This window comes from Chitinolyticbacter albus (assembly GCF_024437655.1).
Taxonomy (GTDB): domain Bacteria; phylum Pseudomonadota; class Gammaproteobacteria; order Burkholderiales; family Chitinibacteraceae; genus Chitinolyticbacter; species Chitinolyticbacter albus.
Genome location: NZ_JANBVF010000030.1, coordinates 1 through 56,591 on the forward strand (window position 1 = coordinate 1; position 56,591 = coordinate 56,591).

The window sequence follows — 56,591 nt, forward strand, 5'->3', positions numbered from 1 at the left end:
GTCGTGTGGAGCGGTGCTGTTGCGGGCAGGCCAGGTCCACAACGCTTCCAGCAAAGGCTATACACGCGCCAGAATATTCGGTTAGCCGGGCCTGTCGTCCGCAGTGACGCGATTGTTGCTGGCGCCACCCAGGGCACGCCCAGATCCGGCGGCCGGCATCATCCGTGCCTGGGGCCTCGATCCTCAGGTGCATCGCGGCAACCTGGCCGCCCTTCCGGCAATTGCCGGGAGCTTGAATGGGTTGAGTTCAGCCGGGAGCACATGCTTAAAGGCCGTATCTGCAGACGAGGTGGGTCGAGCCGCTAACCAATCTCGCGGACTGCTTCACTGGCCGTGTACCACTGCCTGTGTTATTCGCGCCTTGCCAGCGGCATGACACCGGGTTTTGCGCGCCGCGCTCAATCCAGATTGGTGAACTGAGCGGCATCGGGGTGGACCGGCGCAGCGCTCGCCCAGTTGTGCTGAACCAGAGCGGGAATGACGCGCGACCACTCGTGCTCGTCCAGCCGCAGCGAGCGGTACCGGCCGGTGGTTGTGCGCAGCGTGAGCAAGTTCAGCTCATACAGCGTGCCCTTCTGGTACCTGGCTTTGAGATGGGCGGTGCCGGGTTCGGCGCGCCAAGATCCATCATTGGCGATCAGCTCCGTGCCGGCCAAGGTGTAGGCACGGGTGCGGCGCGGAGCCAGAATCGAGATGGCAGTGAGCGGGATATACATGATCAGCCAGTACATCATGGGGCCTAACACCAACGCGCCCAGCAGATTCAGGATGCCCTGGTTTCCTTCGGCGATCACCAGGATGCCGCAGCCGATGGCCAAGCCCCAGGCCAGGCCGCACCAAGCCCAGAACCGGATCCGGCTGAATGGCTGGGCGGTGAAATGTAGCAGCGGCTCATCGTTGCCTGGGACCAGATCGCGCAACAGAGTCTGGCTGCGGAAGTAGCCGATGACGGGAGCCAGCCGCTCTATTGGCGCATACATCATCAGGCTGTCAAAGCGGGCGGTATGGACCAGCAGCTGGTCGTCGCTGTCGGGAATACCCTCGCAGGCCAGCACTTCCTGCCACGGTATACAGCCGAGCGGACCAACGTGCAGCCCTTCTGCTGCGCAACGCACCTCGACCACCGCATCGAGCGCAATCACGCCCAAGCGCGGCTCCAGCCATTCATGGAGGCGAAACCAAAACGCCCAGGCGCCAACCATGCCGGCGATTGCCAGTGCGATGCATAACAAAACAGCGATCGCGCCGGCAAGGTTGACGATGAAGCCGAGGCCGGGATGGGAATCCAGGCGCGCAGACAACAGGATTGCAAGTATCACGCCAGGAGCCATACCCAGCATGCCAAACAGCATCAGCCACCAGAAGGCGGCCGTACCCGAATCGATCCGGCTAACCTTGATGCGCTCGGCGAACTGTGGCGTGCTGGCTTCGGTGTTCTGTTGAGTTTGGCCCATTTTTGTAAGAAATAATTAAGCAATGGTATTCTAACCCGCTGGCAATAAGCGGACTTAACTCATGCAGCCTGAGCTGGTGCAAGCAGCGCGTCCATCGCGTATGGCGATCCGCGGTTGCGCCTGATCGACGGCGACAACGACGGTGAGGGCGACATCGGTTTCTACGCGGACAAGCGCGTCTATGTGCATGACGCGCTGTGTGTTTCTGGCAAGCCCCGATCAGGGCCAGCGGTAGGTTTCCGAAGCCGCTTTGTGCGTGCGGCAGCCCGCTGGTCGAGTGTGCAAGCGTTTGGAAAACGGCGTAAGCGATACGGTGCTACAACCCCAAGAAGATGGAGGGGCAATCATGACGCACGCGAAACCTTGGGTCACTGTATTCCTGGGCTTGTCTTTATGCGGCCCTGCCGCGCTTGCCGCGGGCAATGGCAAGCTGGAACAGGATGCGAAAACCGCGCTCAACCGGCTCTATGCCCGCATCCCCGCCGCCAAGACGCTGGGTGCGCAGGCCAAGGCCACGCTGGTGTTCCCGGCGATCAAGAAGGCGGGTCTGGGCTTCGGCGGTCAGTATGGCGAGGGGGTCTTGTTCCGCGGCGGCAAGGTGGCCGCCCGCTACAGCACGGCCGGCGCCTCGTGGGGCCTGCAGGCTGGCGTGCAGACCTACGGCTACGCGATGTTCTTTATGACCGACGCGGCGCTGGCGGCGCTGGACAACACCCAGGGCTTCGAGGTGGGCGTGGGCCCCAGTGTGGTGGTGATGGATGAGGGCAAGGCGCGCAACCTGACCACCACCACGATCCAGGACGACGTCTACGCCTTCGTGTTCGGCCAGAAGGGCCTGATGGCTGGTGCCGGCGTGCAGGGCAACAAGATCACCCGCCTCAACAAGTAAACACCACCGGCAAACCGCTGCCGGCGGTGTTGCGCTTACCTGCTGCGCGCAGTGTTCCGACGGTGTTACGCGCCACCGTCGCGCTGGCGTTGGCGAGCGGCACTCAGCTCAAGTGAACAACAGCGCCGGATTGAACCCCGCCTCGATCAGGCTGTTGCCACGATTGAACACGCTATTGCCGGTACTGCCGCCCGCCACCCAGTCCGCCACGCTGCCCAGCACATGCTCAATGCCGGTCTGGCCGAGGATGTCGTCGTTGACGCTACGACCGAACAGCGCGAGCTCCCGTTCGGGGAAGGGCGTGCCGTAGACGCCGCCGCGCACGCCGCCGCCGATCACCAGCACCGCGTTGCCGCGACCATGATCGGTGCCGGCATCGCCGTTGGCAGCGAGCTGGCGGCCGAATTCGCCGTAGATCACGATGGTCAGGTTGTCGCGCGCAGCCTGGTCCATTTGTTGCCAGATCAGGTCCAGCCCCTTGCCGCTGGCGAACAGGTCGGACAGGCTGCTTTCGATGTTCTCGCGTTGCGCCTTGTGGGTATCCCAGCCACCGTAGTCCATCGACAGCACGGGAGCATTGATGACGTCCGACAGCGCCAGCACGTCGTGCAGATTGCGCGCCTGCATGCCCCAATAGCGGCTCTTCCATGGCAGACCGTCGGTGTAGAGCGCGCGGATTCCCGCTGGCACCTCGACCAGCGCGCCGCTGGCGCTGGTTTCGCCAGTACCGAGCCGGGCGGTAACGCGCGCGCCCAGATCGCGCAGCACTTTTTCATGGTTGGCGAGACGGGCCAGCGCCGGGTCGCTGAAGCGCCTGGACTGGTAGTACGCCTTGAGGCTGCGCGACAGCGCCTTGTCGCTGGACGCCACCTGCCAGGCCGGGCCGCCTGGCGTGTACGGTTTTTCCGACAGCGCCAGCTTGCGCGAATTGGCGATGCCGATCACCACTTCGGAGGTGGCGCGCCCACCGGCGCCGGGGCCCAGGCACATGGGGCGTGGCGAGCTGGTGAGCGCGGCGACGCGGGCGTTGCCGCCCAGTGCCGCGGCAAGCCGTCCGCCCCAACCGGGCTTGTGGTTGTCGATGGGGCCGGAACTGCGATCGCCGTGATCCATCACCAAGAGCGAATGCGCATGATCGCGCGAAACGGCGCCGACCACGTTGTGCACGATGGCGAGCTCGCCTGCATCCCAGCGTTCCTTCAGCCAGCCGCAGCTTGCGAGGATGCCGAGACCTGCCGGGGTCGCGGTGCCAGGCCGATTCAGCGAGGTATAGGCGCTGGAATAGCGCTGGAAGTAGCCGTCGCGGTTGCGTTGGGCCGCTTCGATGCCCTGGCTCGCCGCGCGCGCCGCCCACCAGCGAAACGCATAGCTGTCGGCCGTTTCGTTGGCGGCAATGGCGGGCGGGAACAGGTGGCGGAAATCGGGCCCGCCGGCCAGCGTGATCGACAACACGCTGCGGCGGTTGAGGCTGACCGCAGCGGCGGCCTCGGGGATCAGGCCGGGGAAGGCGGAGGCGCCACCAGCGAGCAGGCTCAGGCGCAGAAAATCTCGGCGTTGCATCTCGATATCCTTATTCGCCGCGCAACAGCTGCGCTTGCGGCAATGCAGTGAGGAAGGCGACGGCGTAGGCGACGCGGCGGTTGGCGTTCTTGCGGATTTCGCTATCGCTACTGGCCAGCGCCACCGCGTCGTCGGCAAGCTCAGCCAGGCAGCGTGTGCCTGGCGCATTGGGGGCGAAATCGGCGTCGCCGAACACGTAATCCGGGTTGGTGCCGGCGGCGCCATTGCCGGTGCAATAGAAGCCGGCATCGCGTCCGGTGGCGAGCAGGCTGTAGGTGTAGAGGCGTTCGTAGTCGCCAAAATCGGCAAGGCTGTTGCCGGTGAAACGCTGCCACAGCCAGGCGGCAACCCGGTCGGTACGCCAGCTGCCATCGGCTTCGCGTGGCGCCAGCGCTCCCCAGTTCTTCTCCCAGCCGGACGCCTGCTCGGTCAGATTGGCGTCGCCTATGCTGTCGACACGCGCTACCCGCCACAGGCTGTCGACGCTGCGGTTGTAGACGGTCTTGAACAGCTCGGCCGAGAGTGACGCCTCTTCGCTCGTCTGGTGGCCGAACACGTTGTGCGTGGGGCTGAACGTGGTAAAGCCTTCGTCCCAAGTGATGAGGGCGATCGGCGAATACCAGCTGGTGAACTCGCTTTCGGTGCGATTGAGTGCAAAGCGGTTCAGGAAAATGAGGTTGCGCTCCAGCGGTGTCAGGTATTTGACGCGGCTACTGTGGTGGAACTGGCGCGAGATCGCGTAGGTCTGCAGGAAGGCCAGCAGATCCTTGGACTGGCCCTGCTGCTGCCAGTAGCTGCGCAGCTGCGCCATGTCCGCCTCGCCGAGGTAGTCGTTGGCCAGGCCCTGGATGATCTTCACCGGCAGGTTGGCTTCCGATTCGGGGTGGCGGATCGCCACTTCGGCGAGCGCGAAGATCTTGTCGCGCGCGGTGGCGCCGGCGATCTGGCTATGCAGGATTTCCAGCGCCGCCGCATGATGCTTGGCAGTGCCGAAGGTGAGTTCCTCCGCATTCTGCGGCTGCTCGGTCATGTCGGTCAGCATGCGTGCCGTGTTCTTGACCGTGACCACTTCGTGGTAACTGTCCTCGCCCGCCGCGCGCGGGGTGGCGTCTTCCGGGCGCGTGGTGCCCAGGATGCCGAAGAACAGCTGGTGGAACTCGCGGGCAAAATCCTCGTTGCCGCGGAAAACGCGGGAGGTGTTGTTGAACTCGTTGCGGTTGTGGCCGTACTGCCGCGCGATCGCGGCCGACATTGCCGCGCGAGCCAGCACGCGGGAATACGATTCCCCGTTCGCCAGCGCGTTCAGCAACGTATCGTAGTAGCGCACGATCTGGCCCTGCTCCACGCCCGCGCCCTGGTTCACCGCCAGGTGGTAATTCGTTTCCCAGAACAGCACGCGATGCAGGAAGGGATTGAGCCCCTGCGTGATGCCAGCCTGCAGGCCGGTGCGCTGCAAGCCACCCCAGTCGTTGAGGTAATCGAACGATGCGCGATTGGAACTGGGCATCGGGCTGCTGCCGCCGCTCCAGTAGCGCGACAGTCCCGCCAGCGTGCCACCGGAGGCACGCAAGGGATCGGCCTCACCGCGACCCGGAGAGAGCTTGGGGTTGAACGGGGCAAAGGTCAGCATTTCCACGATGGCAGCCTGCGGCGCCATCTGCGTCCAGGCCTGGATCTGAGCGTCGCTCGCCTGCCCGCCGTAGGCAAAGGTATGCAGCACATTGCGTACCGCCGTTTCATCCCACTCTGCTTGCGACACCGGCGGCAACACGCTGCTCACCGGCAGCGGAACCGGCGTGGGTAAAGGTGTGGGTGCTGCCGTGTCGCTACCCGAGTCCCCGCCGCCGCCGCCACAGGCGGCAAGCAGCAGCGCCAGCACCGTGCTGGCCAGGACTGCTTTGCAATTCATGTTTTTCTCCCTGAGCGTGCCGTTGGCACATCACGCATATCAGCGTCTCATGAAGTACAGGGAGAACCGCTCGCCGGGCATCCGTGCTTTGCGTACGGCGGGCGGCATGGACAGACGGAGGGACAAAAACGAAGCCCCGGCGGCGTGTCGCAACGGGGCTTGCCGTTCAATACGTTGGCAAAGTGTTGCCGGCATCACCCTGCACATCCGACCCGGCGTGGCTGGCGGGATCGGATTTCGACCGAAGCAGGGTTCGATCTGCACCGACGCGGCAAACGGGGGGCGTGTACATGTTGCGCAATCCCGGATACATCGCCTGGCCTGCTTCTGGCGGTAAAACGCCGGGCGGAGCTACCCGGGCTTGCCGCACCGAGGCGGCGCCGGGCATGCTGGGCCAATAGAACAGAAAAGGCGCTACGGCACCAAGCCGGCAGCGTCGGCGGGGGAGTGGGGATGGAGTCGTTGGACGATGCTTTTCCATGGGTGCCGGACCGGTTGGCCCGGGTGTTCGATCATATCGACAACGAGCTTGCGTCGCCGATGGACCTGGCCTCGCTCGCCCGGCTCGCCTGCTATTCGCCGCACCACTTCGAGCGGGTGTTCGGCAGCTATACCGATGCCTCGCCGATCGACTATCTCCGTCGTCGCCGGATGCAGCATGCCGCAAGCCGTTTGCGCCATGAAGCGTTGCCGGTGGGAGAGCTGGGGCTCGATAGCGGTTATTCGGGCTACCACGCCTTTGCCAAGGCCTTCCTGCGCACCTTCGGCATGACGGCGGGCGAATGGCGGCACGAAGCCGGCTGGCGGGCCCACATGCAGCACACCATCGGCCGCAACGGCATGGCCATGCCGGCGGCGTTGGATTTCCATCGCCATGGCATCGTGACGCGCGAGCCGGAAGGCGTCGCCCTGCAGGTTGCCGCGCAAACGGAGGTGGTCGAACTGCCTGCCATTGCAGTGATCAGCCGGCGCGTGATCGGAGCATGGAAGGATTCCGCGATGACCATCGCCATGGCCAACTTCATGCGGGATGTGCCACCACTGTGGTCTGGTGGCGCCGTGCCGCGTTACATCGGACTGTTCCACGGCGATCCGGGGCTCGCGCAACGCAACGACATCGTGTTCGAAGCCTGTATGACACCGCCCGATCGGGTGATACCGGGGCACCGCAAGCTGGTGCCCGGTGGCTTCTATGCCCGGTTCCGTTATGACAGCGGCCATCCACTGTTCCAGCGCCTGTACGAAAACTGGCTGGACACGCAGCAGCTCTGGCAGTTCGACAGTCTCCGTCCACACCTGCGCTGCTACCCGGCGGCGGGCGAGATGGGCTGGATTGCCATGCCGGTGAAGCCCACCCCCATGACCCGGCGCTAGGCGCGGGGCCCTCTTGGCGCATGTGTTTGGCGGGCCTGATTGCATCGGGAGCGCAATCGCGGATACAGGGTTCAGCTGCGCCATCTCGTCTAATCTAGGCGCGCCAGCCTTCCATTAGCTGTTGCAGTAAAAAATCGCCAGAAGGCGATTTTGAGGAAGCAGTCGTGAAAAGCGGGTTGTCAGGGCTAAATTGGTCTAAGCCAGAAAATGTAAGAATTTCTCTATCACTAGAATGATAACCGCTGCTTTTGCTAGAGCGGCGAAGATGGTGGAGTTGGTGTTAGATGCGCACTTGAATACAAAAGCAACCGAGAGTGCAGCATGCAGAAAAATCATGATTGAAAGTGGAAGCAGCAATAAAAGGTAGAAAGATCGATATGTTTCCCACTGCGGGGTAGAGGATAAATGCTGAGCTAGGGCAAAGTAGCCGGCACTCAGGGCTTTGACCCAAATGTATCCAAGTACAACAAAGCCCCACCATACCACCCAAAGTGGTGCTTTTCCGCGAAGTGCACTAGTAAAAAAATGTAGCATTTTCTTAATAAACCCCCGATTGATTGCAGTTTTGAGCCTCATCCTCCAAGCCAGTCGTTTCTAGCCGATTCCGACGTCTTTTTTTTCGCCCCTGTCGCCGCATTCCGAGAGCCTATGGACCCCGATCGCCCGGTTTCTGGCGCTGCGGACTGATTTCGCTCGTCAACCCATCAGTGCTCGCCTCGCCAGGTAACGATTGATCAAGCCGATCAGCGAGAACACCTGCGCGGCATTCTTCACGAGCCCTTTGTAGCGCACCTTGGTGTAGCCAAACTCGCGCTTGATCACGCGAACCCCAACACCTGGCTACTGGAGCGACTTGGTATTTAGCCATTTTGTAACGTCCTTACCAAGCGTATTAACGCAATGATAGAGAACTTCACAAGACCCTTTAAGTCCCCCCATGAACCCACCGCGAGAATCGCGGGTTCCAGTATAAGTATCTACTACGTTGCCGTCTCTATACAGGGTTGCAGCAATGGCAACGGATTTGTGGTGGCCAATAAGCGCATTGCCTGAACTCATGGCGTTCAGTATCTCAAGCTTGACGGAGGTGCCAGAGGTTTGCGTTTCAACCTTGTCGCTCAAGGTAACCTGCCACCCAGAATTTTCCAGGAATTTTTTCGTAGACTGCGAAAAATTACTTCCCAAGTCGACGCACTCGAGTTTTATTTTGTCAGGTATTATCACGGCGTCACGAAAATCTGCCTTGGACGTTACTGAAACATCGTTTCCACTTGCAATTGCACTAACATTGATTGCCAGTACGATTGGCGCCAGTTTGTTCACGATCTTCATGAATGTTACTTCCCGTTATGCGCGTTTAAAGCTGATTTAAAATAGGCACCCTAAAGGCAGATTTGTGTGTTTAGGATGTGCTTGCCCGAATACCACAAACCGAAAAACTCGCAAGCACTGGCTTTACCTGTCGGTGGCGGACTTAGTTGTTGGGTTCCGCTTGCTTGGCTGGCCTTTCTAGCAGCGATAGGCGAGCGCCGTCCATCCAGCGTGAACGGTCGGTCGCATGCTCGCAACAGTTTCGGCCGGCCGAGTTTGCGAAGAGTGCGCCGAGGCTGTTGCGGGTGGAGGTCACGCGGCTACGTCCTGGGCGATATGGGGCATCGCTGGTTTTGCTACAACCCAGCCGAATTACAGGCACGGCGGTGCGGCGAGCGCTCGCGGCGGGCCGATTTGGCGGTGGAAATGTTGTAGCCGGCGCCCATTACAACCATTTACATCAACTGGAGCAAAGACCGCTGTCGATCTGGCGTGTACATTTCGCGTCCCCCATCGTGCCGGTAGGCGTGGCGGGTTACTTATTGATTTGTGCGAAACAAGGATCGACTCGATGCTTCATGATCTGCGCAATTTGCGCATCTCCACCAACCGCCTGCTGTTGCGCACTTTCTCGCAGAGTGATCTGGCTGCACTCGTCTCACTGGTCAGCCAGCCCGAAATCACCACAACCCTGCCCGATTGGGCCATGACGATTGAGCAGTGCGGACAGTGGCTGGCCTGGCAGGAAACCAATCTGGGGCGCTTCGACAGCGACAGCCCGGCCGTCCCCCTAGCGATCTGCCTGCCCGACGGTGAGCTGATCGGCTGGTTGGGCATCTGGCCCAAGCCGAGCGTGCACGTTGATTCGCCCGAGGTCATGTACGCGTTGTCGCGCGCGTATCGCGGCCGCGGTTACGTCAGCGAAGGCGTCCGCGCGGCAACGCAGTGGCTGTTTGGGTTGTCGGCCCTGCCGCAACTGATGGCTGTGGTGAAGCCGTCGAACCCGGATTCTCGTCGCGTCGTCCTGCGTAGCGGCTTCGCTGCGAGCGGCACGGTCCGGTGCGATGACGACGGCTGGTTCGACTATTTTGTCCTGCAGCGCCCCGAGGCAACGGATGGCTGTCCGTCTGCCTGAGTTTTGGCAGTAGGGGCTGACAGCGCAAGCGGCTGAGTCAGCTGCACGAGCGAGGTGCCGGCAAGCGCGACGACGTGCCAATGCAAAAAGCCCCGACCGAAGTCGGGGCTTTTTGGTATCTGGTGGCTATGACGGGACTCGAACCTGTGACCCCAGCATTATGAGTGCTGTGCTCTAACCGACTGAGCTACATAGCCAAAGAGTCGGGCATTGTGCCGCCGTGCCGATGGGCTGTCAAGCAGCTACAGGCGCCACGAATCGTCGGATCGTGAAAACCCAGGCAACAGGCCGGGCAGCGCCAAGTTCTTGGAAAAGGCGATGGCCTTGAACAACTCGCCCATTTCGGCGGGGCTGGTGAGCTTGTTCAGCGCCGACGCGCCGGGCAGGTACTGGGCAGGTTGCAGCTGCTCCAGCCGCTGTGCCGCGCCGGTATCGAGCAGGTATTGCGCCTGGCTGGTGTAGCCCTCCAGCTGTAGGCCGGCTGCGTCGGCAGCGGCGTACACCGCGGAAAAATCGACGTGGCAGGTCAGATCGGTGAGGCCCGGGTGCCAGAACGGATCGGTCAGGCTGTGGTGGCGGTAGTGCGCCATCAGCGTGCCGGCGTTGCGCTGCGGGTGGTAGTACTCGCTGCCGGGAAAGCCGTAGTCGATGAAGAGCGCTGCGCCGCGGGTGAGGCTATGCGCCACGCTGTGCACAAAACCGTGCATCTGCGGCTGGATCTCGGTGAGGTAGTCGCTGGGTAGGTCGAGCGCGGCGGCCAGCTCCAGCAAGGGGCCGGGCGCCAGCAATCGGTCCTCGTAAATGAGGCCTTCGCGCCATACCACACCGCGCTCGAACAGCGCGCCGGCTGCATCGCGATAGACCAGGTTGCAAGGGATGGCATCGAGCACTTCGTTGCCGACGATAAAGCCGACGAAATCCTTGGGCAGCTCGGAGAGCCATTGCACCCGATCGACGAGATGCGGCACCAGCGCGGACAGCGTGGCGCGTTGCCGCGCGGCGAGCTCGGCCGACAAATCGACGATGCAGTAGCGCCTAGGCAAGCGTTCCAGCCGCTCCAGCTCGGCAAGAATCTGCGCGGCGAGCTGGCCGGTGCCGGCGCCGAACTCGAGTACGTCGGCGTCGCCCAGCGCGAACAGTACCGGGGCGATGGTTTCGGCCACGCACGCGCCGAACAGCGGCGAGAGCTCGGGCGCGGTGACAAAGTCGCCCGCCTCGCCGAACTTGGTGGCGCCGCCGCTGTAGTAGCCCAGGCCCGGGCTGTAGAGCGCCAGCGCCATGTAGTCGGCAAACGACAGCCAGCCACGGGCATCGATTTCGGCGCGGATGCGCGCGATCAACTGGTGCGACGCGCTCAGGGCGTCGTTGCCGGGCAGGGGGAGTGGGGGCGTGGCTTGCGATGGCGACATCTGGGCAGCAGAATTCGGCGAAAACCCAATTCTAAGGCCCAGAGCGATGGTTGGAATGGTAAACATGGCCGCAACGCGGCACGGCAAGGTTGCGCTGGTAACCGGAGGCGCCCGCCGCGTCGGCGCGGGCATAGTGCGTTACCTGCATGCGCAGGGCTGGCGTGTGATGATTCACTGCCGTGGCAGCCGCGCCGAGGCGGAGGCGCTGGCGGGCAGCCTGAACACGGGAAGTGCCGATTCGGCAGCGGTGGTGGCGCTGGATTTGCTGCAGACCGATCGCCTGCCCGAACTGGTCGAGGCCTGCCTTGCCGCGTTCGGTCGGATCGACGCGGTGATCAACAATGCTTCGTCGTTCTTCGCGACGCCGGTCGGCAGTTACACCGACGCGGCCTGGCATGATCTCTTGGGCTCCAACCTCAAGGCGCCGCTGTTCCTGGCGCAGGCGGCGGCGGCGGAGTTGCGGCGCAACCAGGGGGTGATCATCAGCATCGCCGATATCCATGTCGATCGCCCTCATCCCGAGCTGACGCTGTACACAGTGGCCAAGGCCGGGCTCGTGGCGATGACCCGATCGCTGGCGCGCGAGCTGGCGCCGGATGTGCGGGTGAACGCGGTGGCGCCGGGAAGCAATCTGTGGCCGGAGGATATGGCCGTGTTCACCGAGGCGGAGCGCGCGCGCATCAACGCGTCGATTCCGCTGCAGCGCATCGGCACGCCGGACGATCTGGCGCAGGCCATTCATTTCCTGCTCGAAGCGCCCTATCTCACCGGGGTGGTGCTGCCGGTCGACGGCGGGCGCAGCGTGGTGCTGTGACGGCGCGATCCTGGCTGATATCGCGGCTGCGCCTGCTATGCATCCTGGCTGCGCCTGCCTGCGTTCTGGGCATGCTGGGCCGCTGGCATTGGCTGCTCGAGCTGTTCAGCCACTTTGCGCTGTTCTATCTGCCTTGTTTGTTGCTGGCTGCGCTGCTGGTGGGGCGTGGCTGGTGGCGCTTGCTGCTGCTGACGCTGGCGCTGTGGCAGGCGTGGTTCATCGCAGCCCCGCTACGCGTGCCGCAGGGGCACGCCGTGACGAGGCCTGCGCCGCTCAGGATCGTGGCCTTCAATGTGTATTACCGGAACGGTGCGCTGGCACCGGCTGCGCATTGGTTGCGGCGTGAAAACGCCGATCTGCTCTTTCTGACCGAGGTGACAGAGGACATCGCCGGGTCGCTAGCCGGGGTGCTGGTGACTTATCCGCAAAGTTGCCGCCAGCTGGCCAATAGCCCGTTCGGATTGCTGCTGGCATCGCGCCGGCCGCTGCGGGCGTGTGAGGTCGTCGAGGTCGAAGGCGAATATCGCGCTTATCCCTATGTGCGCGCGGTGCTGGATGATGGCCGCGTGATTTATGGCATCCACCCGCCTCCGCCACTGGACGGTGCGCTGGCGCGGGCCCGCGATGCGATGTTCAGCGCGCTGGCGCAGGCTGTGCGCGCCGAACGGGCGCCGGTGATCGTGCTGGGCGATATGAACAGCACGCCGTTCTCGCCGCGCTACGCGGATTTCCTGGTCGCGGCCGATCTGCGCGAGGCGGGGTCCGGCGTGTGGCCCACCTGGGGCCCTGCGGGCTGGTGGCTGCTGCCGCTGGACCGGGTATTGCTGCGCGGCGCGATACGCAGTCGTGCCGTGACGCTGGGGCCGGCGCTCGGATCGGATCATCGCCCGCTACGCATCACGCTCGAATAGACCCGTCGCGCTTGGGAATGGCGGCCGGATCGGGTAAAATCCGCGTCAATTCAAACATCTACGTGGGGCGCCTTGGCGCCCCATGCTTATCCCGCCATGAACGCCAGCACCGACACCGCCCCGCTTGCCGATACCGAGAAGAAGGCCCAGTACAACCTCAACAAGCTCACCAAGCGCCTGCGTCACTACGTGGGCGACGCGATCAATGATTTCAACATGATCGAAGAGGGCGACCGGGTGATGGTGTGCCTGTCCGGCGGCAAAGACAGCTACACCATGCTCGATATCCTGCTCGGGCTGCAGAAGTCCGCGCCGATCGATTTCTCCATCGTCGCGGTCAACCTGGACCAGAAGCAACCGGGCTTTCCCGAGCATGTGCTGCCCGAATATCTTGCCGCGCTGGGTGTCGAGTATCGCATCATCGAAGAAGACACCTACAGCATCGTCAAGCGCGTGGTCGAAGAGGGCAAGACCACCTGTAGCCTGTGCTCGCGCCTGCGCCGCGGCATCCTTTACCGCGTGGCGGACGAACTCGGTGCGACCAAGATCGCGCTGGGCCATCACCGCGACGACATCCTGGAAACGCTGTTCCTCAACATGTTCTACGGCGGCAAGTTGAAGGGCATGCCGCCGAAGCTGGTGTCGGACGATGGCCGCCATATCGTGATCCGCCCGCTGGCCTACTGCCGCGAGAAGGACATCGAGCGCTACAGCGAGGCCAAGGGTTTTCCCATCATCCCGTGCAATCTGTGCGGCTCGCAGCCCAACCTGCAACGCCAGGTGGTCGGTGACATGCTGCGCGACTGGGACAAACGCTTCCCCGGCCGGCTGGAAACCATGTTCACCGCCATGTGCAACGTGGTGCCGTCGCACCTGGCCGATACCACGCGCTACGATTTCGCCAACATCAAGGCGGACGGTACGCCGCGTGCCGACGGCGACAAGGCCTTCGACAAGGAAAGCTTCGCTGAGCCCAACCGCATTTCCATCCTGGCTTCCAGGCCGCGCGATGCGGGCGGTTGCGGGGGCGAGGACTGATGCTGTTCCGCTCCAAGCGTGTTTCCGCTGTGGCGGTGGACGAGATCGCGATCGATATCTCCGAAGAGTTCGGCATCCGCAAGCTGCATTTTGGCGGCGACGACACGCAAAGCGCGATGCGGGTATCCGATCCGTCCGAGCTGGTGCTCGCCTATACGCGTTGCCTGTTCGGCTTCCTGTTGTTCATCGAGCCGCCGAAGGAGGCATTGCTGATCGGCCTCGGGGGTGGATCGATCGCCAAGTGGATCCACGCCCGCTTGCCCCAAACCCGGCTGACCTGTGTGGAGCTGCATGCGCAGGTGATCGCTGTGGCGCGCAGCATGTTCGCGCTGCCGGCGGATGACGAGCGCCTGTCGGTGCTGGCAGGCGATGGCGCCGCGCACGTCGCGGGTCTGCCCGATGGCGAGATCGACCTCATCATCATGGATGCCTACTCGGCCACCGGCATTGCCGCGCCGCTCGCGTCCACCGAGTTCTTCGCCAGCTGCCGCGACAAGCTCAGCGACAACGGCGTGCTGGCGGTGAACCTGTGGGGCTCGGACAAGCGTTTTTCCAGCTATTGCGAGCGGCTCTCAGACGTGTTCGACGGGCGTTTGCTGTGCCTGCCGGCACGGCAAAAGGGCAACGTGATGGCATTCGCGTTCCGCCGCAACCAGAACAGCCCGCAGTGGGCGCGGCTCACCGAGCGTGCGTCCCGACTCGAGGCGGAGTACGAGCTGGAGTTCGCCGAGTTCATCGCCGATCTGGCGCGCATGAACCCGCATAACGACCGGCGCCTCTTCATCTGAACCTGTTCCGACGCCATTCGGCCGGAAAGAAAGCGCTGCCGCGGTTTGCAAGCTGCGCCGGATGTGGAAAAATCAACGTTAACTAACGGTTACAAGGTATTACCCCATGCTCGATCGTGACGGCTATCGTCCGAACGTCGGCATCATCATACTCAACCAGCATAATCAGGTGTTTTGGGGCAAGCGGGTGCGCGAGCACTCGTGGCAGTTCCCGCAGGGCGGGATCAAGCAGGGCGAATCGCCGGAGCAGGCGATGTTTCGCGAGCTGATGGAAGAAGTCGGCCTCGCCCCCGAGCACGTGCGCATCGTGGGTCGTACCCGCGACTGGTTGAAGTACGACGTGCCGATCAACTGGGTGCGCCGCGAATGGCGCGGCACCTACAAGGGCCAGAAGCAGATCTGGTTCCTGCTGCGGCTGGTTGGCCGCGATTCCGATGTCTGTCTGCGGCGCAGCACGCATCCCGAGTTTGACGCTTGGCGCTGGAACGAATATTGGGCGCCGCTCGACGCGGTGATCGAGTTCAAGCGCGGCGTGTACGAGGCGGCGTTATCGGAGCTGTCGCGCCATCTCGATGGCGCACCGCTGCGTGTCCAGGGGTGAGCGAGAGTAGCGTGAGTAGCCACGCCGTGAGCGAGGTTTACTGGCGCTCGCTCAGCCTGCTCAATACCTTCCGGCTGTTATCGGTCATCGCGCTGCTGGTCGGCGTGGGCTGGTATACGCCGGGAGCCTTCGACAACGAAGGAACCTGGAACGCCTTCCTCTGGTTGGCGTCCGCCTACACGCTGGCAGGGCTGGGCTTTCTGTTCGGCATCCGCTTTCGGCTGCCACGCTTCGATCTGCAGCTGACGCTGCATGCGGCGACCGACATCGCCTTCATCGTGTCGCTGGTCCACCTGTTCGGCGGTATTCGCAGCGGCCTTGGCATCCTGCTGCTGTGCTATATCGCCGCCGCCGGTCTGATTTCGCGCGGCCGGATGACGCTGTTCCACGCGGCGCTCGCCAGCATCGCGCTCCTGATCGAGCATTCGCTGCGCATCTATGGCGGTGTGGCGCGCGAGGACGACTACGGCAACGTGGTGCTGCTTTGCGTGGGGAGCTTCGCGGTGGCATGGCTTGCCCACCGGCTGGCGCGCTATGCGCGCGAGAGCGAGGCGCTGGCGCAGCAGCGTGGCGTCGACCTGGAAAACCTGGGCCAGCTCAATGCCCGCATCCTGCAGGACGTGTCCGACGGCGTGCTGGTCATCGACGCGGCCGGCAATGTCCGGCAGGCCAATGAACAGGCGGTCAGGCTGATAGGCGGGCGTGCCGAGCCCGGCGGGCCCCTGGCGCTGTACCTGCCGGAACTGGCTGCGGCGGTGATGCGCTGGCGGGATGATCCCTATACCCAGCCCGCGCTGGTGCAGGCGGCGGTCACCCGCAAGACGCTGCGCCCGCGCCTGGTTCCGGCCTCGTTCACAGTCAGCGGCGATGTACTGATTTACCTGGAGGACATGGACCGGCTGCGCCGCGAATCGCAGCAGCTCAAGCTCGCCGCGCTCGGCCGTCTCACTGCCAACCTGGCGCACGAGATCCGCAATCCCTTGAGTGCCATTACCCACGCCGCACAATTGCTGGCGGAGGAAGCGGCAGATGACCCATTGGGCCAGAAGCTGACCCGCATCATCAACGACAATGCCGCGCGGCTCGAGCGCATGGTCGCCGACGTGCTGGAACTGAACCGGCGCGATCGTCTCAAGCGGATCGAAATCGAGCTTACACCCTGGTTGGTGATTTTTGTCGACGAGGTGACGCAAAGCGAGGGCATCGATATCGCGATCGTCTGGCAGTGTCCCCCGGAGGCGCGTCTGCGTTTCGATCCGGCCCATCTGCAGCAGGTACTATGGAACCTGGTGCGTAACGGCTGGCGCTACTGCAGCAGGCAGCCGGGTAGTTTGCGGCTCGCCGTGGCGCGCGATGAAGTCGGCCGTTGGCGGCTGGACGTGCTCAACGACGGGCCGCCGGTGCCGGCCGACGCGCAGACGCAACTGTTCGAGCCTTTCTTTACGACCGAATCCAAGGGAACCGGCCTGGGGCTGTATATTGCCCGCGAGATCTGCGCCGCGAATTCGGCCTGGCTCGAATACGTGCCGGTGGAGTCGGGCGCGTGTTTCCGCATCGTTTTCGAGGTGACAGATGGCGAGAAAACCTAGGAATGCCCGCCGGGTGCTGGTGGTCGACGACGAAGTCGATCTGGCCGAGCTGCTGGAACTCACGCTGATCAAGATGGGGTTGGACGTCGATACGGCCAACGGCGTCAAGGAAGCGCGCGGCATGCTGGGGAGCACCGCCTACGATCTGGTGCTGACCGACATGCGCATGCAGGACGGCGAAGGGCTGGAGCTGGTGCAATACATCCAGGAAGCGCGGCTCGATGTACCGGTCGCCGTGATCACCGCCTACGGCAGCACGCAGAATGCCGTGGCGGCGCTCAAAGCCGGCGCGTTCGACTATCTCGCCAAGCCGGTGTCGCTGGAACAACTGCGTACGCTGGTGAAATCGGCACTGCGCCTCGATGACACCGAGGAGGCAACGCCGCCGCTGCCTGTCGGCGATCGGCCCTTGCTCGGTGATTCACCCGCGATCCAGCAGGTGCTGGAACTGGTGGAGAAGCTCGCTCGCAGCCAGGCCCCGGTCTACATCACCGGCGAATCGGGCAGCGGCAAGGAGCGCGCGGCGCGCTTGATCCACGCGCGCAGCAATCGCTCCGCCCAGCCTTTCGTCGCGGTGAACTGCGGCGCGATTCCTGAGAACCTGATGGAAAGCGAGTTCTTCGGCTATCGCAAGGGCGCGTTCACCGGTGCAGACCAGGATAGAGACGGCTTCTTCCAGGCCGCCACCGGCGGCACGCTGTTTCTCGACGAAGTCGCCGATCTGCCGCTGGCGATGCAGGTGAAGCTGTTGCGCGCGATTCAGGAGCGCAAGGTGCGCAAGGTGGGCAGCACCAGCGAGGATGCAGTCGACGTGCGGCTGATCTCCGCCACGCACCAGAACCTGGCGCGCTGCGTCGAGGGCGGCAAGTTCCGCCAGGATCTCTATTACCGGCTCAATGTGATCGAGCTGAAGATGCCGCCGCTGCGCGAGATGGGCGATGACATCGTGCTGATTGCCAGACACGTCCTGGCGCGCCTCGCTCAGCAAAATGGCATGAGCATGCCGGCGTTTGCCACCGACGCGCTGAAGGCGCTGCGTCAGTATGGGTTTCCGGGCAATGTGCGCGAGCTGGAAAACACGCTGGAGCGGGCGCTGGCGCTCTCCGATGGCACGACGATCACATCCGATGACCTGCAATTGCAGCCACAGACCTTCGAAGGCGACGTGGAGACCGGTGGCGCCGGTGGGCCGCTGCAGGACTACCTCGACCGCGTCGAGCGCAACGCGATCGCCGATGCGCTCGAAAAAACCAACGGCAACCGCACCCAGGCGGCGAAACACCTGGGTGTCACCTTCCGTTCGCTACGCTACCGGATGGATCGACTCGGTATCGCGGGCAAGGACTAAGAACCTGCTCACGATCTTTTCGCGCCGGCGCCGGTCCGTAAAATGGTCAGGCACAAGGCGGACGACGCTGCCAATAGCAGTGGCTATTGGCAAGGAGTGCAACGCAGTGAGTGACCGTTTTACGGGCCGGCCCTTCGGGTTCGCGCCATTGCCGACAGCGCGCGGCGTTACGCGCCACTTGTGGTACCCGTACCACAGCGTGTCTCGTGCCTTGCGCGCTGCCAGCACTGCCGCGAACGCTGGTGCGAAAAGACCGTGAGCAGGTTCTAGCCATGCTGTTCCAGCTGCCGCGCTGGGTCTGGCTGGGTGGTTTCGTGCTCGCCTGGGTGGCGGGCCTCGTCAATGTGGTCGGCTATCTCAGTTTCGAGCATCAGGCGGTGACGCACCTGACCGGCACCACGACCTTGCTCGGTGCCGCGCTGGCCCAGGGCCAATGGGGCGCATCCGGCCACTTGCTGGCCGTGATTGCCTCCTTCGTTGGCGGCGCGCTGCTCAGCGGCCTTATCATCGGCGACGGTGCGCTGCGGCTTGGTCGCCGCTACGGTATGGTGCTGGGGCTTGAAACGATCGCGCTGGTGCTGGCGGTGCCCCTGTTGGAGCACGAGCTGATCTGGGGCAGCTATCTGGCTGGGCTCGCCTGCGGTTTGCAGAACGGCATGGGCACCACGTACAGCGGCGCGGTGGTGCGCACCACCCACGTGACCGGCATGCTGACCGATCTGGGTCTGGCGCTCGGCCAGTGGCTGCGCGGGCGGGCAGTCGAGCCGCGCAGGCTGACGCTGTGCCTCGTGGTGGTGTCCGGCTTTCTGCTGGGAGCCCTGTGCGGCGCACATTTATTTGCAGCGCTGCATTACGCCGCGCTCTATGTGTCGGCCGCGACCACGTTCGCGCTGGCCCTCGTCTACTGGCTATACCGTTGGCGTACGCATGCGGGTGGCCTTGCCGGAAAAGATCATGCAGATCGATGAACAAGGCTACTGCGACCAGGCGCGCCAGATCGCCAGCCCCAATTGCGATGCCCGGCCGGATGGCGATGGGGTGCGTCTCGTCGTGGTCCACAATATCGGCCTGCCGCCCGGCCAGTTCGGGGGCGACGACATCGAGCGGCTGTTCACCAACCGCATCGACCCGGCCGCCCAGCCGGGCTATGACGAGCTGGCAAAGCTCAGAGTATCGGCGCATTTCCTGATCCGCCGCGACGGTGAGCTGTTGCAGTTCGTGCCGACCGAAGCCCGCGCCTGGCATGCGGGCGCGTCGAACTGGTGCGGGCGTGAGCGTTGCAACGATTTCTCGGTGGGGATCGAGCTCGAGGGCAGCGATTTCGTGCCGTTCGAGCCGGCGCAATACCAGGTTCTGCTCGAACTCTTGGACGCGCTGGCCAAACGTTACCCGCTGGAAGCCATTGTCGGCCACAGCGAAATCGCGCCGGGGCGCAAGACTGATCCGGGGCCGTTTTTCGATTGGACGCAGGTACATGCTGCATTGCCGCAACTGCGGCCGGCAAATCCGGGTGAGCCGGCGGTGGCACGGTTATAATCCGCGCAACCTCGCATCCAAGCCGCCCCCATGCAATCGTCCCAGAGTTCCCCTTCCAGCCAGGCCGCGCTGACGCTGGCCGCGCTCGGCGTCGTCTACGGCGACATCGGCACCAGCCCGCTCTATACGCTGAAGGAGTGTCTGAACGGCCATGTGCCGCTGCCCATCATCCAGGAAAACGTGTTTGGCATGCTGTCCATGGTGTTCTGGGGCCTGGTGCTGGTGGTGTCGATCAAGTACGTGGTGCTGATCCTGCGCGCTGACAACCGCGGTGAAGGCGGCGTGCTGGCGCTGATGGCGCTGGCGCTGCGCGAGGCCGGTACCGGAACGCGGCGTGCCTTGCTGTTCACTGCGCTCGGCATCTTCGGCGCGGCGCTGTTCTACGGCGACAGCATCATCACTCCAGCGATCTCGGTGCTGTCCGCGCTGGAAGGCATAGGCGTGATCTCGCACCGCTTCGACGGCTATATCGTGCCGGCGACCATCGTCATCCTGGTTGCGCTGTTCGTGCTGCAGGCACGTGGCACGGCCAGCGTGGGCAAGGTGTTCGGCCCGGTGATGGTGCTGTGGTTCACCGCGCTGGGCCTGTTGGGGCTGTGGCAGGTGATCCAGTACCCGTACGTGCTGGCGGCGATCAACCCGATCTACGCGCTGCAGTTCATCGTTCACCACGCCTGGCAGGCCTTCGTGCTGCTCGGCGCCGTGGTGCTGGCGCTGACCGGCGCCGAGGCGCTCTACGCCGATATGGGCCACTTCGGCCGCCCCGCCATTCGCCGCGCCTGGTTCGGCCTGGTGTTGCCGGCGCTGGTACTCAATTATTTTGGCCAGGGCGCCCTGCTGATGCAGAACCCCGAGGCGATCAAGAACCCGTTCTTTCTGATGGCGCCGTCCTGGGGCCTGGTGCCGCTGGTGGTGCTGGCGACTGTCGCCACCGTGATCGCGTCGCAAGCGGTGATCTCGGGTGCGTACTCGATGACCAACCAGGCGATCCAGCTCGGTTTCGCGCCACGCATGAATATCGAGCACACGTCGGACACCGAGATTGGCCAGATCTATGTGCCGGGCATCAACTGGTTCCTACTGTCGGCGGTGATCGTGCTGGTGCTGCTGTTCCGCACCTCGGGCAATCTGGCCTCCGCCTACGGCTTTGCCGTGACCTGCACCATGGTGATGACGACGCTGCTGGCCTTCACCGTGCTCGGCAAGCGTTTCACCGGCGCCGCACGCACCGGCATCTTCGCCTTGCTCTCGGTCATGCTGGTGATCGACGTGATGCTGTTCTCGTCGAACGCGCTCAAGATCCACGACGGTGGCTGGTTCCCGCTGCTGGTCGGCGTGATCGCATTCACCTTGATGATGACGTGGAAGCGCGGCCGCGTCTTGCTGAACGAGAGGCTGCACCAGGGCGAGCTGCCGCTGGAGGGCTTTGTCGAGTTGATCGAAGCCAGCCCGCCGCAGCGGGTCGAGGGCACCGCCATCTTCATGACCGGCGACGCCGATCGCGTGCCGCACGCGCTGCTGCACAACCTCAAGCACAACAAGGTGTTGCACGAGCAGGTGGTGTTCATGACGGTGGCGACCACCGACGAGCCTTACGTGGCGGCGCGCGAGCAGGTGGTGGTGAAGAAGCTGGGCGAGACGTTCTACCAGATCGTCGCGACTTACGGTTTCAAGGAAGAGCCGAGCGTGCCGACCATCCTCAAGCAGGTGACGACGCTGCAGCCTGAGCTCGATCTCGATGCGATGCAGACCTCGTTCTTCCTGTCGCGTGAGACCATCGTCGCGGCCAAGTACCCCGAGATGGCGCTTTGGCGGCGCAAGCTCTTTGCGCTGATGAGCCGCAACGCGGCACGGGCGACCAGCTACTTCAAGATTCCGCCCAACCGCGTCGTCGAGATGGGGACGCAGGTCGAGCTGTAATGGTCGGCCAGCGAGCGAAAACGGGCACCAAGGTGCCCGTTTTTCATTGCCAGCCGTTGCGACGCAGCGGCAGGTGATGCAACCCAGGCAGCAGCACATCGACCGCCGCGTGACCGCGTCGATGGGGGCGCAGCCACACCGTCTTCATGCCCAGGCGCTTGGCCGTCCTCAGGTTGGCGATGCTGTCCTCGACCATGATGCAGCGCCGCGGTTGCAGCTTCAGTTGACGGCACAGCCGCCTATAGCTGCGGGCAAACGGCTTGGGCGTGTGCGACAGCGCGTCGACCCCCACCACGCGCACAAAGTGTCGCGAAATGCCCAGGGCGGCGAGCATGGCGACGCCATAGTGGGTGGGACCATTGGTATAGAGCACCTTGCGTCCCGGAAGGCGCGCCAGCGTGCGCTTCAGCCCGGCAACCGGATGGAGCGGGGCCACTAGCCGCGGCAGCGGGTGGACGGCGTCGAGAAAGTCGTCCGGGTCTATGCCCTGGTGGTGACGAATCAGGCCAAGCAGCGTAGCGCCATAGCGCTGCCAGTAGTGGCGACGCAGCCAGTCCGCCTGCTCCTTGCTCACGGCGAGCCGGCTGGCGATCCAGCGCGTCATCTCGCCGTCGATGACGGGGAAGACGTGGCGGTGCGCGTGATGCAGCGTGTCGTCGAGATCGAACAGCCAGGTAGGATGGGGCATGGCAGCAAAAAGCCGGCGCGCGGCCGGCTGGGCGAGGATGGGGTTGGATCAACGTCCGTGAATGTAATGCGAAAGCTGCTCGATGGTGAACTCCTGATCGGCGATTTTCTCGCGTACCAGGTCGCCGATCGACAGGATGCCCAGCAGTCTGTCACCGTCGAGTACCGGCAGGTGGCGGATGCGCTTCTCGGTGATCAGTGCCAGGCACTCGTCGACCAGCATGGTCGGCGGCACACAGACCAGACGCCGGGTCATAATCTCGGCAACGGCGGTACCCGCGGAGGTCTTGCCCATCAGGATCACCTTGCGCGCATAGTCGCGCTCGGAAAAGATGCCGACGAGCTTTTCTCCTTCCATCACCAGCACGGCACCGATATTCTTTTCGGCCATCAGTTGCAGCGCCTGGTAGACAGTGGCCTGGGGCGAGATCGAGATCGTTTCGTTCAGCTGTTTCTCGGCCAACAGGTGGCGGGCATTCTTCATTGGTAAGCCTCGGGCGGTGGGGACACTTCCAATCTAGTCGCAGGCCTTCAAACCGCAAGGGCGCGCCGGCCACGCCTATTGTGATCAGAGCGCAAGCAGTTGTACCAGCAGCGCCTTGACGCTTTCGGTGTCGAAGGGTTTGTCACAGATGGCCGAGACGCCCGCCTCCTGCACCGCGGCCAGCCGGCCCTCATTGTGTTCGGATGACACCATCAGCACCGGCACCGTGCTTTGCACGCTGCGGGAGCGGATGTATGCGGTCAGCTCGCGCCCGTCCACCTCGGGCATGTTGTAGTCGGTGACGACAAGATCAAACATGATCTCATCGAGCGCGGCCATGCCTTCGCGTCCATTGCTGGCCTCGACGAAATGCTCGAAGCCGAGCTTTTCCAGGATCGTCCGGATATGGCGGCGTGCCATGGCGCTGTCGTCGACCAGCAGCACCTTGAGGTCATCGACATGCAGCAGGGCGAAGGCGTCGCGATCGACGTCGGCGTTGAGGAAGGACAGCGTGTTGTTGAGCGCGAAGGCGAGCTGCTCGTGGGTGAACGGCTTGGGCAGGATGGCGAGCGAACCGGCCTGGCGGATCGGTTCGAGCACCTGCGGCCGCGTCTCGGACGAGATCAGGATGAAGGGCAGGTGGCCGTACTCGCTGTCTTCGCGCAGCGCATAGACGAGATCGGTACCGGTCATGTCCGGCAGGTAGAGCGCGCACAGCAGCGCGTCGAGCGGTGGGCCGCCGATGATGCGTTCCATGGCCGACTTGCCGTCGGGTACGTGCTCGACGCGCGTGACGCCCAGCTTGGCCAGCTCCTGCTGGATGAAGTGCGCCTGCACGCCGGAGGGTTCGACTAGGCACAGGTTCAGGTACTTGAGCTCTATCATGAGGCACCCCGTTGTCAGCTTTGAGCTTTGGCCCGGCGGCCAACCTTGTCAAGGGTCAGAATGGAATGCCCCGCATGCAAAAGGCCACCTCGCGGTGGCCTTCTGGATACGGATGGGGCTTACTTGGCGCGGATCATCGTGCCCACACCCTGCTCGGTCAGCACTTCCAGCAGCAGCGCGTGCTTCACGCGGCCGTCGATGATGTGCACCGAATTGACGCCGCTCTTGGCTGCATCGAGCGCCGAGGAGATCTTGGGCAGCATGCCGCCCGAGATGGTGCCGTCGGCGAACAGCTCGTCGATGCGGCGTGCGGTCAACTTGGTGAGCAGGTTCATGTCCTTGTCGAGCACGCCCGGCGTATTGGTCATCAGGATCAGCTTTTCGGCGTGCAGCACTTCGGCCAGCTTGCCGGCCACCAGATCAGCATTGATGTTGTAGCTCTCGCCGCTGGCATCGACGCCGATCGGTGCGATCACCGGGATGAAGTCGGCGGCATCGAGGTGGGCCACGATGGAGGGATCGATCTTCTCGATCTCACCGACCTGGCCGATATCGACCAGCTCGTCGGCGTTGGCGCCCTTGAGGAACATCTTGCGCGCGCGGATGAAGTGGCCGTCCTGGCCGGTCAAGCCGACGGCCTTGCCGCCGTGCTTGTTGATCATCGACACGATTTCCTTGTTCACGTGGCCACCCAGCACCATCTCGACCACGTCCATGGTCTCGGCGTCGGTCACGCGCATGCCCTGGATGAATTCACCCTTCTTGCCGATGCGGTCGAGCAGGTCGTTGATCTGCGGGCCGCCGCCGTGCACCACCACCGGGTTCATACCGACGAGCTTGAGCAGTACCACATCCTGGGCAAAGCCTTCCTTCAGCTCCTCGTCGATCATGGCGTTGCCGCCGTACTTGATCACGATGGTCTTGTCGAAGAAGCGCTGGATATAGGGCAGGGCTTCCGAAAGGATATTGGCCTTTTCTTGCGGGGTGATGGCGATGCTCATGTCGGATCCTAGGCGGGCGGCGAAAACGGAGCGGATTGTACCGCTGCGATACCGGCTTGTGCGTGGCGAAACCACAGACGGCATGCAAATCCGCTCGTCCTGCCGTTCGTCTCCCTGACGCAGGAGGGCGCAAAGCGCGATTGACGTCGGTATTTTCCCCTACGAAAATAAATGAACATTCATTTATTAAATCGGATGGCATTGATGCAGTGCCCACTCAGCAAACGCTGGTCCCGTCGCAAGGAAGCGCGGCCGCAAGAAATCCTCGAAGCGGCGCTGGAGGTGTTCACCGAGAAGGGCTACACCGCCGCCAAGATCGAGGATATCGCCAGCCGCGCCGGCGTCACCCGTGGCACGCCCTACCTCTACTTCAGCAACAAGGAAGAGATCTTCAAGGCGGTACTGCGCGAATTGCTGCTGCCGCAGCTCGGGATGGCCGAGCTTGCACAGACTCCGCTCGAGGGCAGCGCTGCCGATGCGCTGCGCCACATCGTCGGCCTGTGGTGGGAGCGCATGGGCGCGACGCGTTTTTCCGCGCTGCCCAAGCTGATGATCGCCGAGGCGCGCAATTTCCCGGAAGTGGCGCAGATCTATTACGACGAATTCATCGCACCGGGTCAGGCGCTGATCCGGCGGGTGCTCGAATACGGCATGGGGCGCGGCGAGTTTCGCCAGGTCGATGTCGACAGCCTGCTGCACCTGATTCCCGCACCCATCGTGATGCTGATGATCTGGCAGCACGCCTTCGCCCCCTGTGCCCAAGGCGCACCGCTCGATCCGTACCGCTATCTCGACGCCATGCTGGCCACGCTGCTGCATGGCATCGCCACCGATTCCCCATGATCCGAGGATCCTTCCCGATGAAGCAGAGACTTTTCCGCCAGTACCTGTGGCCGCTGGCCCTGGCTGCGTGCGTTACGCTTACCGCCTGCAAGGAAGAAACCAAACCGGTGCCCGATGTGCGCCCGGTACGCGTGATGCAGGTCGGCGGCGCGGTGGCCGAATCCGGCGCCGAGTTGGCCGGCACGGTGCGTGCCCATGTCGAGACGCCGCTGTCGTTCCGTATCGGCGGCAAGCTCATCGAACGGCGGGTCGACATCGGCAGCGTGGTCCGGCGCGGCCAGGCCATCGCCCGCATCGATCCGCAGGATGCCTCGCTCAATGCCACTGCCGCCGATGCCCAGCTGGCGTCGGCCAACGCACGCCTGGCGCAGGCCAAGATGGACTACGAGCGCGCGGTGCAGCTCCTGGCGCAGAAATTCGTCAGCCAGGCCGAGGTCGACAACCGCAAGACCGCGCTCGATGCCGCGCGTGAGTCGGCCAAGCAGGCTGGCGCGCAGCGCGATCTGGCTCGCAACCAGGCCGGCTACACCACGCTGACCGCCGATGCCGACGGCGTGATCACCGAAGTGCTGGCCGAGCCGGGGCAGGTGGTCGCCGCCGGGCAGGGTGTGGCCAAGCTGGCGCGCGACGGCGTGCGCGAGATCGCGCTCGATGTGCCCGAGCAGCTGCGTGGTGCGGTGAAGGTGGGCGATGCGGTACTGATCCGCATCTGGGCGCTGCCGGGGCGCGAGATCAAGGGTCATGTCAGCGAGCTATCGCCGGCTGCTGATGCGGCGGCGCGCACCTATCCGGCTCAGGTGGCGTTCGACGAGGCGGTAACCGATGTGCAACTGGGCATGAGTGCCAGCGTGCGCCTGGCGCAGCCCGGTACCGCGGCGGCCAATGGCCGTGCCCGCGTGCCGCTGACGGCGCTGTTCGGCAATACCGGCGCGCAGAAGGTGTGGCGCTTCAACGCCAAGGCGGGTACGGTGCAGGCGGTACCGGTCAAGGTGGCGGCGCTGATCGAGGATGCCGCGCTGGTCGAGGGCGTGCGAGCAGGCGATCTGATCGTCACTGCTGGCGTGCACCTGCTGCGTGAAGGCCAGCAGGTGAAGCGGCTGGCCGATACGAGGGCCGGCGCATGAACGAGCTGGAAAAACACCCCGCCTCGCATGCCACGCACGGCAACCTGTCGGCCTGGGCGCTGAAGCACCAGTCGCTGGTGTTCTACCTGATCGTGGTGCTGTCGCTGGCCGGCATCTTTGCCTATTCCAAGCTCGGGCAGAAGGAAGACCCGGAGTTCACCTTCAAGGCCATGGTGGTGCGGGCGTTCTGGCCCGGCGCCTCGGCCGCGGAGGTCGAGCGCCAGCTCACCGATCCGCTGGAGAAGTCGCTGCAGGGCATCGCCGCGATCGACTACACCAAGAGCTATTCGCGCGCCGGCGAGACGCTGATCATCGTCAGCCTGGAGGAGTGGATACGCGGCCATCAGGTGGACGATGCCTGGTACCAGATCAGGAAACGCGTCAACGACCTGCAGCGCCAGGGCGGCCTGCCGCAGGGGGTGGCTGGTCCTTTCTTCAACGACGAGTTCGGCGACACCTACGGCAATCTGTATGCGTTCACCAGCGACGGCTTCACCATGCCGCAGGTCAAGGTCTACGCCGAGGACGTGCGCCAGGAGCTGCTGCGCATCCAGGATGTGAACAAGGTCGAACTCTTCGGCGTGCAGGACCAGAAGATCTACGTCGAATACTCGGCGGCCAAGCTCGCCGCGCTCGGTATCGCGCCGTCGCAGATCAACCAGGTGCTGGCCGCGACCAACGCGCTGTCGGCGGCCGGTGTCATCGAGGGGCGCGACGAGCGCGTGTTCGTGCGCGTCACCGGCAACTTCGATGCAACCCGGCGTGTCGCCGATACCGTGCTCGACGTGCAGGGTAAGCGCTTCCGCTTGGGCGACATCGCCACCGTGCACCGTGCCACCATCGATCCGCCCGAGAGCAAGATGCGCTTCCAGGGGCAGGAGGCGATCGGGCTTGGCGTCTCGATGAAGAAGGGGGGCGACGTGATGGCGATGGGCCGGCAGATCGACGACACCTTGGCGCGTGTGCGCGCCAGCCTGCCGGTCGGCGTCGAATTCCACGCGGTGTCCGACCAGCCGGCGGTGGTGAGGAACGCGGTCAGCATCTTCATGCACTCGCTGGCCGAGGCGGTGATCATCGTGCTGGCGGTGAGCTTTCTCAGCCTGGGCTGGCGAACCGGCATCGTCGTCGCGCTGTCGATCCCGCTGGTGCTCGCGCTCACCTTCCTTGGCATGCTGCTCGCCGGCATCGATCTGCAGCGCATTTCGCTCGGCGCCTTGGTGATCGCGCTGGGCCTCTTGGTCGACGATGCCATCATCGCGGTCGAGATGATGGCGCTCAAGCTGGAGCAGGGCTGGGATCGCTTCAATGCCGCGACCTTCGCCTACGCCAGCACAGCGATGCCGATGCTGACTGGCACGCTGATCACGGCGGCGGGCTTTCTGCCGGTGGGCCTGGCCAAGTCGAACGCCGGCGAATACACGTTCTCGATCTTTGCCGTGGTCGGCATCGCGCTGATCCTGTCGTGGATCGTCGCCGTGGTGTTCACGCCCTATATCGGCTTCAAGCTGCTGCCGCAAAAGATGGAGGCGCACGATCACGACGTGTACCAGGGCCGCTTCTACCGGCGCTTTCGCGCGCTGGTCACCTGGTGCATCACGTGGCGCAAGACCACCATCGCTGCCACGGTGGCGGCCTTCGTCGTGGCCATGCTGCTGTTTGGCACGGCGGTGCAGAAGCAGTTCTTCCCGGCTTCCAGCCGCCCCGAGCTGATGGTCGATCTGTGGCTGCCGTACGCGGCGTCGTACCAGGCGACCGAGCGCGAGGCCAAGAAGCTGGAAGCGGCGCTGATGAAGGATCCGGACGTCGAGAGCGTCACCACCTACACCGGCACCGGCTCGCCGCGCTTCTACCTGCCGCTCGATCAGCAGCAGCCCAACCTTAACTACGCCCAGCTGATGGTGATGACCAAGGGTGAGAAGGTGCGGGAGAACGTCTACGCCCGCGTCAATCAGCTGTTCGCCAGCGATTACGCGCAGGTGCGCGGCCGCGTCACCCGGCTGGAGAACGGCCCGCCCGTGGGTTACCCGCTGCAGTTCCGCGTGGTCGGCGAAGACCCGGCGAAGTTGCGGCAGATTGGCGAGCAGGTGGCTACGGCGATGCGTGGCAATCCGCATACCCGCGACGTGCACTTCGACTGGGGCGAGCAGGTGAAGGTGCTGCGCATCCACGCGGACCAGGACAAGTTGCGCGAACTGGGGCTGACCACGCAGCAGCTGGCGCAATACCTGCAGCTGGCGGTATCCGGCGTGACGGCGACGCAATACCGCGAGGACAACGATCTGATCGATGTCGTGGCGCGGCTGATTCCGGAGGAGCGCACCTCGCTGACGGCGATCCGCGATCTGCCGGTCAAGCTCGCCAACGGGCGCAGCGTACCGCTGTCGCAATTGGGCGAAGTGAAGCTGGAGGCCGAGGAGAGCCTGATCTGGCGTCGCAACCGGGTGAAGACGCTGTCGGTGCGTGCCGATGTCAACGGCGCGCAGGCGCCGGACGTTACGAAGGCGCTGCAACCCAAGGTGGATCAGATCGCCGCGCAACTTCCGTCCGGCTATCACATCGAAGTCGGCGGTACGTTGGAGGCGTCCAAGATCGGCCAGGAATCGATCGCCGCGGTGATGCCGTTGATGCTGCTGGTGGTGATGACGCTGTTGATGATCCAGCTGCAGAGCATGCGGCTGACAGTGATGGTGTTGCTCACCGCACCGTTGGGCCTGATCGGCGTGACCATGGCGCTGCTGCTGTTCAATGCCCCCTTCGGCTTCGTGGCCCAGCTCGGCGTCATTGCGCTATCGGGTATGATCATCCGCAATTCGGTGATCCTGATGGACCAGATCAAGCAGGACATCGCGCAAGGCCACGATCCATGGACGGCGGTGGTCGAATCGGCGGTACGGCGTTTCCGTCCCATCATGCTGACGGCGGCGGCCGCCATCCTCGCGATGATTCCGCTGACGCGCGATACCTTCTGGGGCCCGATGGCGATGGCCATCATGGGCGGCCTCCTGGTCGCAACGGTGCTGACGCTGCTGTTTCTGCCCGCGCTCTACGCGGCCTGGCAGCGCATCGCACCACCGACAGCAGAACTCAAATGACGATGCAGGGGAATGCAATGAAATTGAAGTCGATCGCGGCCAGTGTGCTGTTGCTGGCCCCGCTGGCGCAGTCGGCCGACCTGCTCGGGTCGTGGCGGGCGGCGCAGCAATATGATTCCAGCTACCAGGCCGCCCGATCGGCGCTGGAAGCCGGTCGGGAGAAGGACGCCCAGGGCCGCGCGCTGTGGCTACCCAAGGTCAATGTGCAGGGCAACGCCAATGCCGTGCGCCAGGAGTACGATCCGGGCAATGAAACGGTGCTGACGCCTTCGACCGAGGCCAGTGGCCATCAGTACGGCGCATCGCTTACCCTGCAGCAACCGATCTATCGCGCCGATGTGTTCGTCGGGGCCGATCAGTTGTCCAAGCAGGCGCAGCTGGCCGAGGTGGAATATCGCAACGCCGAGCAGCAGCTGATCCTGCGCGTGGCGCTGGCCTATTTCGAAGTGCTGGCGGCCGAGGAAAAGGTCAAGCTCGCCGTGTCGCAGAAGGAAGCGGTGAGCCAGCAACTGGCGCAAGCCAAGAAGTCGTTCGAGGTGGGCGTGGCCACCATCACCGACACCAACGAGGCCCAGGCACGTTACGACTCAATCACCGCCGGCGAGATCGCCGCGCGCAACGATCTCGATATCAAGCGCAACGCCTTCGAGCTGCTTACCGGGCTCGATCCGGCGCAGCTGGCCAAGATCACCGATGGCAAACGCCCGACTCCCCCGGCCCCGGCGGTGATGTCGGACTGGACGGCTCGCGCGCAGAGCAGCAACTACGCGGTCCTGGCACAGGAGCTGGGCCTCGATATTGCCCGCCGCGAAATCGACCGTTACCGCGTCGCGACCGCGCCGACGCTCGATCTTGTCGGCAGCTATGGCGCCAACTGGGATAGCGACAAAATTTCGCGTTCCGGCGGCACCGATCGCAGTACCAATGGCGTGATCGGTCTGCAGTTGTCGATTCCGCTCTACACCGGGGGTGATCGCAGCTCACGGTTGCGCGAAGCCATCGCGCTGCGCGACCGGGAAAGCTACACGCTAGAATCGGCCAAGCGCGACAGCGTGCAGCAGGCCAAGCAGGCATTCCTTGGCGTGCAAAGCGGCGCGGCGCAGATCACCGCGCTGGAGCAGGCGGAGAAATCGAGCCTGTCGTCGCTGGAATCGACCAAACTCGGCCGCGAAGTGGGCGTACGTACCACCATCGACGTGCTCGATGCCGAGCAGAATTACTATCAAGTACGCTACGACCTCGTCGTCGCGCGCTATCAGTATCTGTATGCGCGGCTGCAGCTTGCCAATTCGGTCGGCGAACTCGATGAAAGCGATGTCGTCGACGTCAATGTCTGGTTGCAATAGCCGGGCTATCGCCCGAATAGGCATTGAACCTTTGCGCCGCCCATAGATCGAAGGCCTCATCCTCCCGCAACCCCGGCTTCATGCCGGGGTTTTCAATTGGCGGATAACGATGGGATATCAGCAGGCATTAATGAGAATTGCAGAAAACTTGTATTTGAATAGCACGCTGTGCATAATGCCCCCACTGAAGTGCCAATACCTACATAGATCAACTGTTAATTGGAGAAACCCGATGGACTTGTCCGCACTGTCGCTGCCGCAACTGTTTCAACTGGAAAAAGACCTCGCGCGTGAAATCGAAAAGCGCAAGGTGACCGACAAGCAGAACCTGATCGTTGAATTGCAGAACCTGGCCGCTGCCAAGGGTTTCTCGTTGAACGAAGTGCTGGGTCTCGAAGGTGGCAAGAAGGGCGCCAAGAAGGCCGCCGTCGCCGGTAAGGCCCAATTCCGCAACCCGGCTGATCCGAGCCAGACCTGGTCGGGCCGTGGCCGCAAGCCGCAGTGGGCGCTGGACTGGATCGCTGCAGGCAAGTCGGTGGACGATCTGCGCATCTAATCAGTACTGCGCGCATCGCACTCGGGGCAGCCAGACGGCTGCCCTTTGTTTTTGTACAATCGTTCTATTCAATGCATCCTACCCCGTCCCGATGACCCACCCGCTTACCGCTTACCTCAATCCCGAACAGGCCGCTGCCGTGACGCTGCCGGCCGAGCACGCGCTGATCCTGGCAGGCGCGGGCAGCGGCAAGACCCGTGTGCTGACGACGCGTATCGCCTGGTTGCTCAGCACTGGCCAGGTCAGTCCGGCCGGGTTGCTTGCCGTCACCTTCACCAACAAGGCGGCCAAGGAGATGCTGGCCCGCATCACCGCGATGATGCCGCTCAATCCGCGCGGGCTGTGGATCGGCACGTTCCACGGGCTGTGCAACCGCATGCTGCGGCTGCACTATCGCGATTGCGGCCTGCCGGCGACCTTCGTCATTCTCGACAGCCAGGACCAGCTCGCCGCGGTGAAACGGGCGATGAAGACGCTGGATGCGGATGAGGAGCGCTACCCGCCGCGCACGGTGCAGCAGTACATCAACGGCCACAAGGAAAATGGCCGGCGCGCGCAGGAAGTGGAGAGCTGGGACGATTACTCACGGACCTTACGGCATATTTATGCCGAATACGAGGCGCAATGCCGGCGGGAGGGGGTGGTCGATTTTGCCGAATTGCTGCTTGCGAGCTATGAATTACTGGCGCGCAATGATGCCTTGCGTGAACATTACCGCAGCCGTTTCAAGCATGTACTGGTAGACGAATTCCAGGATACCAATCGCTTGCAATATGCCTGGCTCAAGTTGTTGACGGGTGAGCATGCGGCCTTGTTCGCGGTGGGCGATGATGATCAATCGATCTACGCCTTCCGCGGGGCCAATGTTGGCAATATGGTCGATTTCCAGCGCGATTTCGCGGTGCGCCACGTGATCAAGCTGGAACAGAATTACCGCTCTCATGGCAATATCCTTGACGCTGCCAACGCGGTGATTTCACGTAACCGTGAGCGCTTGGGCAAGGAATTGTGGACGGCGGAGGCGGCGGGCGAGCCGATCCGCGTCTACGAGGCGGCAAGCGATTACGAGGAAGCGCATTTCATCGTCGATGAAATCACCCAATTGCATCGCGATGGCGTCGAGCTTGGTGAAGTCGCCATCCTGTACCGCTCGAATGCGCAGTCGCGCGTGATCGAGCATGCGCTGGTCGAGGCCAACCTGCCGTATCGCGTCTATGGCGGGCTGCGTTTTTACGAGCGCCAGGAAATCAAGCATGCGCTCGCCTACCTGCGACTCGTCGCCGCCAGCGATGACGACAACGCCTTGCTGCGCGTGATCAACTTCCCTACGCGCGGCATCGGCAACCGCACGGTCGAGACCATCCAGGAAACCGCGCGCATCACCGGAGCCAGCCTTTGGCAGGCCGCGTGCGCGGGCGGGAGCGGGCGCAGCGCGGCGGCAGTCGGGCGCTTCGTGCAATTGATCGAGAACATGCGCCAGCAGACCCAGGGCCAGGTGCTGCCGGACCTGGTGGCCAACGTGCTCGAGCTCTCCGGCCTTGCCGAGCACTACCGCAACGACAAGGAGGGCGAGGAGCGCCTGGCCAACCTGGGTGAGCTTGTCAATGCCGCGGCCAATTTCGTCACCGAGGACGAGAACGATCTGGTCGCGTTCCTCGCCAATGCCAGTCTGGAAGGGGGCGAGCACGAGGCGCGGCCGGGCGAATCGGCGGTGCAGCTGATGACGGTGCATGCAGCCAAGGGGCTGGAGTTCTTCGCCGTCTTTCTCACGGGGCTCGAGGAGGGGCTGTTCCCGCACGACAACAGCGCGGCCGATCCCAAGGGGCTGGAGGAAGAGCGTCGCTTGATGTACGTGGCGATCACGCGCGCGCGGCGCCGGCTCTATGTCTCGCTGGCGCAAAGCCGCATGTTGCACGGCCAGACCCGCTACCCGCTCGCCAGTCGTTTTCTCGATGAGATCCCGCAGGAATTGCTGCACTTCCTCAACCGGGGCTATGCGCCACAGGGTGTCAGCCCCGCGCGCGTGAACAAGGCGGCCGACCCGGGGCATGGCCTCGTCATCGGCATGACGGTGCAGCATCCCAAGTTCGGCGTGGGCGTGGTGATCGACCACGAAGGCGGCACCACCGGCAATGTGCAGGTGAATTTTCGTGACCACGGCGCCAAATGGCTGGCGGTCGCGTATGCCAAGTTGCAGCCGATAACGTGATGGACGCCACACTTCGCACCCAAGCGACGCCCGGTACTGGGCAAAACCTACACTGTAAGTTAATGATGTAAGTAAGAGCCGCTCACAAACCCGGAGCAGGGGTTCTGGCAAGAAGCGCGAAACGCCCTGAAAGGCGATGACCCGGACTTCCTCCGGGCGCCCTGAAAGGCGGTAAACCGGACGCCCTTCGGTTGCAGGCAGTAGTAGGCGTACGGCCAGTGAGCACCACCTAGCCAGACGGGGTTTTGGCGACTCCAAGAGGGATGACCCGCGTCCCCACTCATACCAGGATGCCCATGGCCGAAATACGCCGCCCCCCTACGCTTGCCGGCGGACGCGCGCTGGTGATCGATCGCGCAAGCGAAATGCGAGCGGCGCTCGGGCGCGGCCTGAACGAGCTCGGCATCGTCGAGATCGACTTTGCCGCGCGCTCGGCCGATGCGGTAGCGCGGCTCAACCAGTCCGGCTACGACATCGTGCTGTGCGAGTTCGACCTCGGCCAGGGCTTTGACGGCATCCACCTGTTCGAGACCTGCCAGCGTCACCAGCTGCTCAAGCCCTCGACCATCTTCATGGTCGTCACCGGCGAGCGCCGCGTGGCGCAGGTGATGAGCGCCGCCGAGCTCGCTCCGGATGACTACCTGCTCAAACCCTTTTCCGGTGGTGAACTGATCGCCCGTATCGAGCGGGCGATGCGGCGCAAGGGGCACTTTCGCGTGATCGACGAGGCGGTGCGTGCAGGCGATTACCTCGCTGCGCTGGCCGCATGTGATACGGCGCTCACCGGCGACGATCTGACCGAGGTGGCAGGGTTTCGCCGGATGAAGGGGCGCCTGCTGGCCCAGATCGGCGAGCATGCCAGTGCCCGCGATCTCTATCGCGAGCTGCTGGCCGAACACGAAGTCGTTTGGGCCTTGCTGGGCCTGGGCCGAGCGCAGTTCGCGCTGCACCAGTATGGCGAGGCGCAGCAATGCTTCGAGCGCGTGCGTGTCGAGCACGAACTGGTGATCGAGGCCTACGATTGGCTGGCGCGAACGCTGGTGGCTCAGGGCGATGCCGCAGGTGCGCAGGCGGTGCTGGCCGAAGCGGCGGCCAAGTCGCCGCTGGTGGCGCAGCGCCAGCGTGCGCTGGGCCGGCTGGCGCATCGCAACGGCGATCTGGCAACGGCCGAGACCGGGATCAACCAGGCGATCGAACTGGCCCGCACCTCGTTCTGGCGCGATCCGGCGCTCTATGGCGAACTGGCGCGGGTGCAGCTCGAACGCGGTGATCCGGGCGCGGCGCGCCGCACCGCCGCGCGGCTGAAGCACGATTTTCGCGGCGATGCCGCCGCCGGCGTGGTGCAACAGCTGATCGCTGCCGCCGTCACCGAAGAGCTGGGCGGCGATAGCCGCGCAGAACGCGACAAGGCGCGGCAGATGCTGGAAGAGGCGTGTGCCGAGCTCGACGCCATCGACGATGCACCCGCATCGGTGCTCTTGGAGGTGGCCCACGCCTGCTACGCGCGGCGCATGCGCGAAGTGGGCGAGGGCTATGCCCGCGCGGCATTGCGCAGCAGCCACGACGATATGGAGCTGATCGCCAGTGTTGAAGGGCTGTATCGCGCCATCGGCGAACCGGAAACCGGCACGGCGCTGGTCCGGGCGGCAACGGCCGATATCCTCGAGCTCAACAACGAAGCGGTCCGCGCCGCGCAGTCGGGCGATCTGGCCGGAGCCGCCGAACGCTTCGTCACCGCGCTCGAATCGCTGTCGGGCAATGTGCAGGTGCTGCTCAACGCAGTGAATGCCATTCTGGCGCTGGTCAATCGCGACGGCTGGCACGCGCAGTACATGGCGCTGGCGCACACTTATCTGGTCCGCGCACGCAAGCTCGACCCGGGCAATGGCAAGGCGCGGCAATTACTGGATGCCTACCGCCGCACGCTACGCCGCTACGGCGTCGATACACCCGCTACACTGGTGGCAACCACCGCCTGAACGTCACGGAGAACCCATGCAAGCCCTGCTCACGCTCGCCCCACCCCTGGCCCATATCCGGCTCGATGGCAACTTCACTTTCGAGGCGCATCGCACCTTCAAGGAGGCGACGACCCCGGCGCTGGACCACAGCGCGGTCAAGCAGATCGAGGTCGATTTTGCCGACGTGGGCTATCTGGATTCGGCTGCGCTCGGCATGTTGCTGCTCTTGAACGAGCGCGCCACCGGTCGCCAGGTGCGGCTGATCAACGTCAAGGGAACGGTGCGCTCGGTGCTGGAGATTGCCAACTTCGGCAAGCTCTTCGATATCGACTTCGTGGACTGACACCGCCCGTTCCAACAAAACCGCCCGGCAGCCAGCCGGGCGTTTTGTCCAGTGGCGGGCCCGCGCTACACCTCGCCATCCATGTCCAGCTCCTGGATCTTGCGTGTCAGCGTGTTGCGGCCCCAGCCCAGCAATTCGGCCGCTTCGATGCGCTTGCCGCCGGTGTGTGCCAGCGCGCGCTCGATCACCGTGCGCTCGAACGCCGGCATGATCTCGTCGAGCACCCGGCTTTCGCCACGCGCGAGGCGTGCGCCCAGGTCTTCGGCCAGCATCAACTTCCAGTCGCCCGACGGCGTGCAGTGGCCATTGAGGCTGATGGCCTGCTCGCCCACTTCGGGCGGCAGATCGTCGGCTTCGACCACGGCGCCTGGCGCCATCACCGTGATCCAGTGGCACAGGTTTTCCAGCTGGCGCACGTTGCCGGGGAAGGAAAACGCAGTCAGCCGTGCCATGGCCTCTTCCGAGAGCCGCTTGGTTTCGACGCCGAGTTCGGCGGCCGAGCGTGAGAGGAAATGCTTGGCCAGCAGCGGGATATCCTGGCGGCGCTCGCGCAAGGACGGCAGCCGTAGCCGGATCACGTTCAAGCGGTGAAATAGATCCTCGCGGAAGACGCCGGCCTTGACCCGCTCTTCCAGGTTCTGGTGGGTGGCAGCGATCACCCGCACATTGGCCTTGATCGGCGCATGGCCGCCGACGCGGTAATAGTAGCCATCCGATAGTACGCGCAGCAGCCGGGTTTGCAGATCGGCTGGCATGTCGCCGATTTCATCGAGAAACAGCGTGCCGCTCTCCGCCTGCTCGAAGCGGCCCTGGCGCCGCGCCTCGGCCCCTGTGAACGAGCCGCGCTCGTGGCCGAACAGCTCGGATTCCAGCAGCTCCTTGGGGATGGCGGCGGTGTTGATCGCAATGAACGGCTTGGCCGAGCGCGGGCTGTGGCGGTGCAGCGCGCGGGCGACCAGTTCCTTGCCGGACCCCGATTCGCCGGTGATCAGCACCGTGGCGGCGGACTGGCTGAGCCGGCCTATGGCGCGGAACACATCCTGCATCGCCGGCGCCTGGCCGAGGATGTCGGGTGTGGAGACAGGCGCCTCCTCGTGGCCACTCTGGCGCTCGCCCTCGGCCAGTGCGCGCTGGATCAGCGCGATGGCGGCGTCGACATCGAACGGCTTGGGCAGGTATTCGAAGGCTCCGCCCTGGAACGCCGACACGGCGCTTTCCAGATCCGAGTGCGCGGTCATGATGATGACCGGCATGCCCGGATGGCTGCGCTTGACGATCTCGAGGAAGGTGAGCCCCGATTCGCCGGGCATGCGGATGTCGCAGACCACGGCCTCGGGCACATCGCGCTCCATCCGCGCCAGCGCCTCGGTGGCGGAGGCAAAGGTCAGGTGGGCGATGCCTTCGCGGGTCAGCGCCTTTTCGAACACCCAGCGGATGGAACGGTCGTCATCGATGATCCAGACGGTACTCATGCGTGGTCTTTTCCTTGTCCTTGGGCGACGGGCCAGCCGTTGAGCGGCAGGTGCAGGGTGAAGCAGGTGTAACCGGGGCGGCTGTCGAAATCGACGGTGCCGTGGTGCTGGGTGATGAAGGTGTGTGCCAGGTGCAGGCCGATGCCGGTACCGCCAGGGCGCCCGGACACCAGCGGGTAGAACAGCGTGTCCTTCAGCGCGTCGGGAATGCCAGGGCCGTTGTCGACGATCTGCACCACGATGGCGAGCGGGAAGCGCTTGCGGTTCAGCGTCACCTGCCGGGCGATGCGGGTGCGCAGGAAGATCTCGCCTACGCCCGCCATCGCCTGCACTGCATTGCGCACGATATTGAGCACGGCCTGGATCAGCTGCTCGCGATCGCCGATCAGGCTGGGCACGCTGGTGTCGTAGTCGCGCTTCACCGCGAGGCCATTGGGCGTTTCGGCCAGCACCAGGCTGCGCACGCGCTCCAGCACCTCGTGCACGTTGATCTCGGACAGCTGCGGCAAGCGGTGCGGCGTGAGCAGGCGATCGAGCAGGCTCTGCAGCCGCTGCGACTCCTCGATGATGACCTGCGTGTATTCCTTGAGCTGCGGGCTTTCTAGCTCGCGCGACAACAGTTGCGCCGCGCCACGGATGCCGCCGAGCGGGTTCTTGATCTCGTGCGCCAGGTTGCGGATCAGCTCACGGTTGGCCTGCTGCTGCGCCTGCAGCCGCTCCTCGTTGGCGATGCGGCGCTGCTGGTCGATCTGGCGGATCTCGATCAGCGCCACCGCCTCGGCCGATTCCACCGGGCTCGCGGTCAACGAGACATAGGCTTCGCCTTGCGGCGTCGGCAACAGGATTTCATGCTCGGTAATGCTCTGGTTCACGCGGCAGGCGTGCCGCACCGCCTGGACGATGGCGCTGTCGCTGCCGAGGCACGCTTCGAGCGGCAGCCCGTATTGTTCGTCGCGCAGCCCCAGCAAATCGGCTGCGGCGGGATTGTGGTAAGTCAGACGGCCATCGCCGGTGATCGCGAGGATGGCAGCGTCGAGAAAATCGAGACCACTGAAGGCAGTGTGAGGCATGACAGGGCCATGGAGAACGCTTGGCGCTTGCCAAGCAATTTGCGGGCCAGCCACCGCGGTAGCGTCGACGCGGTGCGTGCCGCCACGGGCCCTGGGGTTTGCACCATTGTAGTGCAATAAGTGAGTGGTCTTGGTGCGCGGGGTATCGAGCGTGAGGACGGACGCGCCCTGATTCGGGCTTAGGTCCGCACCGTGGTGCTGGGGCCCTGCGGAAGTGGCGCGGCGCGGCTTACTTCTGGCGACCGAGTTCCGCAGTCAATGCGTCTACATTCTTCTCGTGCATCACCGCGGCCTCGCGCAGGCGCGAGAGGCGTTGCACGTACTTTTGCGGATTTTGTTTTTCCTCGGCGGTCTTCGTCGCTTCGGCGTCGTTCAGCGCCTGGCGGGCATCGGCGAGCGCGCGCTGCTCGGCGGCGAGCTCTTCTTGCAGGATGGCGTTGCGATTGGTGTCGCGCGCCTTCTGGGTGGCGCTGTCGACCTTGGGGAAATTGCCGGGTGAGGGCGCATTGGCACGGCTTGCGCCGCCCGTGCCGGCCTTGGCGCGAGGCTTGGGCCCCGGTATCACCGAGATCGAATCGACGTAGATGCGTTGAGCGCCCTTCTGCGGGACATTGGAGAACGTGACCCGGCCGTCCTCGTCGACATATTTGTAGATATCGGCGAGGGCAATCGGGGCCGTGATGCAGACAGCCAGGGCGAGCAGGGTGGGAGTGAAGCGCGAGTTCATGGCGAAAACCTTACCACAGCGGCGGCTTATTCGGATTTCCGGCGGTCGCTGTGGCCCAGCGACCTGTCGGGCGAGATCAGATCTCGGATGCGTTGCTTGAGCTCGGCAGCCTGGGGAAAACCGTCGTCGCGTTTGCGCTCCCACACCAGCACGCCGTCGCACTCGACGTTGAAGATGCCTCCGGTGCCGGGGCGCAATGCCACTTCGCCCAGCTCGTCGGCGAAGGTCGACAGCAGCTCCTGCGCCAGCCAGCCCGCGCGCAGCAGCCACTGGCACTGGGTGCAATAGGTGATGGTGATACGCGGTTTCATCGTTTCAGAATTCCAGTCCCAGTGCGCGCAGTTGCGCCTCGGTATGGCGAGCATCGACATGATGGATGCCTTGCCAGCCGACGCGGCACGCACCATCGGCGTTGATCTGACTATCATCGATGAACACCAGTTCCGCCGGCGTGATATCGGGCAGGTCGCGGGCGATGCGGGATTGCATCAAGGCATAGATGGCCGGGTCCGGCTTGACCATCTTCTCGTGGCCGGAAACGACGATGTCGCGAAATCGCCGCAGCAAGGGATAGCCCTCCCAGGCGTAGGGCCAGGTTTCCGCCGACCAGTTGGTCAGGCCGTAGAGCGGCACCCCGGCGGCTTCCAGTTTTTCCATCAGTGCCACGCCCGCGGGCAGCAAGCCCTTCAGCGTCTCCGGCCAGCGTAGCCGCCAGGCGCGGATCAATTCGGCGTATTGCGGATGCTCGGCGATCAGCGCTGCTTCGCCCTCGGCAAAGCTGCGGCCGCCATCTTGCTGGAGATTCCAGGCGCCGTTACAGATGTGGCTGAGGAAATGGCGGCGCTCGGCGTCGTCCGGGATCAGCTGGCGGTAGAGGTATTCGGGGTTCCAGTCGAACAGGACTCCGCCGAAATCGAATACAACGGCGCGTATGGTCATGGCGGCGATGCCGGATTGGGAAAGTGGCGATTCTAGCGCAGTGTGGCGGTGCTACCTTGGCGGCGGCCTGCCAACCCTTGTTCTTCAGTTCGTATCCGGCGGTTCCGCATCGATCACCACGCGATTGCGACCGGCGTGTTTGGCGGCGTAGAGCGCATCGTCGGCGCGCTTGATCAGGTCATCCAGATCGCTATCGGCCGGGCGCAACGTGGTGACGCCGATGCTGATCGTCACGCCTATGCCCACGTGATCGCCGTTCATGACCCGCACCGCGGCGACTCCCGCGAGCAATTTTTCGGCGACGCGCGCCGCCTCGACGATGGGGGTATCGGGCAGCATGATGACGAATTCCTCGCCGCCCCAGCGCCCCAGGTTGTCGGTGGTGCGCAGCGTGGCAAGGCATACCTGGCTCACCGCACGCAGCACCAGGTCGCCAATCAGATGTCCGTGGTTGTCGTTGATCGCCTTGAAGTGATCGAGATCGAGCATCAGCAAGCTCAGCGGCTTGCCGCTGCGGCGCACCATCATCATCGTTTCCGCGCTGCGGCGTTGCCACTCGCGCCGGTTGTTCAAGCCGGTGAGCTCATCGGTCGTGGCCATCTCGGCGAGACGGGCATTCGCGCGGCGCAGCTCCCGCGTGCGCTCGCTTACCGTGTGCTGCAAATCGCGCTGCGCCCGCAGCAGTTGTTCCTGCCCCAGTGCAAGGTACTGCAGCATGATGCCGACCGAAAACAGAAAGAGCTGCAGGTCTACATAACGCATGCCCACTTCATGTTGTGCGAACGGGCCCAGCCCCAGCGCCGTGGCGTGCGTCAGCGAGATGGCGACAGCCAGCATGGCGATCATGGCACCAGGCCAGTAGTAGTGCACCGTTACGGCGAGCAATACCGGCAGCAGCAGCACCAGCGCGTTGCCATACAGCGTCAACACCACCAGCAATACCGCGGGGATGGCCAGCGCCGACCACCACTTGTGCCGCGGCGGCCAGCGCCAGGTCCAGGCGGTCCGGTCGCGCCAGGCGACGAGGCAGGGGATGATCAGCAGCGTGCCCAGCGTATTGCCGAGCAGATAATGCGGCAGATACACCACCGGCGGGCTGGCTAGGCTTGGTTCCAGCATCTGCAATATGGTCAGCAGCCCGAATAGCAGCGGCAAGCAAAGTAGCGGCGGCAGCAGGCAGACGCGCAGCCAGAAGTAGCCCAGCTCTAGCGAGCGTTGCAGAAAGGGTCGACGTTCGGCCGTCTCGCGCGTGCGCCAGGCACGGGCGCCGAGCCAGGCCTGCAGCGTGGCGATGAGGGCGATAAGCAGTAGCGCCAGTGGAAAACCGTAACTGTCCGGGGACAGATCGAAATACTGCCAGCCGCCGAGCAAGGCGCCAGCCAACGGAAACCAGCCTCCCCAGCGGCCGAAGATCAGAAAGGCGGCGACACCCAGGCCGGCGGGCAGCCAGTACAGCGGAGGTAGTTCGGGATGGATGCGACCCAGCAAGAGGCTGCATGCGGCACTGGCAAACAACGCAAGGCCCAGCCAGAGCGCTGGGCGCCAACGAAGCTGGCCGAGCAGGAACGGGTGCATGGCGGCTCCTGGAAGGGCGGTCGTGCAGCCAGTGTAGCGAATGAAACCGCTACCGTGAGGCAGGCCGGGTCAAGCGTCGCCCCGGTTCAAGAGCGCAAGCAGCCGTGCGCCGTGCTCGCTGCGGCCGCGATGGCGCATTCCACCGGGAACCACCAGCAGGTTGCCGGGCGCCAGCGGCTGGATACCGACTTCGGTTTCGATGGCGTAATCGCCAGTCAGCAACAGCAGGAGTTCGTCGCCTGCATGGCGATGCCAGGGGGCAACGAAGGAGCCAACCGCGCGTAGCTCGACGCTGGCGTCATCGAACCGGCTCAACGCCAGATGCTCGCCGGCTTATAGTCCGGCGGCGAGTTCGGCCAGCAGGTGGGGCTCCAACGCGTTCTCCTTGGGACATGAAAAAACCCGCACGAGCATGGCCTGTGCGGGTCGGCTGGTCCAGCATGGCCTGCGAGGCAGGCCGGATGGATTACAGCGAATAGTACATGTCGAACTCGACCGGGTGAGTCCACATGCGGATGCGGTTCACGTCGTTCTGCTTGAGTTCGAGGTAGGCATCGATCCACTCGTCGGTGAACACGCCGCCACGGGTCAGGAACTCGCGATCCTTGTCGAGTGCGTCCAGCGCTTCGTCGAGCGAGGCGCACACGGTCGGGATCAGCTTGTCTTCTTCCGGCGGCAGGTCGTACAGGTTCTTGTCGGCCGGATCGCCCGGGTGGATCTTGTTTTGGATACCGTCAAGGCCGGCCATCAACAGCGCGGCGAAGCATAGGTACGGGTTGGCCAGCGGATCCGGGAAACGCGCCTCGATACGACGGCCCTTGTCCGATGCCACGTGCGGGATACGGATCGAAGCTGAACGGTTCTTGGCCGAGTACGCCAGCTTCACCGGTGCTTCGTAGTGCGGAACCAGACGCTTGTACGAGTTGGTGCCCGGGTTGGTGATGGCGTTCAGTGCCTTGGCGTGCTTGATGATGCCGCCGATGTAGTAGAGGGCGGTGTCCGAGAGGCCGGCGTAGCCGTTGCCAGCGAACAGGTTCTTGCCATCCTTCCAGATCGACTGGTGCACGTGCATGCCCGAACCGTTGTCGCCAACGATGGGCTTGGGCATGAAGGTGGCGGTCTTGCCGTACTGGTTGGCCACGTTGTGGACCACGTACTTCAGGATCTGGGTCCAGTCGGCGCGCTGGGTCAGCGTGCTGAACTTGGTGCCGATTTCGTTCTGGCCGGCGTTCGCCACTTCGTGGTGGAACACTTCGACCGGCACGCCCAGCTCTTCCAGCACCAGCACCATGGTGGCGCGGATGTCTTGGTGGCTGTCGACCGGCGGAACCGGGAAGTAGCCGCCCTTCAGGCGCGGACGGTGGCCGAGGTTGCCGCCTTCGAACTTCTCGCTGGTCGCCCAGGCGCCTTCTTCCGAACCGATCTTCACGAACGAACCCGACAGGTCTGCACCCCAGCGGATGTTGTCGAAGATGAAGAATTCGGGTTCCGGACCGAAGTAGGCGGTGTCACCGATACCGGTGGCCTTCAGGTAGGCTTCGGCGCGGCGGGCGAGCGAACGCGGATCGCGATCGTAACCCTTACCGGTGGCGGGCTCGATCACATCGCAGGTGATGAACACGGTAGGTTCGTCATAGAACGGGTCAATCTTGGCGGTGCTGGCGTCCGGCATCAGCAGCATGTCGGAAGCCTGGATGCCCTTCCAGCCGGTGATCGAGGAGCCATCGAAGGCGTGGCCGTGTTCGAACCAGTCTTCGTCCACCACGTGCGACGGCACGGTCACGTGCTGTTCCTTGCCTATGGTGTCGGTGAAACGCAGGTCAACGAAACGGATGTCGTTGTCCTTGATCAACTTGAGAACGTCGGCTGCCGCCATCTTAAGCTCCTTAGCTTGACGATGATGTAATGTGAGTGCTTGTCCGGTGCGCCTGTCTGACGCGGGATGGCGACTAAGTAAGCATGAACCGTGCCAGCCCGGAATTTAGGGACGGATCATTGTGCCACAAACGGTGCGGCCTGCCGCGCTGCTTCGGCGTTGATCCGTATTGGTGCAGTGCACCGGGCTGGTGCGCTATTTTGGTGCGGATTGTGCTGCCTGCGGGGCGGGTTAAAATGGCCGCCTCGGCGCTTGGTACGCACAACGGAACGGAGAATCATCATGACGGCGGTCAACGATATCCTGCTGCGAGCGCGCGAGCGCGCCGCCCAGCTTGGTTTGCCCTATTCCGGCGCGGTGACGCCGGCCGAAGCGCACGCGTTGACGCAGGCGCTGCCCAATGCACGCATCGTTGATGTGCGTACTGCTGCTGAATGGCAATTCGTCGGCGTGGTGCCTGGGGCAGAGTTGATCGAGTGGAAACGTTTCCCCGACATGGCGCTCAATCCCGATTTCCTCGGCCAGCTGCAGACCCGGATCGATCGGCAGAGCGTGGTGCTGTTCCTGTGCCGCTCCGGCGCACGCAGCCACGATGCAGCCATTCTTGCTGCCAGCCATGGCTACGCCGAAGCCTACAACATCCTCGAAGGCTTCGAGGGCGACAAGGATGGTGCCCAGCACCGCAATACGGTCAACGGCTGGAAGGCTGCCGACCTGCCCTGGGTACAGGGGTGATTGCGCAATGAGTGGCATGTCATCGAGTCGTATCCGGGCGCTGGCGATCTGCGTGTTCATGAACGAGGGAAGGATACTCGTGAACGAGGCGCTGGATCCCGTCAAGAACGAGCGCTTTTGCCGCCCGCTTGGCGGCGGGATCGAATTTGGCGAAACCGGCGCGCAAGCCGTATTGAGGGAATTGCGCGAAGAAATCGATGCGCAGGTCTGCAATCTGCGCTTCCTGGGCGCCTTGGAAAACATCTTCACTTATCTGGGCGAGCCGGGTCACGAGATCGTGCTCGTCTACGACGGCGAGTTGGTCGATGACGCCTTGTATCGGGTGGACGTGATAGCCGGTGTGGAAAGTGACGGTGCGCCGTTCCAGGCATCGTGGCGCCGCCTTGACGAGTTCTGCGAGGGGCTGGCGCTTTATCCGGACGGGCTGTTGCGCTTACTGAGGTCGGTGCAGCCTTAGGAGGAGTGCATAGCCTGATCTTCCGGAGTGCGAGCGCCGCCGGTGCGCGCTCAACCCCTGGATGGGCAAGGCGGAGTTGGGTGTAGACTTTTGGCCTTCACTTTGTTTGGCCGCCGACATGCGCTACGCCGTTTTTGGCAACCCGATTGCCCATTCCAAATCACCGCAGATCCACGCGGCGTTCGCCGCAGAGTTCGGTCTGCCCGGTTTTCAATACGACAAGCTGCTGGCGCCGCTCGATGGCTTTGGCACGGCGGTGCGTGAGTTCGTCGCGGCCGGCGGTGCCGGCTGCAATGTGACGGTGCCGTTCAAGGAAGAAGCGTTTCGCCTGGCCGAGGTGCTCAGCGCCCGCGCTCGCGCGGCGGGGGCGGTAAATACGCTGATGGTGCAGGCCGACGGCAGCCTGTTTGGCGACAATACCGACGGCGCCGGCCTCGTGGCCGATCTGCTGCGCCATGTCCCGCTTCAGGGTAAGCGGCTGCTGCTGCTCGGTGCGGGCGGCGCGGCGCGCGGCGCGCTGTTGCCGCTACTGGCAGAGCAACCGGCCTTGCTCTTGATCGCCAACCGTACCGTTGCCCGCGCCCGGGCGCTGAGCGAGGACGTGGTCCAGCCCTGGCTGGCCGCAACGGGGCTGCCTGCCGAGCTGTTGCCGGTGCACGGTGTGGCGACCTTTGATTTCCTGATCGGTGGCGTGCCGCTGGAAGTGACGGGCGGTGCCTCACCGGTGCGTGCGCTGGGCAAGCGCGGCGTGCAATTCGACGTGGTGATCAACGCGACCTCCGCCAGCCTGGGCGGCGAGGCGATACCCATGGCGCCTGACGCGTTCGCGGCCGATGCCGTGGCCTACGACATGATGTATGGCAAGGACGAGACGACCTTCCTTGCGCAGGCGCGCGCGGCTGGCGTTGCAACGCGTGTCGATGGCCTTGGCATGCTCGTCGGTCAGGCCGCCGAGGCGTTCACGCTGTGGACGGGGCATCGACCCGACGTCGCGCCGGTGCTCGCCAGTCTGCGCGCGGCGCTGTAACGCAACGTCACCCCGCGCCGTGCCACGCTCCAACATAATCGCCGCCAATTCAACGAGGTAGCGAAGGCGATGGCGGAAAAGACGGGCAGGACTTTCGGTTGGTGGTTCAGGCGGGCGTTGCTTGCGCTGCTGCTGCTGTTCGTCGTCTGGAACCTGTGGATACTGGGCCACGTGGTGCTGTGGCGCTGGGTCAATCCGTCTGAGACCGCCTTCATGGAGTACCAGCTCGACCGGTTGCGTGACGAGGATCCACAGGCCGAGCTGCGTCACCAGTGGGTGCCCTACGACAAGATCTCGAACAACCTCAAGCGCGCCATCGTCGCCAGTGAGGACGCCAAATTCCTGCTGCACGACGGCTTCGACTGGGAAGGCATGCAGGTGGCGTGGGAAAAGAACGTCAAGAAGGGCCGCATCGTCGCTGGTGGCTCGACCATCAGCCAGCAACTGGCGAAGAACCTGTTTCTTTCCGGCCGGCGCACGCCGTGGCGCAAACTGGAAGAAGCCCTCATCACCGTGATGCTGGAAGCGGTGCTCGACAAGCGCCGCATTTTCGAGATCTATCTCAATGTAATCGAATGGGGCGACGGCGTGTTCGGCGCCGAGGCCGCGGCGCGTCACTATTACGGTGCGCGAGCGGCGAGCCTGGGGCGCAACCAGGCGGCCAGGCTCGCGGCGATGGTGCCCAATCCGCGCTACTACGATGCCCATCGTGGCGACCGGCGCCTGGCGCGCAAGACCGCCATCATTCAGCGGCGCATGGGCTATGCCGACATTCCATAAGCCGTAAGCGCAGCCGGTTTCGACCGGCTGTGTGCTTTTAGTCTCAGTTGATCCCTTTTCCCCGTTTCAAACGCGCGTTGGCGCGCCTAACAATAGTAGGATGGGCAAAAACAAGGGAATGGGCATGGGGACGAGGGGCGGACTATGGCGGCGGGACTGGGTGGTGGCGCTCGCCGTCACGGCCGTCTTCCTGCCGCTGTGGTTGCTGACGCCGCTGGTGAGCGGCATCGAGAACCGCGCCTATGACATGGGCGTGCGCCTGACCGAGCGTGAGCCCGATCCCCGCGTGGCCGTGATCACCATCGACCAGCAGAGCCTGGATAACATCGGCCGCTGGCCCTGGTCGCGCGAGGTGCATGCCAAGGTGATCCGGCAGCTGTCCGATGGCGGCGCCAAGGTGATCGCCTCCACCGTATTCTTCACCGAGCCGCAAACAGATCGTGGCCTGCCCTACCTGCAGCAGTTCCAGCGCCGTTTTCGTCAGAATCCGCAGGCCTATCCGTCCCACTTCGGCGCCCAGATCGATGAGGCGCTGACGGCGCTCGACGTCGACAGCCAACTCGCCGCCAGCATCCGGCAATCCGGTAACGTGGTGTTGCCGATGCTGTTCGCTTTCGGCGAAGGGCAGGGCGAACCCGACCAGCCGCTGCCCGATTTCATTGCGCGCACCGAGCTCGAGCCCGGTGGCGATCCTGCCAACGGCTTGCCGCTGCCGGTGAATACCGCCGTGGTGCCGATTCCGCAACTGGGCGCTGCCGCCGCGGCGGTGGCCAGCGAATCGCTGCTGCCGGACAAGGATGGCGTGGTGCGCCGGGTGCCATTGGCGGTGACCTATTTTGGCGCGCTGTTTCCGACCTATCCGCTGGTGGTCGCGGCCAAGACCCTTAACCTAGATGTCGACCGTATCGGGTTCGAGTTGGGCCGCCGTATCACGCTGGGCAATGTCACGCTGCCGATCGCGGCGGATGCCACCTTCCTGCCCTACTTCTACAGCCGGGAGGGCGCGCCAGCATTCGCGGTCGATTCTTTCTACGACGTGTACGCCGGCAAGATTCCGGCTTCGAAATATCACGGCAAGGTGGTGTTGATCGGTGCGACTGCACTGGGCGTTGGCGCGAGCTATGTCACACCGGGTATGGCCGCGACGCCGCCGGTGCTGCTGGCGGCCAATACGCTCTCGTCGTTGCTGCAGCAGCATTACTTCGTGCTGCCGTCGTGGGCCCCGTGGGCGACGCTGGGCCTGATCGCGCTGATCGCGTTTTACCTGACGCTGCTGTTGCCCCGTCTGCGCGCCGGCATGGCTGCGGCGTTGACGCTGGCGCTGCTCGCCGGTCTTGTCGTTGCGCATTTCGCGCTGATGACGCAGGCCATGCTGTGGGTGCCGCTGATGGCGCCGGCGCTGTTATTGTTGCTGGGACATGCGGTGCTGACGACCAAGCGCTTCCTCGTCACCGAGGAGCAGGGCCAGAAGAGCGCGGCCGAATCGGCCGAATCGAACCGCATGCTGGGCCTCGCATTCCAGGGCCAGGGCCAGCTCGACATGGCTTTCGACAAGTTCCGCCGCGTGCCGCTCGGTGACGACGTGATGGAGCTGCTCTACAACCTGGCGCTCGATTTCGAGCGCAAGCGCCAGTTCAACAAGGCGGAAAACGTCTACCGCTACATGGCCAGGCACGACACCAAGTACCGTGACCTGCCGGAAAAGCTCAAGCGCGCCAAGCAGATGTCGGAGACTGTCATCCTCGGTGGCGGCAACAACGTCGGCGGTACCCTGCTGCTGGCCGGCGGCGACGTGGAAAAGCCCATGCTCGGCCGCTACCAGGTGGAGAAGGAGCTCGGCAAGGGCGCGATGGGCGTGGTCTACATGGGGCGCGATCCCAAGATCGGCCGCGTGGTGGCGATCAAGACCATGGCGCTGTCGCAGGAGTTCGAGCCCGACATGCTGGGCGAGGCGCGCGAGCGCTTTTTCCGCGAGGCCGAAACGGCGGGCCGGCTGAGCCACCCCAATATCGTGTCCATCTTCGATGCGGGCGAGGAGCACGACCTCGCTTTTATCGCGATGGAATTCCTCAAGGGGCAGGATCTGACCGCGCAGACGCGGCCGAACCAGCTATTGCCGCTGATCGACGCCGTCGCCATCGTGCGGCAGGTGGCCGAAGCGCTCGACTATGCGCACAAGAATGGCGTGATCCACCGCGATATCAAGCCGGCCAACATCATGTACGAGCCCGAGAGCAAGACGGTGAAGGTCACCGACTTCGGCATCGCGCGCATCACCGACTCCTCCAAGACCAGGACGGGCATGGTGCTCGGCACGCCGTCGTATATGTCGCCCGAGCAGTTGTCGGGCAAGAAGATCGACGGGCGTTCGGACCTCTTTGCGCTGGGCGTGATGCTGTACCAGCTCAGCACCGGCCACTTGCCGTTCACCGGCGAATCGATGGCCGAGCTGATGTTCCGTATCGCCAACGAGAGCCCGGCCGATCCACGCACGCTCAACCCGCGGCTGCCCGGGATGCTGGCCGCCATCATCATGAAGGCCTTGCAGAAAAAGGCCGAAGACCGGTTCCAGAGTGGCGCGCATTTCGCCGCCGCCTGCGCAAAGCTGGACGCCGGGCTCAAGCAAAGGGCGCTACAGCATGGCTGATCTGAGCCGCTTACTGCGGATCGAGGGCGCGACCGATCCGGGCATGGTGCGCGAGCACAACGAGGACGCGATCGGCTTCGATCCGGCGCTGGGCTTTGCCGTGCTCGCCGATGGCATGGGCGGGTATCTGGCCGGTGAAGTGGCGAGCGGCATGGCGATCGAGATGACGCTGCACGTGGTGCGCGGCGCCTTGCAGTCGCACCCGGCGCACCAGCTGGTCGAGGGCGTGCCCTATGGCCATGTCGTGCTGGAGGATGCGATCCAGCAGGCCAATTCCGCCATCTATGGCACGGCGCTGAGCCAGCCGCAATGCTCCGGCATGGGGACCACGCTGGTCGCCGCGCTGTTCTACGACAACCGCGTGCTGGTCGCCCACGTGGGTGATTCCCGGCTCTACTGCCTGCGCGACGACGTGCTGACCCAGCTGACGCGCGATCATTCCTTTTTGCAAGAACAGATCGACAGCGGGCTGATCACGCAGGAAGAGGCGCGGCACTCGCATCATCGCAACCTCGTCACCCGCGCGGTCGGCATCGACCCGCTGGCCGAGGTCGAGTTGACCGAGCATGTGGCCGAGGTGGGCGATCTTTACCTGCTGTGCTCGGACGGCCTGACCGACATGATCGACGACGATGTCATCGCCAGCATATTGCTGACCATGCGCAACAACCTGCCGCTGGCGGCACAGCAGCTGGTATTGGCGGCCAATGACGCGGGTGGACGCGACAATGTGTCGGTACTGCTGGTCGAAGTGGAAAAACCGTTCCCTGCCAAGGGAGCGATCTGGAACAAGGTGTCGTCGCTGCTGCGCGGCACCCGATGAAGACAAGGGCCGCCACGGCCCGGAGAGAGAACCATGGCAAAAGTGCTTTTGTGCCTCGATGGCACGGTGATCAAGGAATTCCGCCTTACGCGCGATCGCACCAGCGTCGGGCGGCGGCCGAGCAATGACATTCAGATCGAGAATATCGCCGTCTCCGGCGAGCATGCGGTATTCGATCGCATCGGCCGCGATGTGTTCATAGAGGATCTGGGCAGCACCAACGGCACCCTGATCAACGGCAAGCCGGTACAGCGCCAGCTGCTCGCCAATGGCGACGAGCTGACCGTGGGCAAGTACACGCTGAAGTACTGGCAGGATGGGGCGCCTGTCGGCGGCGACTTCGACAAGACCCTGGTCATGCGCTCGGCCCAGGCGGCATCGGTGCAGCCCGCAGCCAAGCCCGCGGCGCCGGTGGCGCAGGCGCCGGTGGCAAACGCCGCAGGCCCGGTTGGCGTCGTCAAGGTGCTGACGGGCGCCAACGCAGGGCGCGAGTTGCTGCTCAACAAGCCCGCCACTACGCTGGGCAAGGCCGGCGTGCAGGTGGCTGTGATCAGCAAGCGGCCCACCGGTTATTTCCTGATCCATGTCGAGGGCAAGCAGCACCCCAAGGTCAACGGCGTCGAGATCGGAACCTCGGCCCGCCAGCTCAAGGAAGAGGATGCGATCGAGCTGATGGGCGTGCAGATGGTCTACTTCGAGCGCGACTGAGTCCACGCGCCGCCTTGCGCACGGCCCGCAATGGCTGATGGGCGCCGTGGTCCTGGGCGTGGTCCTGGCGTTGCAATTCGCGCTGGCGCGCTATCTGGCGGGCACTCGTTCCTGTCGCCGACCCGGACGGCCTGACGCGGCAGGTGCCGCTGTTCGCGCGCTTGGGTGAGCATTGCTATCCATCGCTGTCGCTTGCGGTGGTGCGAGCCGCGCTTGGCCAGCCGTCGCGTTCATGAACGAATTCCTCACCGGGATCACGGCCGTGATTGGCAGCTCTTACCTCGGCACCCTGGCCAATACATCGTCGATTGCGCGATGGTGTTCCAGGACGCGCCGCTCGATATCCAGGCCGTCGCGGAGCTGAACCAGTTGCAGCACGACGAGCCCGATTGCGCGCTCTACGCGCTGTTTCTCGAGCGCATACGGCAGTGGCGCCTGCAGCCACCGCTTGCAGACTGGGATGGCGCTCATATCTGCGACAATAAATATGCGCCTATGCTGGCGGAAAGTGCGGCGGTGCCGGTACATACAACGTGGCAATGAGAGGACACGCGGTGGGTAATACGTGGATCAAACGGGGCTGGCATCGTCGCGCGTGGCGGTGGGGCGTGGGGAGTCGCTGATGCAATTGCGTATCCTGGGCTGCAGCGGCGGCATCGGTGGCGACAACCGCACCACGGCCATGCTGCTGGGCGACAGCGTGCTGCTCGATGCGGGCACGGGCGTTGGCGATCTTGGCTTCGATGAATTGGTGCGCATCGACGAGGTGTTCCTCACCCATGCCCACCTGGACCATATCGCCTGTCTGCCCATGCTGATCGATACCGTGCTCGGCCGCCGCAAGACGCCGATCACCGTGCACGCGACACAGGCCACGATAGGCATCCTCAAGCAGCATGTCTTCAACTGGCTGGTCTGGCCGGATTTCACCCAGATCCCGACGCTGGAAAATCCGATGTTGCGCTTCGAGCCGATGGAAGTGGGCGAGCAGCGGATGGTGCCGGGTGGCACCATCACCGCCTTGCCGGCCCTGCACACGGTGCCCGCCGTCGCCTACGCCATCGATTCGGGCGCGGCGAGCGTGGTGTTTTCCGGCGATACCGCCGATTGCGCCGAGCTGTGGCAGGCCATCAACGCCATCGACAACCTGAAGACGCTGATCATCGAAACGGCCTTCGCCGATCGCGAGGAGAGCCTGGCCAAACTGTCGCGCCATTTCTCGCCGCGCCTCCTGATCGACGCGCTGGCCCAGCTCGACAGACCCGCTAAGGTCGAGCTCTTGATCACCCACCTCAAACCGGCCGACCACCAGCTCACCATGCAGCAGGTGCTCGCCGCCGGCCACGCCTACCGCATCGCCCGGCTCGAACAGGGCCAAGTGCTGACCTTCTGAGAGACACGATGAACCAAGCTGCAATCGCTCCCGATGCCCTCGATTTCATGCGCCAGCTGCAGGCGCTGACCACGCGGGTGCATGATACCGCCAACCTCGACGAAATCCTGCTGGAGCTGGGGCCTGCGGTGTGCGAGGTGTTCGGCGCCGAGCGCATCACCATCTATATCGCCGGGGACGACGGCAACGAGATTGTCTCCCGGCTCAAGACCGGGCTGGAAGGGTTTCGCGAGCTGCGTATCCCGGTGGACGATCGCAGCGTCGCCGGTTACGTGGCCAACCACAAGCGCCTCGTCAATATCCGCGACGTGTACGACGCCAAGGAGCTCGCCGCCTATAGCCCCACGCTGCAGTTCCTGCAGGCTGTGGACAAGCAGACCGGCTTCAAGGCGCGCGAGATGCTGGCCGCGCCCATCCTTGCCGAGGCCGATGGCACCCTGGTCGGCGTGATCCAGCTGATCAACCGCCGCAGCCAGCAGCCGTTCGATGCGATGGGTGAGGAGGGCGTGCGCCTGTTCGCCAAAACGTTGGCTGTCGCACTGCGTCAGCGTCAGCAGCCATTTCCCTTTGGTGCGCACGGCAAGTATCAGGGCCTGGTCACCAGTGGCGCGCTGACGCCGGCCGCCTTCCAGGTGGCGGTGCGCGAGGCGCAGCGCGCCAAGCTCGACCTGGAAACGGTGCTGCTGCAGAACTACCAGGTGAAGCCGACGGCGCTGGGCGCCGCGTTGTCGCAATTCTTCGGCGTGCCCTATGAGCCGTTTCGCGCCGAGCGGGCCAAGCCCATCGACCTCTTGAAGCAGATCAAGCGCGAATACGCCGCCGAGCACGAATGGCTGCCGATCGACAGCGAGGGCAAGCAACTCACGGTGATCGCCACCGACCCGGAACGGGTGCGGGCGAGCCACGTGGTCGCCCATGTCTTCCCCGGCCGGCAGGTGGCGTTTCGCGCGACCACCCGCGCCGAGTTCGGGCAGACGCTGGCGCAATACTTCGGCGAGGAAAATAGCGTGGGCAGCGGCGACATCGACGCGCTGCTCTCGGGCATGGAGGGCGACGAGGTCGAGGCAGTGAGCCCCGAGGACATCACCGCCGCGCAGGACAACGAGCTGGTGAAGCTCGTGAACCAGATCATCGTCGACGCACACCGTCAGGGCGCGTCCGACATCCATATCGAACCCGCGCCCGGCAACGACAAGCTGCGCATCCGCTTCCGGCGTGATGGCGCGCTGTTCGTCTATCGCGAAGTGCCAGCGGCGTACCGCAGCCCCATGGTCACCCGGCTCAAGATCATGTGCGACCTCGATATCTCCGAGCGCCGCAAGCCGCAGGACGGCAAGATCAAGTTCAAGAAATACCTGCCTGGGCTCGACATCGAGCTGCGCGTCGCCACCATACCCACCGCCGGCGGGGTCGAGGACGTGGTGATGCGGATACTCGCCGCGGGCGAGCCGCTGCCGCTGGAGAAGCTCGCCTTGTCCGAGCGCAACCTGGGTACGCTGAAGTCGGTGGTCGCCAAGCCCTACGGCCTCTTTTTCGTCTGCGGGCCCACTGGCTCGGGCAAGACCACCACGCTGCACTCGGTGCTCAAGCATCTCAATACCAACGAAACCAAGATCTGGACCGCCGAAGACCCGGTCGAGATCACGCAGAAGGGCCTGCGCCAGGTGCAGGTGAACGTAAAGGCCGGCCTCACCTTCGCGACGGTGATGCGCGCCTTTTTGCGCGCTGATCCGGACATCATCATGGTCGGCGAAATGCGCGATGCCGAGACCACCGGCATCGGCATCGAGGCCTCCCTCACCGGCCACCTGGTGCTGGCCACGCTGCACACCAACAGCGCACCCGAATCGGTGACCCGCCTCTTGGACATGGGTATGGACCCGTTCAACTTCGCCGATGCGCTGCTCGGCATCCTCGCGCAGCGGCTGGCACGGCGGTTGTGCAGCTGCAAGCAGCCCTATGTGGCGACGCAGGCGGAGCTTAAATTGATGCTCGACGAATACGCCAGCGAGCTGCAGCACACGCAGGCCTGGCAGGCCAACCCCAAGGCGCAGTTCGACGCCATCTACCAGGACTGGATCAAGCGCTTCGGCGATAACGACGGCAAGATCACGCTGTATGAACCGGTAGGCTGCGAGGCGTGCAACCACACCGGCTACAAGGGCCGGGTGGGTCTGCACGAACTCCTGGTCGGCAGCGATGAGATCAAGCGCTTGGTGCAGGAGCGCGCCCGGGTGGCGCAGATCCTGGCGCGGGCGCTGGAAGAGGGCATGCGCACGCTGAAGCAGGATGGCATCGAGAAAGTGCTGGCCGGCACCACTGATCTGCATCAAGTGAGAGCGGTATGCATTAAGTAAAGGAATAACCCGATACCCGGGTTTGCCTCCGTTGCTTGGGGAGGTTAGCTTACGGCCTGGGTTGAAGGAGTCGGGCCATGAGCGAGGGTGGTAAGCAAGCAGTCTGGGGAAGGAACGGGCCGTACCGTTTTGTCGTCATGGTGACTGGCTTGATGGCGGTAACGCTGCTGCTGCTGGCGTGGCACGCGTTTGGCATGAATCGCACCCTGCGGTTCGATGCGAGCAGCAAGGTGCCGGCCGTGGCCATCGATGATCGCAGCGAGGGCGGAGCCTCCACCTCCCGGCTGATACGCACCCCGGATGGCGTGGGCGTCGAGTGCGATATCCGCATGAAGTACCAGTGGCCGTACTGCGAGCTTGCGCTGGAGATCGGGGAGCCGCAGAAGGGCATCGATCTCTCGGTGTTCGATACCGTGGTGCTGGATATCGATTATCAGGGCCGCAGCGAGCGCGTCCGGGTCTACCTGTCCAATTATGACCCGGCCTATTCGCGCAAGGACAAGCCCGTCTCGAACAAGGTCAACCAGCTGTCCTACGATCCCAAGCGCTACCCGCAAGGCCTCACCGTGGGTCTGGATTATTTCACGGTGGCTGGCTGGTGGGCCGAGGAAATGAAGCTGCCGCTCGAGCATTCCCAGCGCGACTTGCGCCATGTGGTGAAGATTGAGCTGGCCACCGGCGAAATCATCGAGCCCGGTCCGTATCGCATCGTGCTGCGGTCCATCGAGTTTCGCGGCAAGTGGTTACCGGCCTCGCAGCTGCGGCTTTTCATCATCGCTTTGTGGCTGGTGGCGGCCTTGGTGTACCTGGCCATGGCGTTCAAACGTGCCCGCGGGGCCTTGGTATTGGCGCGCCAGCGCGAACGCGATCTGGCGGAGCTGAATCAGAGCCTGCAGATCAAGGGCGAGGAGCTGGAGCATGTGGCGCACCATGACGAGTTGACCGGTGCGCTAAATCGCGCAGGCGCGCGTGACCTGCTTTATGACGGCTCGCGTCGCTCGCAACAGGACGGGCGGCCGATGTCCTTGCTGTTTATCGATCTTGACCACTTCAAACAGATCAACGATCGATATGGCCATGCGGCAGGTGACGAAATCCTGGTGCATTTCACGCGCATCGTGCTTGCGGCGACGCGCAGCCACGATCATCTGGTGCGCTGGGGGGGCGAGGAGTTCTTGCTGATCCTGTCCGATGCCACGCTGCCGGCGGCAGTGCAACTGGCCGAGAAGCTGCGCAGCGCTCTGGCGGCTGCGCGATGGCCGCATGCAGATTCCGTGACGGCCAGCTTCGGGGTCGCCGAGCTCAAGCTGGAGCGGGTGCAGGATTGCCTGGAGCGGGCGGACGCCGCGCTCTATCGCGCCAAACAGGCTGGCCGCAACCGGGTCGAATCGGCCGGCGCCTAGGGTGGGACGCCCAGCGCCGGGCAGTGGGCCAGCAGGCGCACGAGGCAGGTTTCGAGTGCCAATGCATCGGTATCGAGCATCAGGGCGTCTGCCGGAGCCTCGTATGGCGCATCAACCCCCGTCAGGCCGCGCAGGGTGCCGGCTCGGGCCGCGGCGTACAGTCCCTTGGGGTCTCGTGCCTCGCAGATCGCGCGCGGTGGATTGCACCAGACCTCGATCAGCCCGTTGCCCAACATGCTACGCAATGCGGCACGATGCGCTGCCAGCGGCGTGACCAGCGCCAGCAACACGATATGCCCTTCCCGGCGCAGGCCGGCCGCCATGGCGCCCGCTCTCCGCGCCTGTTCCAACCTGTCGGCATCAGTGTATCCCAGGTCGACACAGGGGCCGGCGCGCAGCACGTCGCCATCCAGTACCCGGCACGACCGGCCTTGCCGTTCGAGCCAGGCGGCGAGCGCGAACGCGAGCGTGGACTTACCGGCGCC

Annotated in this window: 51 protein-coding genes, 1 tRNA gene and 1 pseudogene (1 of these 53 running past the window's edge); 32 read left to right on the forward strand and 21 right to left on the reverse strand. The window is 64.1% G+C overall.

Features of this window, described 5'->3' with window-relative positions; translation table 11 throughout:
- Positions 1 to 398: 398 nt before the first annotated feature.
- Positions 399 to 1,352 carry a hypothetical protein gene (locus tag NLI84_RS14955; protein WP_255991448.1) on the reverse strand — a complete coding sequence of 318 codons (954 nt, stop codon included), beginning with the start codon at positions 1,350 to 1,352 and terminating at the stop codon, positions 399 to 401.
- Positions 1,353 to 1,800: 448 nt separating this feature from the next.
- Between NLI84_RS14955 and NLI84_RS14960 the strand changes: the two genes are divergently transcribed.
- A complete protein-coding gene (locus NLI84_RS14960; protein WP_255991449.1) occupies positions 1,801 to 2,343 on the forward strand; it encodes a lipid-binding SYLF domain-containing protein in 543 nt (180 codons plus the stop codon).
- 108 nt (positions 2,344 to 2,451) lie between these two features.
- On the opposite strand, the gene NLI84_RS14965 is transcribed toward NLI84_RS14960, so the two are convergent.
- A complete protein-coding gene (locus NLI84_RS14965) occupies positions 2,452 to 3,903 on the reverse strand; it encodes a DUF1501 domain-containing protein (protein WP_255991450.1) in 1,452 nt (483 codons plus the stop codon).
- Positions 3,904 to 3,913: 10 nt separating this feature from the next.
- A complete protein-coding gene (locus NLI84_RS14970; RefSeq protein WP_255991451.1) occupies positions 3,914 to 5,812 on the reverse strand; it encodes a DUF1800 family protein in 1,899 nt (632 codons plus the stop codon).
- 453 nt (positions 5,813 to 6,265) lie between these two features.
- Between NLI84_RS14970 and NLI84_RS14975 the strand changes: the two genes are divergently transcribed.
- Entirely contained in the window at positions 6,266 to 7,186 is a 921-nt protein-coding gene (locus NLI84_RS14975; RefSeq protein WP_255991452.1) for a helix-turn-helix domain-containing protein, read from the forward strand.
- A gap of 195 nt (positions 7,187 to 7,381) precedes the next feature.
- On the opposite strand, the gene NLI84_RS14980 is transcribed toward NLI84_RS14975, so the two are convergent.
- The 3 genes and pseudogenes from NLI84_RS14980 to NLI84_RS14990 form a co-directional block, all read right to left on the reverse strand.
- On the reverse strand, positions 7,382 to 7,762 hold the full coding sequence (locus tag NLI84_RS14980) for a hypothetical protein (RefSeq protein ID WP_255991453.1): 381 nt from the start codon (positions 7,760 to 7,762) through the stop codon (positions 7,382 to 7,384).
- Positions 7,763 to 7,882: 120 nt separating this feature from the next.
- Positions 7,883 to 8,011 (reverse strand): annotated as a pseudogene (locus tag NLI84_RS14985) (IS5/IS1182 family transposase); the annotation flags it as partial.
- A gap of 15 nt (positions 8,012 to 8,026) precedes the next feature.
- Complete coding sequence (locus NLI84_RS14990) at positions 8,027 to 8,518, reverse strand: hypothetical protein (RefSeq protein WP_255991454.1); 492 nt, start codon at positions 8,516 to 8,518, stop codon at positions 8,027 to 8,029.
- Positions 8,519 to 9,068: 550 nt separating this feature from the next.
- Here NLI84_RS14990 and NLI84_RS14995 point away from each other — a divergent pair.
- Positions 9,069 to 9,632, forward strand: coding sequence for a GNAT family N-acetyltransferase (locus tag NLI84_RS14995; protein WP_255991455.1), 564 nt, complete (start codon positions 9,069 to 9,071; stop codon positions 9,630 to 9,632).
- 120 nt (positions 9,633 to 9,752) lie between these two features.
- Here NLI84_RS14995 and NLI84_RS15000 read toward each other — a convergent pair.
- Positions 9,753 to 9,829: transfer RNA gene (locus NLI84_RS15000), tRNA-Met, on the reverse strand.
- Between the two features lie 45 nt (positions 9,830 to 9,874).
- Complete coding sequence (locus NLI84_RS15005) at positions 9,875 to 11,041, reverse strand: class I SAM-dependent methyltransferase (RefSeq protein WP_255991456.1); 1,167 nt, start codon at positions 11,039 to 11,041, stop codon at positions 9,875 to 9,877.
- A gap of 64 nt (positions 11,042 to 11,105) precedes the next feature.
- Here NLI84_RS15005 and NLI84_RS15010 point away from each other — a divergent pair, with 64 nt between their 5' ends.
- From NLI84_RS15010 to NLI84_RS15055, 10 genes are all read left to right on the forward strand, one after another.
- Positions 11,106 to 11,855, forward strand: a complete 750-nt coding sequence (locus NLI84_RS15010) for a pteridine reductase (RefSeq protein WP_255991457.1) — start codon at positions 11,106 to 11,108, stop codon at positions 11,853 to 11,855.
- A gap of 71 nt (positions 11,856 to 11,926) precedes the next feature.
- Positions 11,927 to 12,766, forward strand: a complete 840-nt coding sequence (locus NLI84_RS15015) for an endonuclease/exonuclease/phosphatase family protein (RefSeq protein ID WP_255991458.1) — start codon at positions 11,927 to 11,929, stop codon at positions 12,764 to 12,766.
- Between the two features lie 96 nt (positions 12,767 to 12,862).
- The gene (gene ttcA / locus NLI84_RS15020; protein WP_255991459.1) at positions 12,863 to 13,804 is read left to right on the forward strand and encodes a tRNA 2-thiocytidine(32) synthetase TtcA; all 942 of its coding nucleotides are present in this window, start codon (positions 12,863 to 12,865) and stop codon (positions 13,802 to 13,804) included.
- Positions 13,804 to 14,592 carry a fused MFS/spermidine synthase gene (locus NLI84_RS15025; RefSeq protein ID WP_255991460.1) on the forward strand — a complete coding sequence of 263 codons (789 nt, stop codon included), beginning with the start codon at positions 13,804 to 13,806 and terminating at the stop codon, positions 14,590 to 14,592. Before ttcA ends, NLI84_RS15025 begins: the two co-directional genes overlap by 1 nt.
- Positions 14,593 to 14,698: 106 nt before the next feature.
- Complete coding sequence (locus tag NLI84_RS15030; protein WP_255991461.1) at positions 14,699 to 15,193, forward strand: RNA pyrophosphohydrolase; 495 nt, start codon at positions 14,699 to 14,701, stop codon at positions 15,191 to 15,193.
- 11 nt (positions 15,194 to 15,204) lie between these two features.
- Entirely contained in the window at positions 15,205 to 16,782 is a 1,578-nt protein-coding gene (locus tag NLI84_RS19175) for a sensor histidine kinase (protein ID WP_255991462.1), read from the forward strand.
- Entirely contained in the window at positions 16,766 to 18,130 is a 1,365-nt protein-coding gene (locus NLI84_RS15040) for a sigma-54-dependent transcriptional regulator (RefSeq protein ID WP_255991463.1), read from the forward strand. The genes NLI84_RS19175 and NLI84_RS15040 overlap by 17 nt, the downstream gene beginning before the upstream one ends.
- Positions 18,131 to 18,402: 272 nt before the next feature.
- Positions 18,403 to 19,098 (forward strand): YoaK family protein, encoded by a 696-nt coding sequence (locus NLI84_RS15045; protein ID WP_255991464.1) that lies wholly within the window; start codon positions 18,403 to 18,405, stop codon positions 19,096 to 19,098.
- A complete protein-coding gene (gene ampD / locus NLI84_RS15050; RefSeq protein ID WP_255991465.1) occupies positions 19,085 to 19,666 on the forward strand; it encodes a 1,6-anhydro-N-acetylmuramyl-L-alanine amidase AmpD in 582 nt (193 codons plus the stop codon). The genes NLI84_RS15045 and ampD overlap by 14 nt, the downstream gene beginning before the upstream one ends.
- A gap of 30 nt (positions 19,667 to 19,696) precedes the next feature.
- Entirely contained in the window at positions 19,697 to 21,586 is a 1,890-nt protein-coding gene (locus NLI84_RS15055) for a potassium transporter Kup (protein WP_255991466.1), read from the forward strand.
- Positions 21,587 to 21,629: 43 nt separating this feature from the next.
- Here the strand turns inward: NLI84_RS15055 and NLI84_RS15060 are convergent, their stop codons facing one another.
- From NLI84_RS15060 to argB, 4 genes are all read right to left on the reverse strand, one after another.
- Positions 21,630 to 22,274, reverse strand: a complete 645-nt coding sequence (locus NLI84_RS15060; RefSeq protein WP_255991468.1) for a pyrimidine 5'-nucleotidase — start codon at positions 22,272 to 22,274, stop codon at positions 21,630 to 21,632.
- Positions 22,275 to 22,322: 48 nt separating this feature from the next.
- Positions 22,323 to 22,757 (reverse strand): CBS domain-containing protein, encoded by a 435-nt coding sequence (locus NLI84_RS15065; RefSeq protein ID WP_255991469.1) that lies wholly within the window; start codon positions 22,755 to 22,757, stop codon positions 22,323 to 22,325.
- An 84-nt stretch (positions 22,758 to 22,841) separates the two neighbouring features.
- Positions 22,842 to 23,642, reverse strand: a complete 801-nt coding sequence (locus NLI84_RS15070; protein WP_255991470.1) for a response regulator — start codon at positions 23,640 to 23,642, stop codon at positions 22,842 to 22,844.
- 119 nt (positions 23,643 to 23,761) lie between these two features.
- Entirely contained in the window at positions 23,762 to 24,643 is an 882-nt protein-coding gene (argB, locus tag NLI84_RS15075; protein WP_255991471.1) for an acetylglutamate kinase, read from the reverse strand.
- Positions 24,644 to 24,847: 204 nt separating this feature from the next.
- On the opposite strand from argB, the gene NLI84_RS15080 reads away from it, so the two are divergent.
- The 8 genes from NLI84_RS15080 to NLI84_RS15115 all read left to right on the forward strand — a co-directional run bounded on the left by NLI84_RS15080 (position 24,848) and on the right by NLI84_RS15115 (position 36,117).
- Positions 24,848 to 25,486 (forward strand): TetR/AcrR family transcriptional regulator, encoded by a 639-nt coding sequence (locus tag NLI84_RS15080; RefSeq protein WP_255991472.1) that lies wholly within the window; start codon positions 24,848 to 24,850, stop codon positions 25,484 to 25,486.
- Positions 25,487 to 25,503: 17 nt separating this feature from the next.
- Positions 25,504 to 26,610, forward strand: a complete 1,107-nt coding sequence (locus NLI84_RS15085) for an efflux RND transporter periplasmic adaptor subunit (RefSeq protein ID WP_255991473.1) — start codon at positions 25,504 to 25,506, stop codon at positions 26,608 to 26,610.
- Positions 26,607 to 29,702, forward strand: a complete 3,096-nt coding sequence (locus NLI84_RS15090) for an efflux RND transporter permease subunit (protein WP_255991474.1) — start codon at positions 26,607 to 26,609, stop codon at positions 29,700 to 29,702. The genes NLI84_RS15085 and NLI84_RS15090 overlap by 4 nt, the downstream gene beginning before the upstream one ends.
- A gap of 17 nt (positions 29,703 to 29,719) precedes the next feature.
- Positions 29,720 to 31,048: a TolC family outer membrane protein gene (locus NLI84_RS15095; protein ID WP_255991475.1), complete on the forward strand. Its 1,329-nt coding sequence runs from the start codon at positions 29,720 to 29,722 to the stop codon at positions 31,046 to 31,048.
- Between the two features lie 232 nt (positions 31,049 to 31,280).
- Positions 31,281 to 31,604: an H-NS histone family protein gene (locus tag NLI84_RS15100; RefSeq protein ID WP_255991476.1), complete on the forward strand. Its 324-nt coding sequence runs from the start codon at positions 31,281 to 31,283 to the stop codon at positions 31,602 to 31,604.
- Positions 31,605 to 31,695: 91 nt separating this feature from the next.
- Positions 31,696 to 33,813, forward strand: coding sequence for a UvrD-helicase domain-containing protein (locus NLI84_RS15105; RefSeq protein WP_255991477.1), 2,118 nt, complete (start codon positions 31,696 to 31,698; stop codon positions 33,811 to 33,813).
- A 296-nt stretch (positions 33,814 to 34,109) separates the two neighbouring features.
- On the forward strand, positions 34,110 to 35,792 hold the full coding sequence (locus NLI84_RS15110; protein WP_255991478.1) for a response regulator: 1,683 nt from the start codon (positions 34,110 to 34,112) through the stop codon (positions 35,790 to 35,792).
- 16 nt (positions 35,793 to 35,808) lie between these two features.
- Positions 35,809 to 36,117: an STAS domain-containing protein gene (locus tag NLI84_RS15115; protein ID WP_255991480.1), complete on the forward strand. Its 309-nt coding sequence runs from the start codon at positions 35,809 to 35,811 to the stop codon at positions 36,115 to 36,117.
- Positions 36,118 to 36,182: 65 nt separating this feature from the next.
- On the opposite strand, the gene ntrC is transcribed toward NLI84_RS15115, so the two are convergent.
- The 8 genes from ntrC to glnA all read right to left on the reverse strand — a co-directional run bounded on the left by ntrC (position 36,183) and on the right by glnA (position 43,776).
- Positions 36,183 to 37,589: a nitrogen regulation protein NR(I) gene (ntrC, locus tag NLI84_RS15120; protein WP_255991484.1), complete on the reverse strand. Its 1,407-nt coding sequence runs from the start codon at positions 37,587 to 37,589 to the stop codon at positions 36,183 to 36,185.
- Positions 37,586 to 38,659 (reverse strand): nitrogen regulation protein NR(II), encoded by a 1,074-nt coding sequence (glnL, locus tag NLI84_RS15125; protein WP_255991485.1) that lies wholly within the window; start codon positions 38,657 to 38,659, stop codon positions 37,586 to 37,588. The genes ntrC and glnL overlap by 4 nt, the downstream gene beginning before the upstream one ends.
- A gap of 229 nt (positions 38,660 to 38,888) precedes the next feature.
- Positions 38,889 to 39,386: a DUF4124 domain-containing protein gene (locus NLI84_RS15130; protein ID WP_255991486.1), complete on the reverse strand. Its 498-nt coding sequence runs from the start codon at positions 39,384 to 39,386 to the stop codon at positions 38,889 to 38,891.
- Positions 39,387 to 39,412: 26 nt separating this feature from the next.
- Complete coding sequence (locus NLI84_RS15135) at positions 39,413 to 39,697, reverse strand: Rdx family protein (protein WP_255991487.1); 285 nt, start codon at positions 39,695 to 39,697, stop codon at positions 39,413 to 39,415.
- Between the two features lie 4 nt (positions 39,698 to 39,701).
- Entirely contained in the window at positions 39,702 to 40,325 is a 624-nt protein-coding gene (locus NLI84_RS15140) for an HAD family hydrolase (RefSeq protein WP_255991488.1), read from the reverse strand.
- Positions 40,326 to 40,409: 84 nt separating this feature from the next.
- Complete coding sequence (locus NLI84_RS15145; protein ID WP_255991489.1) at positions 40,410 to 41,900, reverse strand: GGDEF domain-containing protein; 1,491 nt, start codon at positions 41,898 to 41,900, stop codon at positions 40,410 to 40,412.
- A 69-nt stretch (positions 41,901 to 41,969) separates the two neighbouring features.
- Positions 41,970 to 42,215, reverse strand: coding sequence for a cupin domain-containing protein (locus NLI84_RS15150; RefSeq protein WP_255991490.1), 246 nt, complete (start codon positions 42,213 to 42,215; stop codon positions 41,970 to 41,972).
- A 151-nt stretch (positions 42,216 to 42,366) separates the two neighbouring features.
- On the reverse strand, positions 42,367 to 43,776 hold the full coding sequence (gene glnA / locus NLI84_RS15155; RefSeq protein WP_255991491.1) for a glutamate--ammonia ligase: 1,410 nt from the start codon (positions 43,774 to 43,776) through the stop codon (positions 42,367 to 42,369).
- Between the two features lie 282 nt (positions 43,777 to 44,058).
- On the opposite strand from glnA, the gene NLI84_RS15160 reads away from it, so the two are divergent.
- The 11 genes from NLI84_RS15160 (at position 44,059) to NLI84_RS15210 (ending at position 56,106) form a co-directional block, all read left to right on the forward strand.
- Positions 44,059 to 44,511 carry a rhodanese-like domain-containing protein gene (locus NLI84_RS15160; RefSeq protein WP_255991492.1) on the forward strand — a complete coding sequence of 151 codons (453 nt, stop codon included), beginning with the start codon at positions 44,059 to 44,061 and terminating at the stop codon, positions 44,509 to 44,511.
- A 16-nt stretch (positions 44,512 to 44,527) separates the two neighbouring features.
- Positions 44,528 to 44,968 carry an NUDIX hydrolase gene (locus tag NLI84_RS15165; RefSeq protein WP_255991493.1) on the forward strand — a complete coding sequence of 147 codons (441 nt, stop codon included), beginning with the start codon at positions 44,528 to 44,530 and terminating at the stop codon, positions 44,966 to 44,968.
- Between the two features lie 118 nt (positions 44,969 to 45,086).
- The gene (gene aroE / locus NLI84_RS15170; RefSeq protein WP_255991494.1) at positions 45,087 to 45,995 is read left to right on the forward strand and encodes a shikimate dehydrogenase; all 909 of its coding nucleotides are present in this window, start codon (positions 45,087 to 45,089) and stop codon (positions 45,993 to 45,995) included.
- A gap of 69 nt (positions 45,996 to 46,064) precedes the next feature.
- Positions 46,065 to 46,775 (forward strand): monofunctional biosynthetic peptidoglycan transglycosylase, encoded by a 711-nt coding sequence (gene mtgA / locus NLI84_RS15175; RefSeq protein WP_255991498.1) that lies wholly within the window; start codon positions 46,065 to 46,067, stop codon positions 46,773 to 46,775.
- Between the two features lie 124 nt (positions 46,776 to 46,899).
- Positions 46,900 to 49,422 carry a CHASE2 domain-containing serine/threonine-protein kinase gene (locus NLI84_RS15180; protein WP_255991501.1) on the forward strand — a complete coding sequence of 841 codons (2,523 nt, stop codon included), beginning with the start codon at positions 46,900 to 46,902 and terminating at the stop codon, positions 49,420 to 49,422.
- Complete coding sequence (locus NLI84_RS15185) at positions 49,415 to 50,245, forward strand: Stp1/IreP family PP2C-type Ser/Thr phosphatase (RefSeq protein WP_255991502.1); 831 nt, start codon at positions 49,415 to 49,417, stop codon at positions 50,243 to 50,245. The genes NLI84_RS15180 and NLI84_RS15185 overlap by 8 nt, the downstream gene beginning before the upstream one ends.
- 33 nt (positions 50,246 to 50,278) lie before the next feature.
- Positions 50,279 to 50,953, forward strand: a complete 675-nt coding sequence (locus NLI84_RS15190; protein ID WP_255991503.1) for an FHA domain-containing protein — start codon at positions 50,279 to 50,281, stop codon at positions 50,951 to 50,953.
- Between the two features lie 315 nt (positions 50,954 to 51,268).
- The gene (locus NLI84_RS15195) at positions 51,269 to 51,496 is read left to right on the forward strand and encodes a hypothetical protein (protein ID WP_255991504.1); all 228 of its coding nucleotides are present in this window, start codon (positions 51,269 to 51,271) and stop codon (positions 51,494 to 51,496) included.
- Between the two features lie 79 nt (positions 51,497 to 51,575).
- Positions 51,576 to 52,346, forward strand: coding sequence for a 3',5'-cyclic-nucleotide phosphodiesterase (locus tag NLI84_RS15200; protein WP_255991505.1), 771 nt, complete (start codon positions 51,576 to 51,578; stop codon positions 52,344 to 52,346).
- 8 nt (positions 52,347 to 52,354) lie between these two features.
- The gene (locus tag NLI84_RS15205; RefSeq protein WP_255991506.1) at positions 52,355 to 54,703 is read left to right on the forward strand and encodes a GspE/PulE family protein; all 2,349 of its coding nucleotides are present in this window, start codon (positions 52,355 to 52,357) and stop codon (positions 54,701 to 54,703) included.
- A 77-nt stretch (positions 54,704 to 54,780) separates the two neighbouring features.
- On the forward strand, positions 54,781 to 56,106 hold the full coding sequence (locus tag NLI84_RS15210; RefSeq protein WP_255991507.1) for a GGDEF domain-containing protein: 1,326 nt from the start codon (positions 54,781 to 54,783) through the stop codon (positions 56,104 to 56,106).
- On the opposite strand, the gene cysC is transcribed toward NLI84_RS15210, so the two are convergent.
- Positions 56,103 to 56,591, reverse strand: partial view of an adenylyl-sulfate kinase gene (cysC, locus tag NLI84_RS15215; RefSeq protein ID WP_255991508.1) — the 3' portion only. It continues 42 nt past the right edge of the window; the window shows 489 of its 531 coding nt (coding positions 43-531); the start codon falls outside the window, past its right edge — the gene reads right to left on this strand; it ends in the stop codon at positions 56,103 to 56,105. The two genes, NLI84_RS15210 and cysC, sit on opposite strands and share 4 nt — an antisense overlap.

Excerpts from the sequence above, each read along its gene's own strand:
- glnL (WP_255991485.1), bottom strand. The coding sequence starts at position 38,659 with ATGCCTCACACTGCCTTCAGTGGTCTCGATTTTCTCGACGCTGCCATC.
- NLI84_RS15195 (WP_255991504.1), top strand. The coding sequence starts at position 51,269 with ATGGTGTTCCAGGACGCGCCGCTCGATATCCAGGCCGTCGCGGAGCTG.
- NLI84_RS15185 (WP_255991502.1), top strand. The coding sequence starts at position 49,415 with ATGGCTGATCTGAGCCGCTTACTGCGGATCGAGGGCGCGACCGATCCG.
- NLI84_RS15070 (WP_255991470.1), bottom strand. The coding sequence starts at position 23,642 with ATGATAGAGCTCAAGTACCTGAACCTGTGCCTAGTCGAACCCTCCGGC.
- NLI84_RS15180 (WP_255991501.1), top strand. The coding sequence starts at position 46,900 with ATGGGGACGAGGGGCGGACTATGGCGGCGGGACTGGGTGGTGGCGCTC.
- NLI84_RS15010 (WP_255991457.1), top strand. The coding sequence starts at position 11,106 with ATGGCCGCAACGCGGCACGGCAAGGTTGCGCTGGTAACCGGAGGCGCC.
- NLI84_RS15090 (WP_255991474.1), top strand. The coding sequence starts at position 26,607 with ATGAACGAGCTGGAAAAACACCCCGCCTCGCATGCCACGCACGGCAAC.
- NLI84_RS15130 (WP_255991486.1), bottom strand. The coding sequence starts at position 39,386 with ATGAACTCGCGCTTCACTCCCACCCTGCTCGCCCTGGCTGTCTGCATC.
- NLI84_RS15065 (WP_255991469.1), bottom strand. The coding sequence starts at position 22,757 with ATGAAGAATGCCCGCCACCTGTTGGCCGAGAAACAGCTGAACGAAACG.
- NLI84_RS15085 (WP_255991473.1), top strand. The coding sequence starts at position 25,504 with ATGAAGCAGAGACTTTTCCGCCAGTACCTGTGGCCGCTGGCCCTGGCT.
- NLI84_RS15110 (WP_255991478.1), top strand. The coding sequence starts at position 34,110 with ATGGCCGAAATACGCCGCCCCCCTACGCTTGCCGGCGGACGCGCGCTG.
- NLI84_RS14990 (WP_255991454.1), bottom strand. The coding sequence starts at position 8,518 with ATGAAGATCGTGAACAAACTGGCGCCAATCGTACTGGCAATCAATGTT.
- NLI84_RS14980 (WP_255991453.1), bottom strand. The coding sequence starts at position 7,762 with ATGAGGCTCAAAACTGCAATCAATCGGGGGTTTATTAAGAAAATGCTA.
- NLI84_RS14960 (WP_255991449.1), top strand. The coding sequence starts at position 1,801 with ATGACGCACGCGAAACCTTGGGTCACTGTATTCCTGGGCTTGTCTTTA.
- NLI84_RS15080 (WP_255991472.1), top strand. The coding sequence starts at position 24,848 with ATGCAGTGCCCACTCAGCAAACGCTGGTCCCGTCGCAAGGAAGCGCGG.
- NLI84_RS15030 (WP_255991461.1), top strand. The coding sequence starts at position 14,699 with ATGCTCGATCGTGACGGCTATCGTCCGAACGTCGGCATCATCATACTC.
- NLI84_RS15165 (WP_255991493.1), top strand. The coding sequence starts at position 44,528 with ATGTCATCGAGTCGTATCCGGGCGCTGGCGATCTGCGTGTTCATGAAC.
- NLI84_RS15060 (WP_255991468.1), bottom strand. The coding sequence starts at position 22,274 with ATGCCCCATCCTACCTGGCTGTTCGATCTCGACGACACGCTGCATCAC.
- NLI84_RS15115 (WP_255991480.1), top strand. The coding sequence starts at position 35,809 with ATGCAAGCCCTGCTCACGCTCGCCCCACCCCTGGCCCATATCCGGCTC.
- NLI84_RS15210 (WP_255991507.1), top strand. The coding sequence starts at position 54,781 with ATGAGCGAGGGTGGTAAGCAAGCAGTCTGGGGAAGGAACGGGCCGTAC.
- NLI84_RS15200 (WP_255991505.1), top strand. The coding sequence starts at position 51,576 with ATGCAATTGCGTATCCTGGGCTGCAGCGGCGGCATCGGTGGCGACAAC.
- NLI84_RS15145 (WP_255991489.1), bottom strand. The coding sequence starts at position 41,900 with ATGCACCCGTTCCTGCTCGGCCAGCTTCGTTGGCGCCCAGCGCTCTGG.
- NLI84_RS15055 (WP_255991466.1), top strand. The coding sequence starts at position 19,697 with ATGCAATCGTCCCAGAGTTCCCCTTCCAGCCAGGCCGCGCTGACGCTG.
- ampD (WP_255991465.1), top strand. The coding sequence starts at position 19,085 with ATGCAGATCGATGAACAAGGCTACTGCGACCAGGCGCGCCAGATCGCC.
- NLI84_RS15100 (WP_255991476.1), top strand. The coding sequence starts at position 31,281 with ATGGACTTGTCCGCACTGTCGCTGCCGCAACTGTTTCAACTGGAAAAA.
- NLI84_RS15025 (WP_255991460.1), top strand. The coding sequence starts at position 13,804 with ATGCTGTTCCGCTCCAAGCGTGTTTCCGCTGTGGCGGTGGACGAGATC.
- NLI84_RS14970 (WP_255991451.1), bottom strand. The coding sequence starts at position 5,812 with ATGAATTGCAAAGCAGTCCTGGCCAGCACGGTGCTGGCGCTGCTGCTT.
- NLI84_RS15160 (WP_255991492.1), top strand. The coding sequence starts at position 44,059 with ATGACGGCGGTCAACGATATCCTGCTGCGAGCGCGCGAGCGCGCCGCC.
- mtgA (WP_255991498.1), top strand. The coding sequence starts at position 46,065 with ATGGCGGAAAAGACGGGCAGGACTTTCGGTTGGTGGTTCAGGCGGGCG.
- NLI84_RS15135 (WP_255991487.1), bottom strand. The coding sequence starts at position 39,697 with ATGAAACCGCGTATCACCATCACCTATTGCACCCAGTGCCAGTGGCTG.
- NLI84_RS15095 (WP_255991475.1), top strand. The coding sequence starts at position 29,720 with ATGAAATTGAAGTCGATCGCGGCCAGTGTGCTGTTGCTGGCCCCGCTG.
- NLI84_RS15045 (WP_255991464.1), top strand. The coding sequence starts at position 18,403 with ATGCTGTTCCAGCTGCCGCGCTGGGTCTGGCTGGGTGGTTTCGTGCTC.
- NLI84_RS14965 (WP_255991450.1), bottom strand. The coding sequence starts at position 3,903 with ATGCAACGCCGAGATTTTCTGCGCCTGAGCCTGCTCGCTGGTGGCGCC.
- NLI84_RS15140 (WP_255991488.1), bottom strand. The coding sequence starts at position 40,325 with ATGACCATACGCGCCGTTGTATTCGATTTCGGCGGAGTCCTGTTCGAC.
- ttcA (WP_255991459.1), top strand. The coding sequence starts at position 12,863 with ATGAACGCCAGCACCGACACCGCCCCGCTTGCCGATACCGAGAAGAAG.
- aroE (WP_255991494.1), top strand. The coding sequence starts at position 45,087 with ATGCGCTACGCCGTTTTTGGCAACCCGATTGCCCATTCCAAATCACCG.
- NLI84_RS14975 (WP_255991452.1), top strand. The coding sequence starts at position 6,266 with ATGGAGTCGTTGGACGATGCTTTTCCATGGGTGCCGGACCGGTTGGCC.
- NLI84_RS15105 (WP_255991477.1), top strand. The coding sequence starts at position 31,696 with ATGACCCACCCGCTTACCGCTTACCTCAATCCCGAACAGGCCGCTGCC.
- NLI84_RS14955 (WP_255991448.1), bottom strand. The coding sequence starts at position 1,352 with ATGCTGTTTGGCATGCTGGGTATGGCTCCTGGCGTGATACTTGCAATC.
- NLI84_RS15040 (WP_255991463.1), top strand. The coding sequence starts at position 16,766 with ATGGCGAGAAAACCTAGGAATGCCCGCCGGGTGCTGGTGGTCGACGAC.
- NLI84_RS15005 (WP_255991456.1), bottom strand. The coding sequence starts at position 11,041 with ATGTCGCCATCGCAAGCCACGCCCCCACTCCCCCTGCCCGGCAACGAC.
- glnA (WP_255991491.1), bottom strand. The coding sequence starts at position 43,776 with ATGGCGGCAGCCGACGTTCTCAAGTTGATCAAGGACAACGACATCCGT.
- argB (WP_255991471.1), bottom strand. The coding sequence starts at position 24,643 with ATGAGCATCGCCATCACCCCGCAAGAAAAGGCCAATATCCTTTCGGAA.
- NLI84_RS14995 (WP_255991455.1), top strand. The coding sequence starts at position 9,069 with ATGCTTCATGATCTGCGCAATTTGCGCATCTCCACCAACCGCCTGCTG.
- NLI84_RS15205 (WP_255991506.1), top strand. The coding sequence starts at position 52,355 with ATGAACCAAGCTGCAATCGCTCCCGATGCCCTCGATTTCATGCGCCAG.
- ntrC (WP_255991484.1), bottom strand. The coding sequence starts at position 37,589 with ATGAGTACCGTCTGGATCATCGATGACGACCGTTCCATCCGCTGGGTG.
- NLI84_RS15015 (WP_255991458.1), top strand. The coding sequence starts at position 11,927 with ATGCTGGGCCGCTGGCATTGGCTGCTCGAGCTGTTCAGCCACTTTGCG.
- NLI84_RS15190 (WP_255991503.1), top strand. The coding sequence starts at position 50,279 with ATGGCAAAAGTGCTTTTGTGCCTCGATGGCACGGTGATCAAGGAATTC.